General features: G+C 51.1%; 53 protein-coding genes (2 of these 53 cut by a window edge). 27 read left to right on the plus strand and 26 right to left on the minus strand.

All coding sequences use genetic code 11. The features are described from left to right. The 7 genes from hslV to ACO0LL_RS06515 all read right to left on the minus strand — a co-directional run. Positions 1-5, minus strand: the beginning of a protein-coding gene (gene hslV / locus ACO0LL_RS06485; protein ID WP_422950068.1) for an ATP-dependent protease subunit HslV. Its footprint begins 532 nt before the window's first position; the window shows 5 of its 537 coding nt (coding positions 1-5); its start codon is at positions 3-5; the stop codon falls past the left edge of the window. 179 nt (positions 6-184) lie between these two features. Beyond that, positions 185-1,576 carry a hypothetical protein gene (locus ACO0LL_RS06490; RefSeq protein ID WP_422950069.1) on the minus strand — a complete coding sequence of 464 codons (1,392 nt, stop codon included), beginning with the start codon at positions 1,574-1,576 and terminating at the stop codon, positions 185-187. Positions 1,577-1,872: 296 nt separating this feature from the next. Beyond that, entirely contained in the window at positions 1,873-3,912 is a 2,040-nt protein-coding gene (locus ACO0LL_RS06495; RefSeq protein WP_422950070.1) for a TonB-dependent receptor, read from the minus strand. A 122-nt stretch (positions 3,913-4,034) separates the two neighbouring features. Continuing rightward, on the minus strand, positions 4,035-4,433 hold the full coding sequence (locus ACO0LL_RS06500) for a hypothetical protein (protein WP_422950071.1): 399 nt from the start codon (positions 4,431-4,433) through the stop codon (positions 4,035-4,037). A 265-nt stretch (positions 4,434-4,698) separates the two neighbouring features. Beyond that, on the minus strand, positions 4,699-5,103 hold the full coding sequence (gene dksA / locus ACO0LL_RS06505) for an RNA polymerase-binding protein DksA (RefSeq protein ID WP_110256573.1): 405 nt from the start codon (positions 5,101-5,103) through the stop codon (positions 4,699-4,701). 206 nt (positions 5,104-5,309) lie between these two features. Further along, entirely contained in the window at positions 5,310-6,404 is a 1,095-nt protein-coding gene (locus tag ACO0LL_RS06510; protein WP_422950072.1) for a CobW family GTP-binding protein, read from the minus strand. 52 nt (positions 6,405-6,456) lie between these two features. Then, positions 6,457-6,957, minus strand: coding sequence for a Fur family transcriptional regulator (locus tag ACO0LL_RS06515; RefSeq protein ID WP_422950073.1), 501 nt, complete (start codon positions 6,955-6,957; stop codon positions 6,457-6,459). A gap of 409 nt (positions 6,958-7,366) precedes the next feature. Between ACO0LL_RS06515 and ACO0LL_RS06520 the strand changes: the two genes are divergently transcribed. Together ACO0LL_RS06520 and ACO0LL_RS06525 are read left to right on the plus strand one after the other, a co-directional pair. Next, positions 7,367-9,343 (plus strand): PhoX family protein, encoded by a 1,977-nt coding sequence (locus ACO0LL_RS06520; RefSeq protein ID WP_422950074.1) that lies wholly within the window; start codon positions 7,367-7,369, stop codon positions 9,341-9,343. Positions 9,344-9,593: 250 nt separating this feature from the next. Further along, the gene (locus tag ACO0LL_RS06525; RefSeq protein ID WP_422950075.1) at positions 9,594-10,688 is read left to right on the plus strand and encodes an OmpA family protein; all 1,095 of its coding nucleotides are present in this window, start codon (positions 9,594-9,596) and stop codon (positions 10,686-10,688) included. Positions 10,689-10,700: 12 nt separating this feature from the next. On the opposite strand, the gene xerC is transcribed toward ACO0LL_RS06525, so the two are convergent. From xerC to ACO0LL_RS06545, 4 genes are read right to left on the minus strand one after another with little or no spacing between them, the layout of a single operon-like run. Further along, positions 10,701-11,630, minus strand: coding sequence for a tyrosine recombinase XerC (gene xerC, locus ACO0LL_RS06530; protein ID WP_422950076.1), 930 nt, complete (start codon positions 11,628-11,630; stop codon positions 10,701-10,703). Between the two features lie 11 nt (positions 11,631-11,641). Beyond that, the gene (locus tag ACO0LL_RS06535) at positions 11,642-12,301 is read right to left on the minus strand and encodes a DUF484 family protein (protein ID WP_422950077.1); all 660 of its coding nucleotides are present in this window, start codon (positions 12,299-12,301) and stop codon (positions 11,642-11,644) included. Continuing rightward, positions 12,301-13,161: a diaminopimelate epimerase gene (gene dapF, locus ACO0LL_RS06540; protein WP_422950078.1), complete on the minus strand. Its 861-nt coding sequence runs from the start codon at positions 13,159-13,161 to the stop codon at positions 12,301-12,303. The genes ACO0LL_RS06535 and dapF overlap by 1 nt, the downstream gene beginning before the upstream one ends. 46 nt (positions 13,162-13,207) lie before the next feature. Next, positions 13,208-15,502, minus strand: coding sequence for a methyl-accepting chemotaxis protein (locus ACO0LL_RS06545; protein ID WP_422950079.1), 2,295 nt, complete (start codon positions 15,500-15,502; stop codon positions 13,208-13,210). Positions 15,503-15,921: 419 nt separating this feature from the next. Between ACO0LL_RS06545 and ACO0LL_RS06550 the strand changes: the two genes are divergently transcribed. Next, positions 15,922-19,506: an indolepyruvate ferredoxin oxidoreductase family protein gene (locus ACO0LL_RS06550; RefSeq protein WP_422950080.1), complete on the plus strand. Its 3,585-nt coding sequence runs from the start codon at positions 15,922-15,924 to the stop codon at positions 19,504-19,506. 123 nt (positions 19,507-19,629) lie between these two features. Here the strand turns inward: ACO0LL_RS06550 and ACO0LL_RS06555 are convergent, their stop codons facing one another. Beyond that, on the minus strand, positions 19,630-20,277 hold the full coding sequence (locus tag ACO0LL_RS06555) for a peptidylprolyl isomerase (protein ID WP_422950081.1): 648 nt from the start codon (positions 20,275-20,277) through the stop codon (positions 19,630-19,632). 4 nt (positions 20,278-20,281) lie between these two features. After that, positions 20,282-21,652 carry a hypothetical protein gene (locus tag ACO0LL_RS06560; RefSeq protein ID WP_422950082.1) on the minus strand — a complete coding sequence of 457 codons (1,371 nt, stop codon included), beginning with the start codon at positions 21,650-21,652 and terminating at the stop codon, positions 20,282-20,284. A gap of 155 nt (positions 21,653-21,807) precedes the next feature. On the opposite strand from ACO0LL_RS06560, the gene ACO0LL_RS06565 reads away from it, so the two are divergent. Next, a complete protein-coding gene (locus tag ACO0LL_RS06565) occupies positions 21,808-22,179 on the plus strand; it encodes a DUF423 domain-containing protein (RefSeq protein WP_422950083.1) in 372 nt (123 codons plus the stop codon). 7 nt (positions 22,180-22,186) lie between these two features. Here ACO0LL_RS06565 and ACO0LL_RS06570 read toward each other — a convergent pair whose 3' ends face one another. Together ACO0LL_RS06570 and ACO0LL_RS06575 are read right to left on the minus strand one after the other, a co-directional pair. After that, positions 22,187-23,530, minus strand: coding sequence for a reverse transcriptase family protein (locus ACO0LL_RS06570; protein ID WP_422950084.1), 1,344 nt, complete (start codon positions 23,528-23,530; stop codon positions 22,187-22,189). Positions 23,531-23,784: 254 nt separating this feature from the next. Then, positions 23,785-24,396, minus strand: a complete 612-nt coding sequence (locus ACO0LL_RS06575; protein ID WP_422950085.1) for a glutathione S-transferase family protein — start codon at positions 24,394-24,396, stop codon at positions 23,785-23,787. Positions 24,397-24,587: 191 nt separating this feature from the next. On the opposite strand from ACO0LL_RS06575, the gene ACO0LL_RS06580 reads away from it, so the two are divergent. Next, positions 24,588-26,303, plus strand: a complete 1,716-nt coding sequence (locus tag ACO0LL_RS06580) for an alkaline phosphatase D family protein (protein ID WP_422950086.1) — start codon at positions 24,588-24,590, stop codon at positions 26,301-26,303. A 50-nt stretch (positions 26,304-26,353) separates the two neighbouring features. On the opposite strand, the gene ACO0LL_RS06585 is transcribed toward ACO0LL_RS06580, so the two are convergent. Then, positions 26,354-26,815, minus strand: a complete 462-nt coding sequence (locus tag ACO0LL_RS06585) for a GNAT family N-acetyltransferase (RefSeq protein WP_422950087.1) — start codon at positions 26,813-26,815, stop codon at positions 26,354-26,356. 206 nt (positions 26,816-27,021) lie between these two features. On the opposite strand from ACO0LL_RS06585, the gene ACO0LL_RS06590 reads away from it, so the two are divergent. Further along, positions 27,022-28,482 carry a hypothetical protein gene (locus ACO0LL_RS06590; protein WP_422950088.1) on the plus strand — a complete coding sequence of 487 codons (1,461 nt, stop codon included), beginning with the start codon at positions 27,022-27,024 and terminating at the stop codon, positions 28,480-28,482. Between the two features lie 143 nt (positions 28,483-28,625). After that, positions 28,626-29,477: an EamA family transporter gene (locus ACO0LL_RS06595; RefSeq protein ID WP_422950089.1), complete on the plus strand. Its 852-nt coding sequence runs from the start codon at positions 28,626-28,628 to the stop codon at positions 29,475-29,477. Between the two features lie 5 nt (positions 29,478-29,482). On the opposite strand, the gene ACO0LL_RS06600 is transcribed toward ACO0LL_RS06595, so the two are convergent. Together ACO0LL_RS06600 and ACO0LL_RS06605 are read right to left on the minus strand one after the other, a co-directional pair. Next, complete coding sequence (locus ACO0LL_RS06600) at positions 29,483-30,046, minus strand: YceI family protein (protein ID WP_422950090.1); 564 nt, start codon at positions 30,044-30,046, stop codon at positions 29,483-29,485. A gap of 75 nt (positions 30,047-30,121) precedes the next feature. Continuing rightward, positions 30,122-30,916 (minus strand): class I SAM-dependent methyltransferase, encoded by a 795-nt coding sequence (locus tag ACO0LL_RS06605; protein WP_422950091.1) that lies wholly within the window; start codon positions 30,914-30,916, stop codon positions 30,122-30,124. 186 nt (positions 30,917-31,102) lie between these two features. On the opposite strand from ACO0LL_RS06605, the gene ACO0LL_RS06610 reads away from it, so the two are divergent. Beyond that, entirely contained in the window at positions 31,103-31,306 is a 204-nt protein-coding gene (locus ACO0LL_RS06610; protein ID WP_422950092.1) for a DUF4124 domain-containing protein, read from the plus strand. Positions 31,307-31,372: 66 nt separating this feature from the next. Beyond that, on the plus strand, positions 31,373-32,134 hold the full coding sequence (locus ACO0LL_RS06615) for a head GIN domain-containing protein (protein WP_422950093.1): 762 nt from the start codon (positions 31,373-31,375) through the stop codon (positions 32,132-32,134). Positions 32,135-32,192: 58 nt separating this feature from the next. On the opposite strand, the gene ACO0LL_RS06620 is transcribed toward ACO0LL_RS06615, so the two are convergent. The 4 genes from ACO0LL_RS06620 to ACO0LL_RS06635 form a co-directional block, all read right to left on the minus strand. Then, positions 32,193-32,930 (minus strand): YoaK family protein, encoded by a 738-nt coding sequence (locus ACO0LL_RS06620; RefSeq protein ID WP_422950094.1) that lies wholly within the window; start codon positions 32,928-32,930, stop codon positions 32,193-32,195. Between the two features lie 28 nt (positions 32,931-32,958). Then, positions 32,959-33,369, minus strand: a complete 411-nt coding sequence (locus ACO0LL_RS06625; protein ID WP_422950095.1) for a hypothetical protein — start codon at positions 33,367-33,369, stop codon at positions 32,959-32,961. Continuing rightward, on the minus strand, positions 33,366-35,243 hold the full coding sequence (locus tag ACO0LL_RS06630) for an amidohydrolase (protein WP_422950096.1): 1,878 nt from the start codon (positions 35,241-35,243) through the stop codon (positions 33,366-33,368). The genes ACO0LL_RS06625 and ACO0LL_RS06630 overlap by 4 nt, the downstream gene beginning before the upstream one ends. Positions 35,244-35,322: 79 nt before the next feature. Further along, positions 35,323-35,979 (minus strand): hydrolase, encoded by a 657-nt coding sequence (locus tag ACO0LL_RS06635; RefSeq protein ID WP_422950097.1) that lies wholly within the window; start codon positions 35,977-35,979, stop codon positions 35,323-35,325. Positions 35,980-36,122: 143 nt separating this feature from the next. Between ACO0LL_RS06635 and ACO0LL_RS06640 the strand changes: the two genes are divergently transcribed. Beyond that, positions 36,123-37,031, plus strand: a complete 909-nt coding sequence (locus tag ACO0LL_RS06640; RefSeq protein ID WP_422950098.1) for a LysR substrate-binding domain-containing protein — start codon at positions 36,123-36,125, stop codon at positions 37,029-37,031. Here ACO0LL_RS06640 and ACO0LL_RS06645 read toward each other — a convergent pair. Together ACO0LL_RS06645 and ACO0LL_RS06650 are read right to left on the minus strand one after the other, a co-directional pair. Continuing rightward, complete coding sequence (locus ACO0LL_RS06645) at positions 37,028-37,900, minus strand: AraC family transcriptional regulator (protein ID WP_422950099.1); 873 nt, start codon at positions 37,898-37,900, stop codon at positions 37,028-37,030. The genes ACO0LL_RS06640 and ACO0LL_RS06645 overlap by 4 nt on opposite strands. Positions 37,901-37,927: 27 nt before the next feature. Beyond that, positions 37,928-38,386, minus strand: a complete 459-nt coding sequence (locus ACO0LL_RS06650; RefSeq protein WP_422950100.1) for a GyrI-like domain-containing protein — start codon at positions 38,384-38,386, stop codon at positions 37,928-37,930. A 235-nt stretch (positions 38,387-38,621) separates the two neighbouring features. On the opposite strand from ACO0LL_RS06650, the gene ACO0LL_RS06655 reads away from it, so the two are divergent. The 10 genes from ACO0LL_RS06655 to ACO0LL_RS06700 all read left to right on the plus strand — a co-directional run bounded on the left by ACO0LL_RS06655 (position 38,622) and on the right by ACO0LL_RS06700 (position 48,588). After that, positions 38,622-39,164 (plus strand): GNAT family N-acetyltransferase, encoded by a 543-nt coding sequence (locus ACO0LL_RS06655; protein WP_422950101.1) that lies wholly within the window; start codon positions 38,622-38,624, stop codon positions 39,162-39,164. 239 nt (positions 39,165-39,403) lie between these two features. Continuing rightward, positions 39,404-40,138 carry a hypothetical protein gene (locus tag ACO0LL_RS06660; protein ID WP_422950102.1) on the plus strand — a complete coding sequence of 245 codons (735 nt, stop codon included), beginning with the start codon at positions 39,404-39,406 and terminating at the stop codon, positions 40,136-40,138. A gap of 70 nt (positions 40,139-40,208) precedes the next feature. Continuing rightward, complete coding sequence (locus tag ACO0LL_RS06665; RefSeq protein WP_422950103.1) at positions 40,209-41,906, plus strand: OmpA family protein; 1,698 nt, start codon at positions 40,209-40,211, stop codon at positions 41,904-41,906. A gap of 5 nt (positions 41,907-41,911) precedes the next feature. Further along, on the plus strand, positions 41,912-42,709 hold the full coding sequence (locus tag ACO0LL_RS06670; protein ID WP_422950104.1) for an ABC transporter permease: 798 nt from the start codon (positions 41,912-41,914) through the stop codon (positions 42,707-42,709). Beyond that, positions 42,691-43,608, plus strand: a complete 918-nt coding sequence (locus ACO0LL_RS06675) for an ABC transporter ATP-binding protein (protein ID WP_422950105.1) — start codon at positions 42,691-42,693, stop codon at positions 43,606-43,608. Before ACO0LL_RS06670 ends, ACO0LL_RS06675 begins: the two co-directional genes overlap by 19 nt. A 35-nt stretch (positions 43,609-43,643) precedes the next feature. After that, a complete protein-coding gene (locus ACO0LL_RS06680; protein ID WP_422950106.1) occupies positions 43,644-44,537 on the plus strand; it encodes a hypothetical protein in 894 nt (297 codons plus the stop codon). A 33-nt stretch (positions 44,538-44,570) separates the two neighbouring features. Beyond that, complete coding sequence (locus ACO0LL_RS06685; RefSeq protein WP_422950107.1) at positions 44,571-45,428, plus strand: hypothetical protein; 858 nt, start codon at positions 44,571-44,573, stop codon at positions 45,426-45,428. A 63-nt stretch (positions 45,429-45,491) separates the two neighbouring features. Next, positions 45,492-46,208 carry a PspA/IM30 family protein gene (locus ACO0LL_RS06690; RefSeq protein ID WP_422950108.1) on the plus strand — a complete coding sequence of 239 codons (717 nt, stop codon included), beginning with the start codon at positions 45,492-45,494 and terminating at the stop codon, positions 46,206-46,208. Positions 46,209-46,282: 74 nt separating this feature from the next. Beyond that, positions 46,283-48,112, plus strand: a complete 1,830-nt coding sequence (locus ACO0LL_RS06695) for an ATP-binding protein (protein ID WP_422950109.1) — start codon at positions 46,283-46,285, stop codon at positions 48,110-48,112. Between the two features lie 26 nt (positions 48,113-48,138). Continuing rightward, positions 48,139-48,588 (plus strand): TerB family tellurite resistance protein, encoded by a 450-nt coding sequence (locus tag ACO0LL_RS06700; RefSeq protein WP_422950110.1) that lies wholly within the window; start codon positions 48,139-48,141, stop codon positions 48,586-48,588. A gap of 217 nt (positions 48,589-48,805) precedes the next feature. Here ACO0LL_RS06700 and ACO0LL_RS06705 read toward each other — a convergent pair whose 3' ends face one another. Both ACO0LL_RS06705 and ACO0LL_RS06710 read right to left on the minus strand, forming a co-directional pair. Then, a complete protein-coding gene (locus ACO0LL_RS06705) occupies positions 48,806-48,937 on the minus strand; it encodes a hypothetical protein (RefSeq protein ID WP_422950111.1) in 132 nt (43 codons plus the stop codon). Positions 48,938-49,354: 417 nt separating this feature from the next. Then, positions 49,355-49,567: a cold-shock protein gene (locus tag ACO0LL_RS06710; protein WP_162043691.1), complete on the minus strand. Its 213-nt coding sequence runs from the start codon at positions 49,565-49,567 to the stop codon at positions 49,355-49,357. Between the two features lie 483 nt (positions 49,568-50,050). Here ACO0LL_RS06710 and ACO0LL_RS06715 point away from each other — a divergent pair, with 483 nt between their 5' ends. The 7 genes from ACO0LL_RS06715 to ACO0LL_RS06745 all read left to right on the plus strand — a co-directional run. Next, complete coding sequence (locus tag ACO0LL_RS06715) at positions 50,051-51,118, plus strand: STM4015 family protein (RefSeq protein ID WP_422950112.1); 1,068 nt, start codon at positions 50,051-50,053, stop codon at positions 51,116-51,118. A gap of 5 nt (positions 51,119-51,123) precedes the next feature. Then, positions 51,124-52,233, plus strand: coding sequence for an STM4014 family protein (locus ACO0LL_RS06720; protein WP_422950113.1), 1,110 nt, complete (start codon positions 51,124-51,126; stop codon positions 52,231-52,233). Beyond that, positions 52,226-52,891 carry an HAD family hydrolase gene (locus tag ACO0LL_RS06725; protein ID WP_422950114.1) on the plus strand — a complete coding sequence of 222 codons (666 nt, stop codon included), beginning with the start codon at positions 52,226-52,228 and terminating at the stop codon, positions 52,889-52,891. Before ACO0LL_RS06720 ends, ACO0LL_RS06725 begins: the two co-directional genes overlap by 8 nt. Next, positions 52,879-53,685 carry an STM4013/SEN3800 family hydrolase gene (locus tag ACO0LL_RS06730; RefSeq protein ID WP_422950115.1) on the plus strand — a complete coding sequence of 269 codons (807 nt, stop codon included), beginning with the start codon at positions 52,879-52,881 and terminating at the stop codon, positions 53,683-53,685. Before ACO0LL_RS06725 ends, ACO0LL_RS06730 begins: the two co-directional genes overlap by 13 nt. After that, positions 53,682-55,022, plus strand: coding sequence for an STM4012 family radical SAM protein (locus tag ACO0LL_RS06735; RefSeq protein WP_422950116.1), 1,341 nt, complete (start codon positions 53,682-53,684; stop codon positions 55,020-55,022). The genes ACO0LL_RS06730 and ACO0LL_RS06735 overlap by 4 nt, the downstream gene beginning before the upstream one ends. Further along, positions 55,019-55,879 carry an STM4011 family radical SAM protein gene (locus tag ACO0LL_RS06740; RefSeq protein WP_422950117.1) on the plus strand — a complete coding sequence of 287 codons (861 nt, stop codon included), beginning with the start codon at positions 55,019-55,021 and terminating at the stop codon, positions 55,877-55,879. The genes ACO0LL_RS06735 and ACO0LL_RS06740 overlap by 4 nt, the downstream gene beginning before the upstream one ends. 147 nt (positions 55,880-56,026) lie before the next feature. Then, positions 56,027-57,671 carry the 5' portion of a TonB-dependent receptor plug domain-containing protein gene (locus ACO0LL_RS06745; RefSeq protein WP_422950118.1) on the plus strand. It continues 755 nt past the right edge of the window, so only the first 1,645 of its 2,400 coding nucleotides appear in the window; its start codon is at positions 56,027-56,029; the stop codon falls past the right edge of the window.

Here is a 57,671-nt window from a genome sequence, read left to right on the forward strand (position 1 = left end):
TCCATATGAACCTCAAAAAATAGTGCCATTCCTGCACGCGAACATGGACCATGAGCGGGCAGTATAAGCAGGCCAAATTGCCTGATTCGTAGAAAATGGGGTGTTTTTTCTGAATTGCAAGCGTGAACAAACCACGTGTATATATGACAGCAAATGGGCGGGCAAAAGCCCACCTTGCTACAGTTTAGTGCTTGCGGGGGATGATGCTGGCGATGTTTTTCAGGCCCATGGCATTGAACAACATCATGACCAGATAATTGACGCCTTCAAAGCGTATATTCATGCCGGCTTTGCTGGCGATAGGTGCCAAGCCATTCAATAATTGCGCAGAGGCACCAAATTCCACACGTTCGAGACGGGTGCAATCAAGGATCAGCGGGTTGTGCTGTTCTGCCTGCATGGCAATATTGGAAATCAGGAATTCTGTCTTGCCTTCAACTACTTTAGGCATCATGTAGCGGTCAGACGCTTCTTCCTGCGCCGGAGCTTCAGGCAGGGCGCTGGTGACATTGTTCTTGGGCGCTTCAAACGATGGTGGCGACACTTCAAAAGTAATACAGTAATCCATACTGACTTCTTCGAAGGCTTGCTCAAAATGCAGTAATTGCAGGATTTCAAGCAATAACAGCCAAGGTGCTTCAGTTTCGTCGCGGCGGCCCACCAGCAAGATACTGCGGATTTTATCTGCCAGGTCTTTAGCACCCACCAGCAACAAATCGTGGCCGGATTTTTTCAGACCCTTGAGGGCGCGCAATAACAGGCCGCAACCTATGGGATCAACTTCCTTGACGCGGGAAAAATCCAGGCGCAGGCTTTTACTCTTGCCTGCTGCTATCTGCAATTTCTCAAGTGATTTGATGGTAGTGCTATCAAGCTTGGCCGGGAAGCTGACATTCGCTACGGTAGTGTCGCCCTGGGCTTCAGCATCATTGTCATTGGCAGTCTGGTTTTCTGGCCACAGTGGTGGCGAGGTTTCAAACTTGTTGGCGTAATCAAGCGACAGGCTTTCAAACTTGTGCTGGTCGTTCGTGATGCGGTACAAGTCAAACAGCATTTGCCAGCCAATTTCCGTGGCGCCACCAAGTTCGTGGTTATGTACGGCAGACGCCAGCATCTGTTCAGCAACTTCATTCTGGCCACTGGCAAACAGGATGGCTGCTTCTTCCAGTACTGGCACGGTTTCGCTATAGGCAAGGGCAGAGGCCGACATTTCTGAATTTTGCCCCAACAGATAATCTGTAGGCATCATCATCGGCAATGTGGTCTGGAATTCTACCGGCGGCGCTTTTCTTTCCAGCGGCTGGGTGGGGGCACCCAAATCGGTTTTGGTGATGGTCGGCGGACGGGTCTTGACGATGTCACGCGACATTTCAAATTCTATGGCGTCAATTTTTCTCTCGGTAGCACGGGCGATATGGCGCTGAGCAATAATCGAATTGCTAAAAACCTCACTGTCCTGGAAACCGCCAATGACGGTATTACCATTCTTGGAGCGCGTCTTTCTCGAAGAAGATTTCTCGGTGGAGCGATCTTCTTGCTTGACACCTTTTTTACCGAAAAGAGAAAAAATCCCCACTTTGTTCCCAAATAAGAATAGAAGCGCTGACCACCCGGTAGCGAATTTGACGAGTGCTTAGTATATTCTGATTTCCGTTCCAATGGTTGACTGGGCTCAACTAGTCCAGACAGTTTTTCTTGAAATGTTCTTTTAATTGCTACGCAAGATCGGTGAAAACCTTGCAAAAAAGCAGCTTTTTTGCAGGAAATGGGGGCGGATGCCGCCTCCCATACCTACAGCTTATGAATTAATAACCTAAACGTCAATTACATCTGCTTACATTTTTCTTGCAATTCTTAGCTGATTTTTTAACATTAAAAGCTGACACGCAGTCCTGCCAGTACGTTTCTGCCGGGCTGAGGCAAGGTTTCTTTCAAAACTGAAGTAGAAAGACGGATATCCTGATTCAGCAAATTCTTCGCCATCAGGAACCAGGTCAGCTGCATATTCTGATAAGGATGGGTATAAGTCAGGCTGGTATCGACCTTGGTATACGCCGGTGTAACAAAACCTTCAAAACTGGCCAGCCTGTCCTGACGCAGGGCATGCAAGACATCTACGCCAGCACGCCATGCACCAGTGCGGTAGCCAATGTCAAAACCGGTACGTGTGGCTGGTTGCAATGGCAGGTTGCCCATATTGTCGAGGCTGCCGCGTGAGTAATCTGCAAAAGCGCGGCCTGACCAGCCTTCGCCCAGCAGGTTGTAACTGATCTCGGCTTCACCACCACGTATGGTCGCAGATGCCTGCGACCAGTTGCGCAACGTAAATTCTGCGTCAGCATCAGGAATGCCTGCTTCATCTACCTTGATACCATTGGTATGGCCGTAGATGTAATTATTGACCTTGTTCAGGAAGGCATTGATCTTCCAGCGCAGCACGCCATGCGTCTTTTGTACGCTGAACTCCAGGTTACGCGAGGCTTCTTTTTTCATATCGGCATTGCCAATGTCAAAAGTGGCAGTCGATTCATGGGGGCCGGCTGAATACAATTCTTCTGTCGCCGGGGCACGTTGCGCCCATGACAGGCTCAGGCCCGCGCCATAAGATTTGTCGAATTGCCACAAGCCACCAACAGAAGCCGAGAATAAATTGAATTCACGCGCCTTCAGGCCTGTGCTTGCATCCGGTGTGCGCTTCACATTTTCAAAGCGCATACCTGTGCTGGCCATGACGTCGGCAATTTGCTTTTGCTCGACAAAGAACAGGGCAACTGAATTGGATTTGGTACTTGGTACCGTATCGGCGCGGCCAGTCGTGGCAGACAAGGCAGAGAATTTCACTTGTTCAGTCTGCAGACCCCAGCTACCTTGCCAGCCCGCCCAGGATGGGTGGGACAACAAAATGCGGCTTTCCAGCATCTGGTTCTTGAAGTCGGTGACGGGCGTACCGTCCTCGGCTTTTTCTGTGTGCTTATAGTCGGTGGCGCTGAATTTGTATTTCAGTGTATCGAAACCGCTCAATGGCGAATTGAGCAAACCATCAATGTCGAGGCGGTTTTGCTTCAAGTCGATGAAGGAGCGTTCTGCCGTTGGTATGCCATAGTGGTCATTCAGGGTTTGTACTGCAGCACCGACATAACCCCAGGACTGGATAACCGATGCACCCAAAGCCAGTGAAGATTCACGGGTGAAGCTGGATGGCACGCGGCCACCGCCTGAGCCCGGGTCGCTCAAAGAGATATTGCCTGGTATTTTATAGTTGCCCGTTTCACGGCTGGCGCCGTCTGCATGCAGGCCGATCACACCGCTGGAACCATCCAGCGAGAATGACAAACTCTTTTCTGAATTGACACTGCCGAAGCGCATTTCTCCTTCACCCGTCATTTTCTTGTTCAGGATAGTTGGTATGCGGTTGTCGATAACATTCACCAGGCCACCAATCGCACCACTGCCGTACAGCAAGGCGGCAGGGCCGCGCAAGACTTCGATCTGCTGGGCAGTCGCGCTTTCGCTGGCGACCGCATGATCATTCGACAGGCTCGATACGTCAGCCACACCCATGCCATTTTGCAGGATCTTGACACGTGGGCCTTCCAGGCCACGGATGATGGGGCGGGAGGCACCGGCACCAAAGCCGGATGCAGATACGCCGAGTTCGGCCCCCAGGGTGTCGCCCAATGAGGTGCCAACCTTGGCCCTGAGCTCTGGCCCTGACAATATCTTGGCCGGAGTGAGCACTTGCATATTCTCGTCCGAGCTGATCGGGTTGGAAGTGACGGTAACTGTATTGATGGTGCCAGATGCGGAGTCGCTGGTGGAGCTTGTCTGGGCATATGCCTGCGAGGCGGGTGTCAGTACAGGCGTCAAAAGTGCCAGCACTGCGCTGGTGATCAGAGTGCGTTGAAAAACCATGTTATTTCCTGTTTGCAATGTAAACCAAAGGGTGGCGCGCAATGAGCGGCGACCTTCCTGATGCAAAAAATACATCAGGAAAATATGATAGCCAGAGCACCACGAGGGTGTTCTGGCGCTGGTCAGGCAAACAGGGAAGGTGGGGCGCGGGAAGAGAAAGGAACTTGCAGCAGGGCATGCCAGCTCAGCATTGCAGGGTTGGGGCCGACGATAGCCTTGCCAGCCAGCAGTTTTATGGCATCTGGTATATGTTGCAGGAATTCGGCAGCACTGACGGCATCGTACAAGGCGCAGGAGTGCAGGGTATTGCCATTCTCATCCTTGCTGCCAGACTGGAAAAGGAAAGAGCCCAGTTGTGCCGTTTGTGGCAAGCCACCAGTGACTACCTGGCTGCCGGCACCACCTGCATGTGAGATACGATGTGCCAGCCCCAGCCATTGCGTAAATAACAGCGCAGGCAGCAGAACACACAGCAACCATCGTTTGCTGTTTTTCATGCTGATCTGGGTGGGGCGTAACATCTTGGGATTACATTTCCAGTGAATGCCGGGTCAAATGAATACCGGGTCAAATTCAGGTCAAAAATTAATCAATATCTGTAGCAAAAAACCGACAATACACCCGCATTATGACAGCCGGATGGCATGGTCTTGCATGACTTGGAAACAATTATCTGATAAAAGTTCAATCGCATGCAACATGGTTGCATTCAATTCCAATAAAAAAGCGCGCAGTTGCCACCGCACGCTTTTGCGAATCAGAAGCGCTGGAGATTGATGCTAAAGCTCAGTCACCGTACAGCTTTTGTTTCATTTCACGTCTTTGCTGTGCTTCCAGCGACAGGGTCGCTGTTGGACGCGCCAGCAGGCGTGGTACACCAATTGGTTCACCGGTTTCTTCGCACCAGCCGTAATCGCCTTCATCAATACTATTGATGGATTGCTGTACTTTTTTCAGCAATTTGCGTTCACGATCGCGGGTGCGCAATTCCAGCGCATGTTCTTCCTCTATCGTGGCACGGTCTGCCGGGTCTGGTACTAATACGGTTTCACGAAGATGCTCGGTGGTTTCGTCGGCGTTCTTCAATAAATCCTTCTCAAGCTGCTGCAAACGGGCCTTGAAAAATGCCAGTTGTGCAGCGTTCATATAGTCCTTCTCGCCCATCTTGAGGATTTCTTCCTCTGTGAGCAGAGCTTCGGGTGCGCTGACTGTAGCAGTCGATTTAGATGATTTAGTTGCCACTTCGCTAACTTTCGATACGACGGGTTAATACATAGAACAAATCTGAAACAACATTTGTCCCAGACAATTATCCTCCCCTTATTGATAAAGTAAATGACATTTGCATGAATGCCACTTGCACGACAGACAAGGTCTGACTTCAATAGCCCGCTAGTTTATACCAAACAATGCTCCAAACCTTGAATAAATATGTCTTTAGGTAAATTTTTGCCAATAAATACCATCTTGCTTTCACGCAATTCGTTTTCTCCCCACTTGGCACCCACATCAGTTCCCATGATTTGATGCACACCCTGGAAAATGACTTTGCGGTCTGCGCCTTCCATCAGTAATACGCCTTTATAGCGCAACATGCGCGGGCCAAAGACTTGCACCAGGCCACCGAGGAATTCATCAAGTTGCCCGGTATTGAAAGGGCGCGTGCTCTTGAACACAAACGCGGCGATATCGTCAGAATGATGGGCGTGATGGTGGTTATGTACCTGCGGGGCATGGTCACCGTGCTCGCCATGATCTTTATAATGATGGTGTTCATGCGTGCAATCTTCGGCGCAAGCCTCGTGCTCATGATCATGTTCGTGCTCAGCTTCTTCCGCACGCAGGAAGTCGGGATCGAGATCCAGCTTGGCATTCAGGTTGAAGCCTTTCAGGTCCAGCACTTCGCTGATGGCAATCTTGCCAAAATCGACAGCGCTGATCGGTGCACGCGGGTTCATGCGGGTCAGGCGGGCGCGCAGTGCGGCTACCGCTTCGGCATCAACCAGATCAGTTTTCGATAACAGGATTTTGTCGGCAAAGCCAACCTGGCGCTGGGCTTCTTCATGTTCATCAAGCTGCTGCATGCCATGGCGCGCATCAACCACCGTGACCACCGCATCAAGCATGTAATAAGTGCCGACTTCTTCATCGACAAAAAAAGTCTGAGCTACTGGGCCAGGGTTGGCCAGGCCTGTGGTTTCTATGATCACGCGGTCAAAACTCAGTTTGCCTTCATTCTTTTGCTGTATCAGTTTGCTCAACGCGACGATCAGATCGCCACGCACCGTGCAACAGACACAGCCATTATTCATTTCTACGATTTGTTCATTGCTGTCCTGCACCAGGATTTCATTGTCTATGTTCTCCTGGCCAAATTCATTTTCGATAACGGCAATCTTGTGGCCGTGATCTTCCTGCAGAATGCGGTTCAGCAGCGTGGTTTTGCCCGCGCCCAAAAAGCCGGTCAGGATAGTGGTAGGGATTAATGCCATGATTTTCTCTAGTACTTTAATACGATTGGTCTGCGGATTTACGTAAGCTCGCTTATTTAGCGCAGTCTGCGCACCAGCCTTTGATGGTCAGCTCTATGTCATGACTTTTAAAACCGCGTCCCAGCGTGGTCTGCAAGGTTGCCTGCAATTGCTCACGTAAGCCAGGTGGTTGTTTGGCGTCATCCAGACAAAATACCCTGGCGCAGCGCGTGCATTTGAAATGCCCATGCTGATGCTGTGCCGGATGATCCTTGTTGCCCGCAGTCTCACTGCCTGTGCTGTATCTGAACACCCTGTCATCGCCAGAGATTTTATGTGCCAGCCCGGCATCAGTCAGGCAATCCAGTGCGCGGTACAGGGTAACCCTATCCATGTCAGGCAGGGCATCCTGCACTTCCAGGTGCGACAGTGCGCGCTGGCTGGACAAGAGTTCAGACAAGACATTCAGGCGTGCATCAGTCACACGCACGCCAGCTCCCGACAGCAGGATAGAGGCTGCGCCCTGATGATGGGCAGTTGTGGCAGGTTTGGCTCGGGTAGAGGGTGATTTCATAGTCATTCCATCGTTTGCTGGCAGGCGTAAGAGCATGCTGCTTACGGTCCAAGTACAGTTTAAGTACGGTGTACGTGCTGTCTCTCGTCTGCTTTCTATATGTGCTTATTATGCCTCAAAAATGCAATTCAGTTGCAAAAGTGTTGACCAGCGATGCCGTAATTGAGCAGGGCGGGATTTGTGCAAAGAATTTTCCGGCCAGGAGTAGCAAGCGATTTGGGTGTTTGGCGCACGTGTTGTAAAGAAAAAATCCCGCGTTTCACTTGCCTGTCACATTCACTTCTTATACTCCTGCCCGAACTTGCCCATACTCATAGCAAGGTTTTAATCGCAAATTCAGGCGCGTAATTGGTGACCTTCAGTCTCCGGTTGGCTCATTTTGTCGCAATCAACTTTTGGAATTCGAATCATGTCAGATCAACCTCAAGCCGGTCGCCGTCAGGCACTTAAATTCCTTGCTGGCGCTCCTTTGCTGCCGCTGGGCGCGTTTTCCACGGCCTCATTGCTGAGTGCATGTGGCGGTAGCTCGACAGCAGCAGCGCCTGCGACGGTAACGCCAGTCGCAGCGAATTTTGTTGGCGCAGAATTTACTGCGATGCCAGCACCATCTCTGGCAAACGCTGCAGCAATGGCGACCACGACCGTGGGTTCTACATTGAGCGTCAATTTCAGCGACAATAGCTCACAAACTTTCAAACTGGCTTACCAGCCTTTCTTCCTGACTGGTGACCTGGTGCCAAATGGCAGCGGCGGCACTATCCTGGCTGGCGGCTACTACGATATCAATAACAAGCCTATCATCGACAAGACTGTGGCTGGCAAAGAACGCCAGTTCTTCTCGGATTCTCCTGATGGCACATCCCTGCTGGCAGTGGCAAACCCTACAGTCACAGGTATCAAAGGCAAGGCAGTATTCGCTGTTGTGCAGTTTGAATACACGACCTGGGCGCAAGATGGCACGACAGACATGTATGGCAAACTGCCTTCTCCTATCGCTGTACTGACACTGGATCAAGACCAGGCTACTGGCAAACTGTCCCTGGTGAAATACCATAATGTTGACATGTCCAAGGTCAATGGCCTGTGGATCACTTGTGGTGCGAGTCTGTCGCCTTGGGGCACGCATTTGTCGAGTGAAGAATACGAACCGGATGCATTCACCATCTCTACCAATACTCAGTTCAAAGCCTACAGTACCAATCTGTTTGGCGATGAAAACAAGGCCAATCCTTACCACTATGGCCACATGCCAGAAATCACTGTCAACCCTGACGGTACTGGTACAGCGAAAAAACACTATTGCATGGGCCGTCTGTCGCATGAGCTGGTACAAGTCATGCCTGATAACCGTACCGCACTGATGGGTGATGATGCCACTAACGGTGCTATCTTCATTTTCGTGGCCGACAAAGAAAAAGACCTGTCTTCCGGTTCCCTGTATGTTGCAAAAATCGGTGCTGGTTTCTCTATCGACCCAGCTGCTGCCGGTGCTGCTCTGACCTGGATCAAGCTCGGCTCTGCCACAAGTGCAGAAATCGAAGCCATGGCAAACACCCTGAAGCCTGCCGACATCATGGAAGTGGCAACAGCCGATCCTAAAGATGCGACCTTCACCAAGATTTACTTCAGTGGCAAAGTGCAGTGGATCAAGATCAAACCAGGCATGGAAAAAGCAGCCGCCTTCCTGGAAACCCACCGTTACGCAGCTTACATGGGTGGCAGCATGGCCCTGACCAAGCTCGAAGGTACGACAGTCAATGCCAAAGACAAGATCGCTTACTCTGCTTTGCAAAACATGCAAAGCTCCATGGTGCGTGGCAATGCCGCCTGGAATGAAGCCTTTGGTGTGACGCTGGAAAAAGCCGTGAATGCCGGCGCAGTATTGGCCCACACCCTTGCTGGAGGCCAGAAAGATACTGCCGGTGCTGCCATCAACAGCGACTGGGTACCAACCGTAACCAAGACCCTGCTGATCGGTGAAGATATCACTGCTGATGCGCTGGGTAACCTGGCTAATCCAGACAAGATCGGTGCACCTGACAATCTGAAGTTCTCAGAAAAACTGCGTACCCTGTTCATTGGTGAAGACAGCAGCTACCATGTGAATAACTTCCTGTGGGCTTATAACGTCGATACCAAGAAACTGTCACGTGTTGCCTCCATGCCTTCCGGTGCTGAAGCGACTGGCTTGTCAGTGGTGGATGACTTGAATGGCTGGACTTACATCACCAGCAACTTCCAGCACGCAGGTGACTGGCTGGCTATCCACTCCATCGTCAAACCTACGCTGGACCCATTGGTACGCGCCAACTACAAAGACCGTTTCGCTTCTGCCGTTGGTTACCTGACGGCCGATGTCAGCAGCGTCAAGCTGGCCAAGGCATAAATAATTAAGTCCTGTTATTGATGTAGGGAAAAAGCAGCGGAGTCGCTGCTTTTTCTTTTTGGGCGCTAAGTTATAGAGAGGCCTGTAAGTGTGTTTGTCACTGAGCTCCGAACTGAGCTTATAGCTGAGCTTACAACTGAGTTTGTAACCGAAATTGTAACTGAGTATCACTACCCACTTTCCAGAAATATCCTGTGCTACATTAACAAGCTATTGTTGAAAAACTCATTTTCCAGGAGCCTCGGATATCATGTATATCATGCACAAAGCGCTGAAATCATCCCTGCTAATTCTGTCCCTGCTTCTGTTCCTGCTTCTGTCCACATCAATCAGTCCTCTGGCCTTTGCGGCAACAGATCCTGCTCATGAAAAAGTATTTACGACGGATGCGCCAAATGCCAAGGACCACCCTCTGACCGGGCGTTACCAGGGCTCCAGCATCATGCTGCAGACGCGCAAGGCATTTGATGAAATTTCTTTCCCGGTTGGGCCTGCAACTGAGCCGGACTACAGCAGCAATAAAAAATTCTCCAAGTTGCTAAAAGCTGAGGGTACAGTGACCCGCACTGTCTATATGGTGCCCAAAGGGCGCTCTTCGCTGGAAGTGTTTCGCAATTTCACTGATAACCTGGCCAGCAAAGGCTTCAAGCCTGTTTTTCAGTGCGATAGCGATAGCTGTGGCCCATCCTTCAAAAGCCTGAAATACAACTGGAATGACGTTCGTACTCATGTGCAGGGCGAGGGTTACGACGTTACCCGCAACCGTTTTGTACAGGCCGTATTTGATGGTGCCAAGGATATCCGTTATGCCTTGCTGCAAAAAGGCGCAGGTGCAGCGACGACTTATGTGGGTGTATATGCCGCACTCAATTCTGGTGGCACCATGGGTGATCTTACTGACAGCATGAGCGACCGTGTGTCTGTGCTGGTCGAAGTGCTGGAACCAAAAGCCATGGAACAGAATATAGTCACCGTCGATGCCGATGCCATCAGCAAGGAGTTGGCAGCGAATGGTGCAGTCAGTTTTTATGGCCTGTATTTTGATACCGACAAAGCCATCATCAAACCAGAATCCAAACCGCAACTGGATCAAATGGCGAAATACCTGAAAGCCAATACCGCAGCAGTATATATCGTTGGCCATACCGACACTCAGGGTGTGCTTGACTACAATATGACACTGTCAGGCAAGCGTGCTCAGGCGGTGGTCGATGCTCTCAAAGGCTATGGCATTGCCGATGCGCGTCTGATCGCCAAAGGTGTAGGCCCACTGGCACCGCGTGCTTCCAATGCGGCAGATGCTGGGCGTGCCAAAAACAGGCGTGTAGAAATGGTGTTACGTTAAACTAATTACCGCTTATTTCTTGGCACGTGGATGCGTCTGGTCATAGACCTTGGCCAGATGCTGGAAATCCAGCGAGGTATACACCTGGGTCGCCGCAATAGAGCTGTGGCCCAGCATTTCTTGCACGGCACGCAAGTCGCCGGAAGATTGCAAGACATGTGAAGCAAATGAATGCCGCAACATGTGGGGATGCACATTCGCCGGTATATCTAGGCTTTGTGCATGCGCCTTAAGGCGCAGTTGTATCAGGCGAGTGGAAATGCGGGTGCCGCGTTCTGTTAAAAACAGTGGGTGCGGGTCAGCCTTGACCAGGCTTGCGCGTATCGCCAGCCAGTCATGCAAGGCAGCCAGCGCGGGTTTGCCTACAGGGACTATGCGTTGCTTGCCACCTTTACCGGTGACGCGGACTTCGGCTTCTTGCATATCTACCCAGCCCGCCGAGCTATAGCCGGACTCTGTAACAGCCGCGACATCCAGGCTGGCCAGCTCAGATACCCGTAAACCACTGGAATACAAGAGTTCAAACATCGCACGGTTGGCGCGTGCGGTAGGCTGGTCGCCACCCTTGTGGGCCACCAGGCGCACCGCATCGTCTGCTCCCAGGGCTTTGGGCAAGGGCTTGCTTTTCTTGGGGGCGCGCACGCCTTCGACCGGGTTGGCGGCCAGATCACGTTCTTCTGTCAGCCAGCGATAAAAGCCGCGCCAGCTCGACAGTTTGCGTGCAATGCTGCGGGCGTTTTGTCCACCCGCATGCATTTGTGTGGCGAAGCGGCGTATGTGATGGGTAGTCAGGCTGGCCAGATCGGTTTTCCCGGCCTGATCAGCGAGCTTGATGAGCTCGCGTAAATCCAGCAGGTAACTGTCCAGCGTGTGTGGTGATAATTGTCTTTGACTACGCAAGACTTCCAGATAAAGGCTCAGATAATCGTCTTGCGCATTCATGTACGGCTTACTTAGATATCGACCAGGCAGCTCAGCGCAGCGCTACTGGTGTCGGCAATCTTGCTGAGGAAATCCGTTGCCATGTCCTTGGTATAGCGGTTAGGGTCGGGTGAGCCCAGTACCAGTAAACCAAAAGTCGGGCCATTGCCAGACAAACGCAGGGGCAGCATGGCCAGTGACTCAACCGGCTGCTCTGTCTCTATCCAGCCCGCTGCTTCAAAATCATGGTTCTTGCCGCAATAAGGCGTGGTCAGGCCCTTGGCAAACAACTGTGCATCATCGCTGGTGGTACTGGCAAACCAGGTATGGGCAAAATCCTCAGCCACACCCCACAGGCGCAGGGTGGCATGTGGCAGGTTGAAGATATCCTGCAAACCCTGGGTCAGTACATGGGGTAAATCGACATCATTGCGGGCCAGCAGCAGGGCGCGCGTCCAGGTCTGGAACTTTTGGCTGATGTCATGGTTTTCTTCGGCGATGCGCAGCAAATCTGCCATGCGCAATTCCAGGCTGCGATATTTTTCGCGTACGACCTCCATTTGCCTTTCCTGCAAGGAAATGGCACGCCCCATGACAGGGCTGGTCAGTTTGATGGAACCCAGCAATTCTGCATGTTCTTCAAAAAAATGCGGATGCTGTATCAGGTAGGTGGCGATATCAGTGGAATTCATTATGTTTCTGTTAAATTAATTTCGCCTTCAAAGACGGTCACTGCCGGACCGCTGAGGAATACTGGCTGGCCCTCGCCCTCCCAGGCGATGGAAAGTTCACCACCGCGCATGCTGACACGTACCGGGCTATCCAGCAAGCCCCGGCGCAGGCCAGCCACAGCGGCGGCACAGGCACCAGTACCACAGGCCAGGGTTTCACCGGCACCACGTTCAAACACGCGCAGCCGTATGTGCTGGCGATCCACAACCTCCATGAAGCCAGCATTGACGCGGCGCGGGAAGCGGGGGTGGTGCTCTATCAGCGGGCCATCGACAGCGACCGGGAAGTCATCGACCGAGGCTACCACCTGCACTGCATGTGGATTGCCCATGGAAACGGCAGAAATCCAGACCTGTTTGCCATTGATGTCCAGTGGCCACAAGCTGTCATGCCCTTCAGGCCTGGATTCCAGACCTTCGGCATTGAATGGTACCTGCGCTGCTTCCAGTATTGGTGCGCCCATATTGACCGTGATATTGCCGTCTTCGCCCATGGTCGGTTCTATGACGCCGGACATGGTCTGCACCTGTATGGTCGATTTGTCCGTCAGGCCTTTTTCTATGACAAACTGCACAAAAGCTCGTGAGCCATTGCCACATTGTTCGACCTCGCCACCATCGGCGTTATAGATGCGGTAGCGAAAATCGACGTCCTGGCTTTCAGGGCGTTCAACTACCAGGATCTGGTCTGCACCGATGCCAAAGCGGCGGTCAGCAATTTGCCGCCACTGCGCAGGCGTGAAATTGATGTGCTGGTTAATCGCATCGATAACGACAAAGTCATTACCGGCGCCATGCATTTTGGTGAATTTGAGTTTCATGCTGTGATTATAGCCTCAGACAGCATTGGCCATGGCATTCCATGCCTTACTCGACCTGATACACGCCACAGCCCAGCACCAGATTGTCCTCGACCGCTTCTATATAAGAGGTTTTTGCTTCCGTCTTTTTTGAAACAGGGTTGACGATGGTGTAATTGATCCAGCCACCGCTTGCTGGCAGGGCAAAAGCATCCCTTACCAGCTTGCGGCCATCCAGGCCATCGACATGGAACAGATTGACCTTGAGTTTGGCCGCATTGCCGGCAAAAGCCAGGTATTGGCCATTACGGTCAAAGGCAAACACATACATGTCGCGGTCGGCATATAGCTTGTCGGCATTGGCTGTGATGATTTGCAAGGCCGGTCTGCCTCTGGATTGATACACCGCCACGGCTTTCTTGACCAGCACATAAGCCTCGTCTGCTGTACCTTGCAATAATTTAAAGGCAGATGCCGCCCTGGTCAGGGCATGGGCCTTGTCTTCCAGGCTGATGGACGCATGTTTGGCCTGCTCTGCCATCTGTGCATTGCTCTGGGTGATTTCATCCAGATGGCGCAGGGCTTCAGAGATTTGCGACAGGCCATTGCTTTGTTCACTGGAGGCAACAGAGATGGCATTGATATTATTTGCCAGATCGCGGATGCCGCCGACTATCTCAGTCAGTGTCATGTTGACATTGCTGATCTGATTCACGCCCTGATCCACCCTTTGTACAGAATCATCAATCAAACGTCTGATCTGGCGTGCAGAGTCAGCACTGCGTTGTGCCAGGCTGCGTACCTCGCTGGCGACTACGGCAAAACCACGGCCATGCTCGCCCGCGCGCGAAGCTTCAACCGCTGCATTCAGGGCGAGGATATCGGTCTGGAAAGAAATGCCATCAATCAGGCTGACGATTTCCTGCACCTTGCGGGCGCTCTGGTGTATGCCATTCATGGAGTCAACGGCGGCACGCATGTCGTCGCCGGTGGATTCTGTGATCAGGCGCAGGTTTGCTGCCAGGTTATCGACTGCCCTGGCGCTGTCTGCATTTTTTTTGACTGTATCGGCCAGGTCATCGACACTGGCTGATGTTTCTTCCAGGCTCGATGCCTGTTGCTCGGTCCTGACGGTCAGGTCATTGATATTGGTCGCCAGGCCTTCGCCCAGTTGTGCCACCATGCTGGCATTGCTGCGTACATTCGCCACCAGTTTGGACAAATTGCCATTCATGGCTTCCAGCAAATTACCGGTTTTTGCCAGCTCATCCTTGCCTATGATGCGTATGTGATTGGTCAGGTCACCGGCAGCAACAGAATGTGCCGCACGCCCTACCTGATTCAGGGCAGACATGAAGCCACGGTAAAACCCTAATGCCAGATAGCAACTGAGGATGACAATAAGGCCAGTGCCCAGGCTGACCAGGTTTTGATACAAGTCCATCTGGCTGCTGCGGTCTCTTAATATACCTGTCAGTTTGGCCTGCATCTGGGTTTGCAATGCCAGGGTTTTCTCTATTGCTTGCGTGCCTTGGGCAAAATAGGCACTGGCATCCCCATTGATACTTTCTGCCAGCAGGTTTTTCCTCGCAAGCGCGGCAAAAGTCTGCGATGCTTCAAAGGCTGCCGGTTCTGTGGTGCTGACATCGACACCAGCACGTTTCATCGCCTCATCAAGGTCAGCTACGCTATTCATGGCTACCTGCAAGGCATCAAGGCGCGAGATCACGCCCGCTTTTTCCGGGAATTCCATGGCCCCTGTCTTGATATAGCTGGCACCCAGGCCGCGCAGCAACGCCATATGTTCTATCCACACTGGTATCTTGCGTACAGAGATATCCAGCAAAAGGAAGTTGGCGCTTTGGGTATCTGTCAGCAGGCCGGTTTTTTCGCTGAGCAGTGCAGAAAATTGCAGGCTTTGCCTGATCAGGCGGCTGTGCTGGGCGACATTGTCTTTGACATTAGCGGCAGTCTGGCCCGCGGCCAGTTGTTGCAATTCATCTGCCGTGGTTTTCCATGAGCTTTGCAAAGCCAGGTTTGTATTGCTGCTTAAAAATTGATCAAGCTGGCCCATGCTATTTTTTAATTCAGCCCTTGTTTTTACCAAATCCTCATCGAGATTGTCACCAGAGAGTTTGAGATTAACCTGGCCGCGATGCTTTTGGGTCTGGATCAGCACCTTCATGAGCAAGCTATTGGCCTCTACTCCCAGCAGGCCGTTGTGGGCATTGGCGGCATCTGCCCGTATCTGGGTCATTGCCAGGCTGGCAAAAAACAACAGAGGCAGCAACAAAAGCATGAAGATGCCCAACAGTTTTGTACGCAAACTGAGTTTGCCCATCAATACTGTACAGGGGTGCATGATCCTGTTTATCAGTGTAGCCTCGTTTCCAGACATGATTTTCCTTGTCTACAAAGTGCCTGCGCCAGAAGTGATCCGGAGTGTGATTTAGACTGTAATTCAGACTGTAATCTATTGTCCCAGATTCCCATCATCCTTACGATACAAATTAAATGCAAAAAAAGCAAATACTTGCCTGAGAAAAATTAACCAGTACACTTTGCTAAAGTGTCAGTCATACTGTACTGGTCTCTTTGTGCGGCACTGTCCATTGGGACTGGCAATACAGCGTGTTAATGTGCGACCCATATCATGGTAGCTTGAACTTGCTCATCCCTTACAAAGTCAAGCTACACTAAAAAAGTATATGATTCACTCACAAGGTGATTCTGTTTTGTTGCGCACACCATTGCCCAAACGATAAAAAGCACGGAGACCCCATGAACGCACCGCTAAAAGCCGAGCAGCAGGCGCTGATCGACAACAATATTTCCCTCGACGATAAATTCACGCTGGAGCGCGGCCGCGCCTTCATGACCGGCACCCAGGCCCTGATACGCCTGATGATGTTGCAGCGCCAGGCCGATGAAAAAGCAGGCCTCAATACTGGCGGCTATATCAGCGGTTATCGTGGCTCACCTTTGGGTAACGTCGATTTGACTGCTGCCAAGGCAAAAAAACATCTGGCCAAACATCATGTCAAATTTCACCCCGGCGTGAATGAAGACCTGGCAGCTACGACAGTCTGGGGTACGCAACAGGTGAATATGTTCCCTGGTGCTAAATATGATGGCGTGTTTGCCATGTGGTATGGCAAAGGCCCCGGTGTCGATCGTTGTGGCGACGTGTTCAAACATGCGAATCTTGCAGGTACATCCAAACATGGCGGTGTATTGGTCGTGGCCGGTGATGACCACGCCGCCAAGTCTTCTACTGCAGCGCATCAGAGTGAACATATCCTCAAAGCCTGTGGTATTCCGGTCTTGTATCCATCTACCGTGCAAGAGTATCTGGATTATGGCCTGCATGGCATCGCCATGTCGCGTTATACCGGCCTGTGGGTGTCGATGAAATGCGTGACTGATATTGTTGAATCCGGTGCTGTGGTTGATATCGATCCAGACCGTGTGCAACCCATCATTCCAGCAGATTTTGTCTTGCCCGCCGATGGCGTGAACATACGCACACCAGACCCGGTGCTGGCGCAAGAAATCCGCATGAATAACTATAAATGGTATGCGGCGCTGGCCTATGCGCGTGCCAACAAGCTCAATAAAATTATCTGGGACAGCCCGGTTGCCAAGATAGGCATCATCACTGCCGGTAAATCCTACCTCGACACCCGTCAGGCACTGGCCGACCTGGGTATCGATGAACAAGTCGCCAAGGACATAGGCATACGCCTGTACAAGATAGGCCTGACCTGGCCGCTGGAATCTGAAGGTGTGCGTGAATTTGCCACCGGTCTGGAAGAAATCCTGGTGGTGGAAGAAAAACGCCAGATCCTCGAATATGCACTGAAAGAAGAACTATATAACTGGGAAGACAAAGTACGCCCACGCGTAGTTGGCAAGTTTGATGACAGTGGCGAATGGAGCAACCTGCATGGCTCTGGCCATGGCGAATGGCTGCTGCCAGCGACTTATGAATTGAACCCGGCACAAATTGCACGTGCGATTGCTTCCCGCATCAGCCGTTACTTCGCTGGTCACCCGGTAGAGCAACGCGTCAAAGAACGTGTAGCTTATCTGGAAGCCAAGGAATCCATGCTGAATGTGATCTCCAAGCCTGATCCTAATAAAGACCGTGTACCGCATTTCTGTTCCGGTTGTCCGCATAACACTTCCACCAAAGTACCTGAAGGTAGTCGCGCCCTGGCCGGTATCGGTTGCCATTACATGGTCACCTGGATGGACCGCGAAACCTCGACCTTCACCCACATGGGTGCAGAAGGCGTGACCTGGGTAGGCCAGGCACCATTCACGACCGAGAACCATGTGTTCTGTAATCTGGGTGATGGTACTTACTATCACTCGGGTTTGCTGGCGATACGCGCTGCGGTATCCGGCGAAGTTAATATCACTTACAAAATCCTGTTCAATGATGCTGTTGCCATGACGGGCGGCCAGGAATTCGATGGCCCGCTGGACCCTGGCATGATCTCGCGCCAGATCGCTGCTGAAGGCGTGGGCCCGATTATCGTCGTCACTGACGAACCAGAGAAATATGGCGCGAATTATCCATGGGCTGCCGGTGTCACCGTGCGCCACCGTAGCGAACTCGATGCCGTGCAACGCGAATTGCGCGTGGCCAAGGGCGTCTCGGCGATGATTTATGACCAGACCTGTGCTTCGGAAAAACGCCGCCGCAGGAAAAAGATAGACAAGGATGGCAAACCTGGCTTCCCTGACCCTGCCAAACGTGCAGTCATCAATGAAGCAGTGTGTGAAGGTTGTGGCGATTGCTCAGTGCAATCCAACTGCCTGTCAGTAGAGCCGCTGGAAACCGAATTCGGTCGCAAGCGCCAGATCAACCAGTCTTCCTGTAACAAGGACTTTTCCTGCGTTACAGGTTTTTGCCCCAGCTTTGTTACCGTAGAAGGCGGCAAACTCAAGAAACCGGCAAAAACCAAGATAGAACCAGGCAATGCACTCGACGTGAATGCACTGCCTTATCCAGCCCTGCCTGATACCAAAACACCTTTCGGTGTACTGGTCACTGGCGTTGGTGGTACCGGCGTCATCACCATCGGCCAGATCATGGCGATGGCTGCGCATTTGCAGGGCAAAGCCTGTTCCGTGCTGGACATGACAGGTCTGGCACAAAAAGGTGGCGCGGTCATGTCACATGTGCGACTGGCTGACCATGCGGATGACATACAATCAACACGCGTAGGTACAGGCATGGCTGATCTGGTCATAGGCTGTGACCTCATCGTGACGGCAGGCAAGGATGCGCTGTCACGTATGGGGGAGGGGCGCACCCATGCGGCCATCAATGCCAATGGTTCGCCAACCTCCACCTTCATCAAGAACCCGAACTGGCAATTCCCGGCTGAATCAGCCGAAGGCGATATCCGCAAAGCCTGCGGTGCCGACCGTGTCGATCTGATCGATGCCGCCTCAATAGCCACGGCCTTGATGGGTGACAATATTGCGACGAATATGTTCATCCTCGGTTATTCCTGGCAAAAAGGCTGGGTACCACTAGAAGAAGTCGCCCTGATGCGCGCGATTGAACTCAATGGTGTATCTATCGACTTCAACAAACAAGCATTCAACTGGGGCCGTCTGGCTGCGCATGACCTGGCAGCTGTACAACGTCTGGTGACACCGGCACAAGTCATTGAACTGAAACGCGCTCCTACGCTGGATGACACCATCAACAAGCGCGTGGCTTTCCTGACCGATTACCAGGATGCCGCTTACGCCAGCCAGTACAGTGAGTTTGTTGCGCAAGTCAAAACAGCAGAAAGTAAACTCGTCGATGGCAACAAGCCTTTGCGCCTGACAGAAGCGGTCGCCAAATATCTGTTCAAACTGATGGCGTACAAAGACGAATATGAAGTCGCACGCCTGTACACTGACGGCAAGTTCCAAAAGAAAATTGCCGACATGTTCGAAGGTGATTACGCCATCAACTTCCACCTCGCGCCGCCATTGCTGGCCAAGCGCGATGACAAGGGCCATTTGATCAAGCAGCAGTTTGGCCCATGGATGATGAAAGCTTTTGGCGTACTGGCCAAGTTCAAGTCCCTGCGTGGCGGCACATTTGATATCTTCGGTTACACCGAAGAGCGCAGGATGGAACGCGCCTTACCGGTCGAGTATAAACAAACCCTGAACAAATTGCTGCCTTCGCTGAATGCAGATAATTTGTCCAAGGCAGTAGCGATAGCCAGCATCCCAGAAGACATACGCGGTTATGGTCATGTCAAGGAAAGGTATTTCAAAGCCGCCAAGGCCAAGGAAGCAACACTGATTGCAGAGTTTAATACTGCACAGTCTGCGCAAAAAGCTGCCTGATATTTTTCATTTCAGGTCTCGGCAAGATAAAACAGGTCGCCTTCGAGCGACCTGTTTTGTTTGTTAGCCTGGTTTTAAAAACCGTAATAGCAAATCCTTGCTTCTATTCGCCAGTAGTCAATATTATTTATCGCTAAGGCGAATCTGTTTGATCACAATTTCCTGCACGGGCATATGTTCATATAAGCCACGTACTTCAACTGCGGTTTGAGCTATCTGATCTGCGACAGTCATACCTTCAACTACACGGCCAAATACAGCATAGCCGCTGATCTCAGTGCCCGCAGGAGCAAGCTGTGGGCCAGCCTGGGTAGGCACCATGGTTTCTTTTTCGTAACGGTAATAGTTAAGAAATTGATTGTCTTTTAGATTGATAAAGAAACCTGTGGGTGCTAACTCATTATTGCCTACCCTGGCTCTGGTCATCGCTATCGTACCGCGCTGATTTTTGAGTCCATTCTTTACTTCAGGCAAGAACACTGGTAAAGAAAAGTCTGGTCGTAGTGCTTCATTTCTTTCGCCCGGGGTCGCCTTCATCAATTCTCCGCCTTGTATCACAAAATCTTTTACGGCGCGATGAACGATACTGTTTCTGTATATTCCTGCCTGAACGTACTTGATAAAAGCAGCAACTGTTTTTGGCGACTGCCTTGCATTCAATTCTATTTTGATGTTTCCTTCAGATGTTTCGATGATAGCGTAACGAGACTGGGCAACTGCACTTGTTGCTGTAAAGAGAAAAAGAGTCAGGCACAAGAATCTTTTGATCATGATTTCAACATCCCTGTGACTGGAATACTGAAACGCGCTTCATTATTTTTGTCCCATCATTCGTCTTTTTCCACTGATTGTACATGCCATTATTATAGTGAGGCTGCCAGCTCATGGAGATGGACAAGATGCCGCTGTCATCGAGGTCTCCGGCAGTCACGGAGATGGGCCCATCCATGATCGTATTGGTTACCAATAAGACCTGGCGTCGACCCTTGTGATAAAGGCTGATGCCCAGACTGCGGGGACATCCTCCATAGGCACCGAAGTATAATTGTGAAATATAAGTGGGGCCGCCGACTTCACCACAGAATGTGGGCAGCACTTCAACCAGCAGGCGATATTTCTCTTCTTCAAAGCTGAATACCAGATCGCGTTTGATTTCTGCTTTTGCTGGCTCCAGTGAGATATTGGGAGCTTCATTACTATTGGTATTCGCATTTTCACTGGCGGGATCGCTAACTAACAATAAGTTAGAGACAGTCATGGCACCAGATTTTGCCATTTTGCGCGTCTTCTCCTGTCCAGAAGCCGTGACCGTTGCTTGTGGTAAGGTGTAAACTGGGTAAGGCTTTGGTGAATTCAGCACTTGTGATTCCTGATAATCTGCCTCACCGACACCGGAAGAAAATCCCATATCAGGCTTGTCGCTATCAATAGTGATGCCAAGCACAGTGTATTGCCAGTTGGTGTTGCTGATAGAAATAATGTAGTCGGTTTCACCCGTGATCAAAGTTCTCTGTATCAAAAAGTCGGGTAACCCATCGCCATTGATATCGCCGTACCACAGGAGTTTCTGCTCACTAAAAATCATGCCCAGCGCGCGATCCAGTATGATGCTGTCAGGTTTACCGGGAACACTCATCAGTAGTTGCATGGACCCTGGCAAGATTTTTGCATCGGCGCTCTTTTGATAAACAGCACGCAGCTCCAGTTTTTTTGCGTCAAGGCTGACGGTTTTTTTCCAGCCTTCTCTGATGGTTTCTTTTATTGTTGTCCCACTTTTGCAAAACGAGCTTGTTTTTTGGAATGATGTAGTGCCTAAGCCTTTAAGTACGAATAAAGCGGATTCAGGAACGATAGGTTCTATGAGAAAGTTTTTTGCATCTTGTCTGTCCCAGTTAAATGGCAACGACTTCTTGCGGAAACCCTGGAACGGGCTGCAGGATAATTTTTCATCATCCCACATTAAAACTTGCCAGGATTTGATACTGCCTTTTTCAGCACCAAAATAAGTTTTGCCATGCTCTTCTAACGTGGTATTTTCTACTTCTTGCATACCTAAAGGTATGCTTTCTATGGCTTGCGCAGATACAGTCTGGTGCAAGCTGCCAAACAACAGGCTGAAAATCAAAATACCAGAAAAACTTGTCATGCTCTTACCTGCATAAAATGAAAATGTGGACGAATCGCTGATGTGAGTGAAATACAATTATCCATACATTCTGTGAGAAGAACCATGCGCGCAAAAATTTCTTTTTTTGCGCCTTGCCTTACAATGCTGCTTTCATCCAATTTCCTGCCACCAATATGCAAGCACGTCCTTTCATCGCTATTGCCGCCATTCTCATGTTCACAGGCGTGGCTGCCGGTGCCTTTGGTGCACATGGCCTGAAGCAAATGCTGAGTGCCGACATGCTGGCTATCTGGCAAACGGCAGTGACTTACCAGATGGTGCATGGCCTGGGCATGCTGGCGCTGGGCATCATGTTGCAACAACAGGATAATGCCCTGTTGCGCAAGGCTGCGTGGGCCATGCTGGCCGGTGTCATTATTTTCAGTGGCAGCCTGTATGCGCTGGCATTGACTGGCATACGCATACTGGGGGCGATTACACCCATAGGTGGGGTCGCTTTTCTGGCGGGATGGGCGATGCTGGCTTGGGCGGCAATCCGTCGCTAAGCCAAAGTCAAGTCATCACTGGCGTGTCTGACCAGTTGATCTGTTCAAACAGGGTTTGCAGTTTCGCCGTGCGCGCCGGATTGATCATGCGCATATAGGCAAGCTTGCCTGCCAGATGAGCGCGAAAATCGGCATGTCCTTCGCGGTTTTGTGAAGCTGGATTACTGCGCAGGCAATTAGTCAGTATCGCTTTCAGGGTATCGTAATCTTTGCGTTTGATATTGCAGTGGTTGTTGACGACGATGCCTGTGACTTGCTGTCTGGTTGAGGCCCGCATGATGCGGGTCTTTTTGTAATTCAATACAAAACCTTCTTCCAGCACGATGGCAGCCACCTGTGGGATAAAACGCCGCAGGCTTTGCTCAAATTCTTCATCACCAGAAAATGTCAGGTCATCTGCATAGCGGCTATAGCTGGCCTGCATACTGTCTGCCAAGGCTTGCAGGCGCACGTCAAGACGGTAAGCACACAGATTGGCGAGGGCAGGGGAGGTTGGCGCACCTTGTGGCAGATGTGGGCTGCGCAATAGATGAGCAGAGCTGACTGGAGCAAATGGGCAGCGGGTTTTGTCTTTGACGATAGCTGTGGGCGTGCGGTTGCTGCATAGCCGTGCCAGCGTACCCGCTACTTTTTCTGGATAGCCCAGTTTGGCGAACAGGGCATGCAGGCGTGAACCTGGAATGCTCGTAAAAAAATCCTTCAAATCCAGCCTGACCACAACGCGCTTCCCCGTGTGTTGTGCCGCATGGCTGATGCTCGAACGGCCTTGCTGAAATGCCTGCGCCGCTGCATGTGGCGGTACGCGGTTCAATAGTTGTTGTAGGATTTTGCTTTGTATATTGCGCAGGCGTGACTTGGGTATTTCCAGCAAACGCCAGCCGCCCGTCGCTTTTTCCAGCCAGCGGTAATGGTAGTGTCCCAGTTGTGGTGCTGCCTGCGCATCCTGCCGCCATTGATCAGCAAACCAGGCGAGTTCATTGACAGTCAGGTTCAGGTGTCTGGCCAGATCAGCGGAGTTATTAAATTCAGGTAAGGCCAGGGCTTGCAGCCATGCCGGTTTTTCAGGGGCGATCGCTGATTGCAGGCAATACTGTTTGATTTGCGGTTTTTCCCCGTCACGCCAGGCATTGTCGTAGCCATGGTCATCTAGTATCAATGTAGCCATTTCATGGCGGCTGTAATGATAAAAATGCGGACCAGCATGCTGTTCAATTTTTTGACATAGCGATGGTATCCACGGCCATTTCCTGCCCAATACCCAGCTCATGTTTTTCATCAGGGCGATATGGCTGCATTCACCTGCCAATAAGGCGTCGGCGATGGCTAAGGCGACCTGTTTGGGAATGTCCATGAGTAAAGGCAGTGGCGTATGATCGTCGGCAGCGGGGCGGCGGAGAGCCTGCAACCAGTCTCGTCAAGTGTGAGCTGTCCTGCATGGAATGCAGGCAGGCTCACGCGATGAAGTACCAGGTAAATTTATCCCGCGGGGTAACCCCGCAGAGGCACTATGGACTTGCGTCTGAGCGCCAGCTTGCAGGGTCCGCCGCAATGCGAAGATAGAGCATGCAGTAGTAGCTGTCAATCCACGAACTGCATCTAAAGCGATTACTCGCTGTATTTTTCTACTGCTCTTTGATAAGCGGGACGCGCCGCAACCATATCAACAAAGCGCGTCAGGTTGGGGAAGGCTTCACGGCCAGCACCGCGCACTGCTGACTGTACGGCGAAAGACAATTGTATGTCTGCGCCCGTCAGGCTGTCGCCAACAAAGTAATCACGGCCTTCCAGTTCCAGGTTCAAGTAGCTGAAATGGTTTGCCACTTCGCTGCTGATACGTGGATGCAGTGGTGCCCCGGCGTCACCCAGGCGACCTACATACAGCTTCAGTAGCAGCGGCAACATGGCTGAACCCTCAGCATAGTGCAAGAACTGCACATAGCGGTTGTAGTCAGTCGTGCCCACGGCAGGGGCCAGACGGCCATTGCCATAAGTACGTATCAGGTAATCGATGATGGCACCGGACTCTATCAGGGTCTGGTCTTTGTCACGGATGACAGGGGCTTTGCCCAGCGGGTGTATCTTTTGCAGCTCAGGCGGTGCCAGACGTGTCTTGGGATCACGGTCGTAAGACATGACGGTGTAATCCAGCCCCAGTTCTTCGAGCAACCAGGTAATGCGGCGTGAGCGTGATTCTTTTAAATGGTGGACTTCTATCATGGCAGCCTCGCAGTGTGGGGAAATGAAAAAATCGGAAAAACCTATTATGCCCAGTTTTGACAAAGCCTGCGCCGACACTTTTTAATTCGCTAGAGTGGCCGCTCTAGACTTTCTTCAGAGAATCGTCGCCAGCGTCATATCCCTGACATAAGGCAGCCCTACTATCTCTCATTTTCCAGGGGAGTAGCCAGATGCAAAACGATCAGAAGAAAAATTCAAAAGCGCCAGCAAATATCGCCAGACGCGGCTTTGTCATCAAGATGTCTTCCGTCGCTGCTGTCATGGCATCTGGCGGTGTTTTGACTGCCTGCGGTGGCTCCTCTCCAGAGCTGAATGGCGAGATGGCTGCCTTTAATTATGGCGTTGCCAGCGGCGACCCTCTGGCAGACCGCGTGATCTTGTGGACGCATGCAAAGATATCGACCGATGCCAGTGTTGATCTGACCTGGCAAATGGCAGCGGATGCCAGTTTTTCCAGCGTTCTGTTCTCGGGCAGGACGACAGCAAGTGCAGCCACAGGCTTTACCGCCAAGGTTGATGCCACTGGCCTGGCTGCAAATACAGAATATTACTATCGCTTCGTGGCCCCCAATAATAGCGTTTCGGCCGTAGGCCGCACCCGTACCCTGCCAGTTGGCAATGTTGATCAGGTCAAGCTGGCGGTGTTCTCTTGCAGTGATTATCCTGCCGGTTACTTCAATGCTTACGACAGTGCAATCTCTTCCGGTGCACAGTTTGCCCTGCATCTGGGTGATTATATTTATGAATACAAGGATGGTGTTTATCCACCAGCTGCGTCGCAAGTCGCAGGCCGTATTTCTGCGCCTGCCAGCGAGATCGTCACCGTCGCTGATTACCGCGCACGCCATGCCCTGCACAAGGCGGATCCTTATCTCAAAGCCCTGCATGCACGTATGCCGATGATCGCTATCTGGGATGATCATGAGTTTGCCAACAATGCCTGGATGGATAGTGCAGAAAATCATAATCCGGCAACGCAGGGCACATGGGCGGCACGCAAGGCAGCGGCCAGCCAGGTCTATCATGAATGGATGCCGATACGCTCGCCAGATACCGCCAATCTGCTGAAGATCTACCGCTCGTTTGACTTTGGCAATCTGTTGTCGCTGCACATGCTTGATACCCGCATGATAGGCCGTGAACAGGCGCCAGACCGCATGCTGGATGCGCAAGGCCGTGATGTGGCTGATCCCAAGTTCTTGCCCTACGCCTTCAACAAGAACAAGCAATTGTTGGGCACCACGCAGCAAGCCTGGCTGGATACGCAAATGACATCGTCCAAGGCAACCTGGCAGGTACTGGGTAACCAGACTGTCATGGGCCGCGTGCAGTTGCCGGCATCAACACTGGTTTCCAATCTGAGCGCAGACTCAGTGACTGCTTACCTGACTGCCAAGGCAACGCCGGCAGCGGCACAGACACAGGCGCAAAAAGATTTGCTGGATCCTTTGAAAAACCCAAAAATTTCCTACAACTTCGATAACTGGGAAGGTTATCCGAATGCCCGCGATACCGTCTTTAACTCCGCAGCGAAATTGAAAACGGCAGGTAAAAAATTCCTGGTTTTGTCAGGCGATAGCCATAATGCCTGGTTCAATAAACTGACCTTGCCGGATGGTACGCAGGTGGGTGCAGAATTTGCAGGCATGTCGGTTACTTCGTCCGGTTTTGAAGGCGTATTCCCTCCCTCAGTAGTGCCGCCTGCGACACTCGCAGGTACCATCAAGGCGCTGGTCGATGACATCACTTATATCGACACCTACCGTCGCGGCTACATGCTCATTACCGTGACACCGGCGCAGGCCAAGGGTGAGTATGTGTACGTCAGTACCGTCACCAGTTCCAGCTATACCACCAGCGTGGATACTTTCACTTACGCTGGCTAAGACAGGTCAGACAGGAGCAAGAGAGCCAGCGATTGCTGGCCTCTTACTCTTCAGACCTGGTATTCCATGGCCAGCACTTCTTCATTTGAATCATTCTCTACCGCTATAAATCCTAGCTGACGGTACAAGCTCAGCGCCCCTCCATTATTACGGTACACCCGCAAACTGAGAACTGGTGAGCCAGTCTCGGCTATGGCACGTCGCATCAATTGCTCACACAATACTCTGCCATAACCCAAACCGTGTGCTGCAGGGGAAACGATGATACGGCCCAGGTGCGTGCGGCGCTCGTCCCGTTGCCAGAATTGGGCAAATCCGACCACATCCTTGTTCACATCAATCAGAACCAGGTCTTGCGCCTGTGGCTTTGCCAGCAAGGCTGGCAAGTCAGCACTGGCAAATGGAAAGGGTAACTGCGGGCCCGCCCAGCGGGCACAGGCCTGTATATTGTTTATCCAGGTGGCGATGACTGCATAATCATCCGGGAGGGCGCTGCGTAAAAGTGGCGACATGTTCATAGAGGATTGGGGGTATGTTTTTTTAAAAAAGACAGCTATGCTCAAGTAAACGGTATTTATTTTACAATTTAACCGTAGACGAAGTGCAATGAGATAAAGATAATCCGCACGTGGTTTGTATATGCTTAGCTCTGTTCAGAATCAGGTATTCGTCTAAATGTCTTGATAAACGCCTTGATTAACCCACTCGAAAATCATCTATGTCAAACGCGCTTGCTGGTAATAACGGACAATTCAATCCGGCTAATTTTCAAAAATTGAAAACGGTGGGACGTTGGGCGCTGAGAATCTTCCTGGCTATCCTATTGATTATTGTATTGCTAGTGGTGGCACTTGCCGTCATCAACTGGAAAGACGAAGCCTTGAATCCAGAAGCGCAAGCTTTTCTGCATGACCAGCAATACCGTGTGCCCGATGCGCAGAATGGTTTTTATATCATGGAGGCAATGAATGCTCCTTTGGGTAGCGATCTACTAAAAACTGGCATAGAGAGTATCAAGGCTGAACAGGCTCTGTACCAAAAAGATAAAGCCGCTTATGAAAGCCAGCACCATCCCGAGCACAGGGGAGAATATGTAAAGTTTAGCTGGAACAATAATCGCTGCAGGAAAACCATACAAAACTGCGTGAAGCTGGATTTGGAGAAACGCGCTGAACTAACTACGCAAATAACCAATAATCTGTTGCTGGCAGAGCGTTATGCATTGATGCGAAAAATGGGGAATTATGAAGAACATCTCATACCGTCTTTCAATGCAAAATTACCAGCCTACATCAACTTAAGCCATGCAATAGATTTGTTATTGACGCAAGCCAGTTTTGATGTCGCAGACGGCAAACTGGATGCCGGTTTGCAACTGCTGGAAAGCAATGACTCTTATCTCAGGTTGATGTTGAAAAACAGTTCCAGCCTGATTTCTAAAATGGTGCTGCAGGCGGCGATACGCAAGCAGGCGCGTACAGTAAGTGAACTGTTGGTGGTGTATCCGGCGCTGCTGGAACAATATGCAGAACGTATCACCAGTCTGGTGCGACCCATGACTGAGGACGAGAAGAGTCTTGAGCGCCCGTACTTGTATGAGGCAGGAGTACAGGTGAATTTTCCCCAGCATTTGCGTGCCAGCCTGGCGTTGACGAAAGATAAATCAGATAATCCTCCTTGGCCTTTGAATTTGCCAGGTGAACTCACTTTCCAGCCGAATGCAACATCCAATATGGTTGCCAGGAACTGGGCATTGATTATCGCCGAGGCAAAAAATCCATCTTCTGGTGCGAGCGACACAAAAAATCGTTTAATCAGCTTGAATCAAGAGTTAAGCGGTAGCGGTATTACTTACTACCTCAATCATGCCTATAACCCTGCAGGAAAAATGCTGATGCAAATAGGTGTGCCAGATTATGCTGGAACCTATATTGATAGAAGCAGAGATACCGACGCCTATTTACGCATGGTCAGTTTACAAGCCGATATCTTGCTTAAAAAAATTCCTGATGCCGACATACCAGCATACCTTGCCAGTGCACCAGCTGCATTGCGTAACCCTTATGATGGCTCGGCCATGGAGTGGGACGAGAAGGCCGGACAATTGAAATTTACTGGTCATGAAAATGCCAATAGTAATCTGGACGGGGGCAAGTTGAATATCGTCGTTCTGCGTTAGAGTTCTCTACTAAATGCAGAGCGCATCTTCAGTAATTCACCGCAAACGATGTTGGTTTAGAATGCCCCTCATCCCTTATAGATGAAATGTTTGCGTATGTGTTTTGACCCAAGCTATCCACTACTCAGCTTGCTTGAATTTTCATGTCAAGCCTAGTTGTCGCTATTGTCTTGTTCGCCGCCTTCCTGCATGCCGCCTGGAATGCAGCGATCAAGGTTGGCACCAACAAATACTTTAATACAGTATTGGTGACATCTGGCGCCGGTCTGGTTTGTGCAATTGTTTTGCCCTTTGTGCGCCAGCCCGCATTTGAAAGCTGGGCATTCATGCTGGCTTCGGTAGTATTGCAGGTAGGGTATTTTTATTTGCTGGCAGCAGCTTACCGGCATGGCGACATGAGCCAGGCTTATCCTCTGATGCGTGGCACTGCACCGCTGCTAGTGGCCCTGGTCAGTGCCAGTGTGATTGGTGAAACTGTACCCACCTTGCGCTGGCTGGGCTTGGGCATGCTGGTGCTGGGCATACTGGGCTTAAGCCTGTCTGGCCAGACCAGTGCAAGTGACAAATCCCAGGCACTGGCAAGCCGTGGTTTTGCCTTGCTGAACGCCTGTTTCATTGCCGGATATACCGTTGTTGATGGCATAGGTGTGCGCAAGTCTGGTGCACCAGCGGCCTATACCATGTGGATTTTTTTGCTGACTGCATTGGTCTTGCTGGCTATTGTCATGCTCAGGGACAGGCAGGTATTTTTTGCTTACATCAGGGGTAAATATTTTCTCGGGGTGGCTGGTGGCACTGCTTCAGTCGCTTCGTATGGGCTGGCATTGTGGGCCATGACCCTGGCACCTGTGGCCGCCATTGCTGCCCTGCGTGAAACCTCGATACTGTTTGCCACAGCGATTGCTGCCTGGGTTTTGCATGAAAAAATCCCAGCCCGGCGGCTGACGGCTATTTTGCTGGCGGTAGCGGGTGCCATCGTCATCCGCTATACCTGACAGACCTACTCTTTGATTGCCTCAACACTGAATGACAAAGTCACTTCATCGCTGACAAAGGGGACATAGCGGCCTACACCATAATCGCTGCGCAGTATTTTGGTATTGCCATTCGCACCGCAGGCGCGCTTCAGATACAGAATCATGAAACGGCATTCAAACTGGGTGATATCTACCGTCACCTTGCGGGTGACATCCTTGATGGTCAGGTCACCTTCTACCTGTACCAGTTTGTCTTCATTAAAGACCAGCTTGTTCGACTGAAAAAAGATTTTTGGGTATTTCTCTGCATTGAAAAAACTGGCCGAGCGCAGGATATTATTGAATGTATCTGAACCGGTATTGATGGAGTCTGCCTCTATGGCAATCTGCAGGCTACCGGTCTTGTTCTCCATGTCCAGTTCTATGCTGCCGCTATTCTTGTCGAAACGGCCGCGCTGCAAGGACAGGCCCCAGTGCTTGTATTCAAAATTGCTGTATGTGTGTTCCTGATCAACGATGTATTTGTCTGCGGCATATCCGCTCATGCCAGTACAGCACAATAGCAGCAGCAGGCATTTTCTGAACATGGCGGTTCCCAGAAAAAAGGCGGTAACAGCTATCATAAGCTGTTACCGCCAGACTTGCCAGTTGCGCTTGGCGTCTTAAGATTTGACGAACTTCAGTGTCATCCTGTCGCTTTCGCCTATCGCTTCATACTGAGCCTTGTCTTTATCTTTGTTGGCATAGGTAGGTGGTAAAGCCCAGACGCCGTTTTCATGTTCGGCATTGTCTTTAGGGTTGGCATTGACTTCAGATTTTCCCGCCAGTTTAAAGCCTACGCTTTCAGCCAGTTTGATGACATAGCTTTCATGCACATAGCCAGTGCTGGCTTTTGCATCCTGGGTTTTGCTGGCTGGCAGGCGATGTTCTACCACGCCAAATACACCACCTGGTTTCAGGCTGTCATAGGCGCTTTGGAACAAGGCTTTCATGGCAGGTTCGCCATTGTCTATCCAGTTATGGATATTTCTGAACGTCAACACCATATCGACTGTACCCCTGGCAGCATAATCAAGCTTGGCTGGCGGGGAGAAAACACCCATTTGTACCTTGCCATACACTGCCGGTGTAGCATCCAGTTTTTGCTTGAAGTTGGCGGCGCCCTTGCTGGCGGCTGGATCATTCAGGGCGACGATCATCTTGCCATTGTCGCGCAGGTAAGGTGCCAGGATTTCTGTGTACCAGCCACCACCAGGCGACAGTTCAACCACGGTCATATTTGGTTTGATGCCAAAGAAAGTCAGGGTTTCATACGGATGACGCGCACTGTCACGTACGGCATTGGCTGGCGTGCGTTGTTGTCCGGCGATGGCAGCCTTCAAGGCATCATCGGCCAGCGCTGCCTGGCTGGATGCCAAACCTGTGATCAGGCTCATGGCGAGCAGAAATTGTTTCATACAAAGTCTCCTGAGGAAAAGTGTTGTGACCGCCACGCCGGATAAACGTTCCATGGCGTAGCAATTGTTCATCGTGCAGCGCATCATAAGCGGTTTTCAAGAAGCTGCGGTAAATGTCACGGAGATGTAAAAAAGAAAACAGAATGCAGGGTATAATCATGCATGTATTTCCTCACTAAGTGTCTCATGAAAAAATCTCTCCTCCTGATATTACCCCTGTTGTTTCCTATTTTATCTTCAGCACAAACTCCGGTATTTCGTTGCGAAGTTGATGGCCGTGTTGTCTGGTCAGATAATCCATGCAAAAGCAAGGGCAAGGTAGTGACCGTCAAACCCCTGAAAACCCAGCCAGCAAAAAACGATAACGCACCCAAGCCACAGCCTAAATAAGTTTCCTTTTCAGGAACTTCGCTCATTAGTGATAGTCTCAAGGCAACAATTATTAAGGAGACTATGATGAAAACCTCAATTTCCCGCCGCTACATCCTGGGTGCCTTGCTGGCATTGGCCAGCCTGCCTGCTGCCGCTGACTGGTCAGATGGCTGGTTCAAAGGAAAGGCCGTAGAAGGTTCAGGCAATATCCAGAAACAAGACCGTGCCGTCACTGGTTTCTCTGGAATAGACCTGGCTTTGCCTGCCAGACTGGAATTGCGCCAGGGCGATAAAGAAGGCGTGCAGGTAGAGACTGACGACAATCTGCAGTCGCTGGTAGAAACCGTGGTTGAAAGCGGTCACCTGAAAATCCGCAATGCCGAAAAAAACAGTTACCCTAAAACCAGGACCATGAATATCGTGGTCTATTGCAAGAATCTGGACAAGATCGCCGTCGGTGGTTCAGGTAAAGTCTGGACCGACAAACTGACCAGCAAAGAATTGCAGACCAAGATAGGCGGTTCAGGCGATGTACAGATCAAGACCTTGCAGGCAGACAGCCTGAGTGTGGTCATAGGCGGCAGTGGCAATTTTGTCGCTGCTGGCACTGTCAATGACGTGGCTGGCACGATTGGTGGGTCTGGTGATATAAAAGCCGGCAGGCTGGAAGCACGCAACGTCAAAATCAAGATAGGCGGTTCAGGCACAGCCCAGGTCTGGGCCAAGGACAGGCTGGATGTCAGCATAGGCGGCTCTGGTGACGTCAGTTATTATGGCGATCCAAAAATCAGCAAATCCATAGGTGGCTCTGGCAAAGTGACGCGCAAGGGTGACGTGCCTGGCTAGGCAATGCGGCCTGCAAGCCCGCAGTCTGCAATCTGCACCTGGATATCCTCCTTGCGGATTACTGGCGCGGGCCTGTAATAATTGGCTTAATAATCGGGTCTGCAATATAAATCAGTACTAGCAACACCGCAATCACAGGCAGGACGGCAATAAAGCCCAGGCCGACGTAAGCAAGGGCACCGCCGACCGCACCCACTACAAAACCCGCAACCGCAGGGATGAAGCGGCGTATGCGTTCGCGCGCAATAATGTTGCCTGAGGCGGCATCGACGAGGTCAATCACGATCTGTGTCACATTACCGGTCATGACCGTCGTGGGTACCAGACTGGACAGGCTCAGGCGGCTGGTGCCATTCTGCAAACCCATGGCCAGTGCACCCAGCATGCCGGTGGCGATGGCGGTGTATCCGGGGTTGGCATCCAGGTCAGGCCGCAGCAAAATACCTGTCATGGCAAAGGCGAGCAGGAACAGGGCTTCCAGCGCCAGCAAAGTTTTTAATACCCTAGTGCTGCTACGTGCGCTCAAAAAGCCGTGTGTCCATTTGGCCACCAGCACACCAGCGATGAAAGCCGGGAAAGCCAGGAACTTTAAGGTCATGCCACTGCCACCGTGTACAAAGGCTGCACCAATCAGGACAAAGTTGCCCGTGACATGGGCGGTGAATAGGCCGAACAGGGCGATGAAACCCAGGGTATCTATATACGCGGCGACCAGGGCCAGCAGGGGTGCCATCCACGCATTAAATGCTGGTGCCGGGCTGCTCGCTGGTGTTGCAGAAGAAATGTCGGTGGGCATATTTATTGTCCATTTTCAATAGGGTGACTCACGAGCTTAGCAAGAGCGTGGCTGCCAGAAACAGGCCACCTGCCAAAGCAAGGTGTTCCAGAAACACAGTCAGCATGCGTCGCATATCCCGAGCATTTTTTTCTCTCCAGAAGGCATGAAACAGCAGCGTTGCCATACAGGTGAAACCAGCCAGGGCAAGCGCTGACCAGCCGCCCAGATAACGCAGCAGGGGTTGCTCGGGAAAGAAGGCTGCTGCTAGCAGGCACAAACTGCCAGCAGTCTGCAAGAACACGGTGCCGTATAATAAAATCACAGGAGCAAAAGGCAGTTGTGCACGGACTTCAGCAAGCCCGTCTTGCCAGTGCAACAATTTGTCAGCGGCACTCCAGGCAAACACACTGGCCAGCATAGCCAGGGCCAGTGTCTGCATCGAAGAGGGCAGTGTCATAGCCAGCACCCACAACCCAGTGCGCCCCAAAAACTTTTTTCATCCGATACCGGCACGGGATTGAGCCAGCTGGACGTATGGCCATGCCCATGAACCTGGCAGGGTTTCGCACAGCAACTGGCATGCTGGACAGGTTTTTGCAGATGACCAGCTTTGTTTTTTTGCACCAGCGGTTCGCGCCAGTAGCCACCAAAGACATTGGTCGGTGCCCAGTCATTGGCTGCCCGTGGCATCGGTGGAGCCAGGTCAGAAAACACGTCGTCACCATGCACGACCTTGCCGCCTACGACGGTCAGGTGCGACACCAGGCTGGCGATGTCCATTTCAGGAATTGCAAACAGATCGGCTGATGGCACGATGAAGTCCGCCAGTTGTCCGGCCTTGATCTGCCCCTGTCTGCCATCCGCATTGGCAAACCAGGCACTGCCTGTGGTCCACAGGCGCAAGGCGGTTTCCCGGTCCAGCAGATTATCTGACTGATACAGATTAGTACCACCGACGGTCCTGCCAGTGATCATCCATGCCAGGCTGACCCAGGGGTTGTAACTGGCAACGCGGGTGGCATCAGTACCGCCGCCGACTGGAATGCCGGCATCAAGCATGCGCCGCACCGGTGGTGAGTGCGCTGCCTTCTCGCTACCATAGCGCTCTATGAAATATTCACCCTGATAGGCCATGCGGTGCTGTATCGCGATACCGCCACCCAAGGCCCTGACACGGTCTATGTTTTGTGGACTGATGGTTTCTGCATGGTCAAAGAACCAGTGCAGATTATTGAATGGAATATCACGGTTCACCTTTTCAAAAGTATCCAGTGCCCGGCTGATGGTTTCGTCATAGGTCGCATGCAGGCGGAAAGGCCAGCGTTTTTCTACCAGCAGGCGTACTACGCGCTCAAGCTCATCTTCCATGCTATCGACCGGTGTCGGGCGTGGCTCACGAAAATCTTCAAAATCAGCTGCTGAAAATATCAGCATCTCACCCGCACCATTGTGACGGTACATCGCATCGCCAGACAGGGGTGGCAGCAAATCACTCCAGGTCTGGAAATCTTCTACTTCCTGCTTCGGTCTCTGAGTAAACAGGTTGTAGGCGATGCGCACGGTCAGCTCGTCTGCCTTCTGCAGTTTTTCTATGATGCGGTAGTCATCCGGGTAATTTTGAAAACCGCCACCCGCATCAATGACCGAGGTAATGCCGAGCCGGTTCAACTCGCGCATGAACAGCCGGGTAGAAATCTCTTGCGCATCCGGGTCCAGTTTGGGTCCTTTTGCCAGCGTTGCATACAGGATCATGGCGTTTGGTTTGGCCAGCAGCAGCCCGGTCGGGTTGCCCTGTTTGTCGCGTTCGATTTCACCACCTGGCGGACTCGGTGTGTCTTTGGTATAGCCAACTGCACGCAGGGCTGCACCATTGAGCAGCGCACGGTCATACAGGTGCAGGATAAACACAGGCGTATCAGGTGCGGCAGCATTGATTTCTGCCAGCGTTGGCAGCCTTTTTTCTGCAAACTGATGCTCAGTGAAGCCACCGACCACGCGCACCCATTGTGGCGCCGGGGTACGGGCAACCTGCTCTTTCAGCATGCGCATGGCGTCTGCCAGGGAGGGCACGCCATCCCAGCGCAATTCCATGGTGTAGTTCAAGCCTGCCCTTATCAGATGGGTGTGGCTGTCGTGCAAGCCGGGAATGGCGGCGCGGCCTTTGAGGTCAATGACGTTGGTGTGCGCGCCCATGTGACGGCGCACTTCTGTGGCATCGCCGACGGCGATGAATTTGCCATCAGCAATCGCTACCGCATTTGCCTGAGGGTTTTGTTTGTCCAGGGTAGTGAAACGGCCATTCAGGTACAGTGTGTCGGCGATAGCGATCATGATGTCAGATAGAGGTAAGATGGATCACAGGCTGCATTTTTGCAGCCACTCATTGTTACTGATTGTCGCTCATTGTGATTCAATGCGTGACTTTGCGTGCAGCCATTTTGTGTACATGGGTGATTGCATAATCTATGCCAGAACCGTAAGCGCCACTATGCTCAACCACCACGCCTGTCGTGCCTTCGTAGGTATCCTTTTTAGCCCAGTCGCGTTGCAGTTCCAGCAGGTATTGCTGCCAGGTCATGGGCACCGCACCTGCCTGTATCATGCGTTGCAAGGCCATGTTATGGGCTGCGGCTGAGGTGCCACCAGAGGCATCTTCAACGAAATACACTTCATAACCATCGCGCATGGCTTCCAATACCGGGAAGGTCAGGCAGACTTCGGTCCACAATGCGGCAAACACCAGTTTTTTGCGGCCAAACTTTTTCAACTCGGCTTTGACTGCTTCATCATCCCAGGTATTCATCGAGGTACGTTCAAAAATCTTGTTGTCTGGCAGCTCGGCCAGCAGTTCAGGCCAGATTTCGCCGGAGAAACCGGCAGTCTCTACTGAAGTCAGTACGGTCGGTACCTGGAATACCTTGGCAGACTTGGCCAGGCCTATCACATTGTTTTTCAGCAGTTGGCGGTCTATGCCGCTGGCAACGCCGAAGGTCATTTGTGGCTGATGATCAATCAGGATCAGGCTGTGGTTGGCGGCTGTCAGTAAATCAAGTTTTGGGTTGCTCATGATAGGTGCTCCATCGGTTTGAAAGGCAGGTTTTAAATTAGGTTTTAACAATTGGCGTCCAGACATGTGTACTGTAGATTGTTTCCATAATGCGCACTAGATAGTAAAATGTCTTCATTAAGTATCCAGATTGGAAACATTGCATGGACAGACTCGATGCCTTTCGCGCTTTTGCCCTCTCCTGGCAGCATGGTAGTTTTGCTGCGGCTGCGCGTGAAATGGATGTCACGCGCTCGCAGGTCAGCAAGCTGGTGGCCTCGCTAGAAGAAACCTATAATGTCAAGCTCCTGAACCGTACCAGCCGCGCTTTGTCATTGACCAGTGCAGGTGCAGAGCTGCATGAATACGTGCGCTCTATCCTGGCACTGTCAGATGAAGTAAGCCTGGCTCTGACTGAAAGACGTACCCAGGCTGTTGGCAAGCTGGTGGTGAATGCCCCCATGAGTTTTGGCACCATCATGCTGGCACCGCGCATGAGTCAGTTTTTGAAACAGCATCCACGTGTTGAATTGCGCATGGACCTGAACGACCGCATGCTCAATCCCATAGAAATGGGTTTTGACCTTAGCCTGCGCATCGCCCATGTGAGTGATTCCAACCTGGCAGCACGCCGCATCTGTGCCGTCAAACGGTCGTTGTATGCCAGCCCAGCTTATCTGGAGCAGCATGGCATACCCGGAGAGCCAGCACACCTGGCCCAGCACAGGTGCCTGAATTATGGGCACAACCTGACCGGGGCGGAATGGCTGCTCAGCGATGGCCGTAGTGAAAAACGCGTGCGCGTAGGCGGTGCCCTGTGTTCGAATAATGGCGAGATGCTGGCGCAGGCAGCGGCAGATGGTCTGGGCATAGTCTTGCAGCCGGATTTCATCACCCAACAATGGGTGGCACGGGGTGAGCTGGTCCAGATACTCGGTGAATGGCAGGAGGCGCCGCTGATCAGCCTGTATGCCTTGTACGTGCCGTCCAGCAGGTTGCCCATGGCGGCCAGGGCTTTCATTGATTTCCTGGTCAGGGAATTCAATGATGAAGCGCTTTCTCCATTCGTTTAGCGCAAGGGCATGTAGATATTTGTCAGTAGATCTGCGGGTGCGGCATCGCGCGGGTTGTTCAGGTATTCTTCAAACGGCGGCGCATCGTCTATCTCTTCACCAGATGCTGGCAGCCAAACACCAAAGAACCAGCGATAAACCGGCTGCATGTCAGAATAAGGGCCCTTATAAGTCAGCACGGCATATTTGCCACCGCGCAGCTCCGTCAAAGACAGGGGTTCTTGCAATGCCTGTTCCGGCAAAGGCTGAGGCGCGCTGATGCAGGCTTTTGAGCGCAGCTTGTCTTCATCCACCGTCATTGCATCGTCATAGTAAATACCGAACCAGCGGGTATCTTCCCTAAATAATTGTCGTGAGGCGGCACAGCCATTCAGGATATCAAAAGTCTTGCTGATGCTCATATAACTGCCGGTATTGTCTATGCTCAGCAATTGCACCGGGGCTATGCTGGTGATGCTGACCGGGAAGTGCAGGTCGGCACTGAGTTCATCTGGCAATGGGATTTGCTGGTGGCTACCCTCCTTGCGGTAACGCGCCGGTGGTTGCCCATACACAGATGCAAAAATACGGGTGAAAGACTGCAGGTTGGGGTAGCCAGAAAATTCTGCGATTTTATCTATCGTCATATCGCTGCGTGCCAGCAGGGTCGCTGCTCTTTGCAAGCGCAGGCGCTTGACTGTCGCCACCACACTCTCGCCATGAATGGCGCGATAGATGCGGTGCCAATGGTAGGGCGACATGCAGGCGATGTCGGCCAGCTTGTTCAAATCCAGGTCTTCATCCAGATGCGCATGCAGGTAATTAGTGACGCGGGAAAGGCGGCGTTCATAACTGACTTGCAGGGCGGGATTGGTGGACAATGCGGACATGCTGGCCTCATGATAATAAAGTGGCGCTTATTTTATACCGATGTAGATCGCCGCTTGTGCAGGCCCCTGATATTCTTCAAAGTCAGTCAGATAGCTGCGCTGGTATTCTGCCTGACCAGAAAAATAAGACCACACCTCACCCCAGCCTTTGATGATGGCAGCAGGCATTTCACCTTCACAATTGAATACCATGTAGCGACCGGCAGTGATGCTGACATTGGCCAACTCTGCTGAGGCTGCCATGACGCCGACACCGGCTGTTACGTTAAACAAGCCATTCGCATCGCTTTCATAATTTGAATACACGCCATAGATTTTTCCGTCACCGGTTTTCGCTGGCAAGGTCTCGGGCAAATTTCTGGCAAAGAATTGCCCCCACATAGGACCTATCTTGCCAGTAGCATTATCGGCTTCATCAGCATTGCGGGTGCGTACTTGCAGGCCGCTGACCTGGAAGCTTTCTATTTTCACGATTTTTGTTTGCATGGTTTTATCCTGTTCTTGAATTGTTGAGCTATCTTGTTTTTTGATGAATTGCCGTATGATGGTCTTTCAGCTTCCTGATACTGCCTTGCGTATCTCATTGAGATAATCAAGCAGGGCATTGGTCAGCGAGGTGCTCACCTTAACATGAAGGGATTTGACAAATCTTGCGGACTTATAGTTCATTGATGACTATGGTGTCAGGGATATGCACCGCTGAAAGGGAAAGGAAAAAGTGATGAATGAAAATATGACGATACGCTGCGCAAAGGAAGCTGACATCGCTGTTATGCAAGCCCTGATCGCCCGCTCTGCGATACAACTCAGTGCCAGCTTTTATACCTCTGAACAGGCGCAGGCTTTGCTCACACACGTGTTTGGTGTCGATAGCCAGCTCATCCATGACCAGACTTATTTTGTCATCGAAGAGCAGGGCAGCATGCTGGCTTGCGGTGGCTGGAGCAAGCGCAAGACCCTGTTTGGTGGTGACCAGGCCAAGCAGGGGGTGGATAACTTACTTGATCCAGCGACCGATGCAGCACGCATACGGGCTTTTTTTGTAGAACCCAAGGCCGCGCGCCGTGGCCTGGGCAGGCTTTTGCTCGAACACTGCAGCACCCAGGCACAGGCAGCGGGATTTACAGTATTGGAGCTGGCCGCCACCATGCCGGGTGAACCCTTGTATCTGGCTTGTGGTTTTACTGTATTTGAGCGCGTCGATCTGGATTTGCCTGGCGGCATAGTTGCACCATTAAGTCGCATGCGCAAGCAACTGATTTAGCTTATTTGCCAGTGGGAAATGAAAATGACCTGAAGAAAAGTATATTGTGAAATAGCTATTGAATTTCCGGTGCAATCCCATACATGGTGCACTACTCGCACAATGGACAGATGATACTGTGTTCTCCCAGAGACAAATAGCCGGTTTTCAAGCGACCGGTACATGCAATCAAAGTGGCAATTTATGCCAGCCTGTTGTATCTTGTTGCACACATAGATTTTTCTGAAGAGGTAATTCGCGTGAAAGGTATCCTGAAGTTTCTGGCTGCTGCCAAGCTGGTCGAGTTATCTGATGAAGAAAAATTGAAATTGCATGGTGTGGCGCCGGACGACGAACTCCTGATAAACCAGGCTGCCAGCGAATTTACTGATGAAACTGCGGGTACCAATCCGCCGCCATTGCCAAACACCAGTGATGCTGGCACTTCCTTGGCTCCAGCCATCAATCCACCCATCGCCTACGCGGCGGCTGATGTCGCCGGTGGCAAGTCGTTTGAAGATATCTTCAAAAGCGCCCAGATACCCGATTCCCCTTTCCCGGCGGAACGCCTGCTCAGGTTGCTTGACGGTTTGCGCGCCATGGACGAAGCCACCCGCAAGGCAGCAGTGCATGCCATGGATGCGGCGGACGATAACTGGACTATCGATGATTCCATCATCGATGCCCAAAGAAAAATCGCCGCACTGGAAGACTATCAAAAAGCACTTGAATCGCAGCTCACTGCCAACCAGCAGCAAGTGATTACCGAAGTCGCTGATTTGAAAGCGGCAGAAGAAAGAGCCGTCACAGAAATACGCAAGCAGATCGCTGAAATGGAAAGACTGCTAGCACGCGAGATACAAAAAACTGCAGAACAGATCACCAATCTGGAAGGTGGACAAAAATCTGCAATGGAAAACTGTGAGCGCGAAGTGAAGCGCCTGCAGGCAGAAGTAGAAAGATTGCGCGAGATCCCGGCGCAATTTTCACACTGAGGTCAGAGCAATTCAGACCGAACTTACACCGACCTCACACTGACTAACAACACATCATCAAGGAATGACCATGGCTACAGCTAGCCCTCTTGCTAAAGGACTTATTGCAGTGATTATCCTCGGAGCCGCAGGCTCTGCGGCCTGGAATCTGGCACTCAAGGACTGGTGGGCCAACCGGGCTGATGCAAAATCCGGCGCGACAGTGACGGCCAGTGCATCGGCAACGAGTAAAGCCAATGGTGTGAAGCCTTCTGGCAAACCTGCTCCTGCGCCAGTGTCTGGCAGCGGGCCACTCGGCTCCAGCGGCAATCCCCTGAAGGTCAGTATCGTCAGCTTCCATGGTTATGCGCCTGCGCTGGTTGCCAATGGCAACAGCCTGACTACCCAGCCCAATTCTGTGTATGCAGCCAAGGGTGTGAATATGCAATTCGTCATCCAGGATGACATCCCCGCGCTGGCAACCGTGTTTGAATCAGGCGCAGCACAATGTGCATGGCGTACTTCTGACTCATGGGCGCAGGAACAACCTAATCTGCGCAATGCTGGTCTGGATGCGCGTGCCGTCATGGTCGTCGATAATACCCAGGGTGCAGATGCTGTCATCGCCAAAGACGGTAGCATACGCACGGTAGAAGACCTGGCTGGCCATTCGGTCGCGGTACTGCAGTTCACTCCTTCGCACGGCATGTTGATCGATGCGATAGAAAATTCTTCGATGACGGCGCGCAAGAAAGAAAGCGTCAAGTTTGTCTTCATCAACGCTGATGAAGGCACGGCGGGTGTGCGCGCTGCTTTGGAATCCGGCAATGTCGATGCCGCTGCGCTGTGGGATCCTGATCTGTCACTGGCCCTGCGTAATGTCAAAGGTGGTCATGTCGTATATTCCACCAAGACGGCCACCAACCTGATTTTTGACATCATGGTGTGTGACAGCCGCGTACTGGCAAAAGAAGAAAACATTCCGGTCATCCAGAAATTTGTGGAAGGCTGGATGGAAGGCGTGACACAGGCAAGAGCAAAACCTGACAATGCCGTCGATGCGCTGGTGAATACAGAAGAATTCTTCAAACTGCTGGCCAAGCAGGAAGGCAAGCCTTTCATCAAGTCCCTGTTCAGCAACCTGGTATGGACAGGCCTCGAAGACAATGCCCGTATCCTGGGCCTGGTCGGTGGTACTAACCACTATGACCGCGTATATCGTCGTTTTGATAGCATCTACCGTGCTGCAGGCGCATTGGCGAATCCAAAATCACCAGTCGTCAATCCGCAAGAGAGTTTTGATTACCGCTTCATCAAGGCCATGCTGGCCAAGAATACTGCAGTGGAAACAGCGGCAGCCAAACCGCAATATCAATTTACTGAAACTGCACAAAAAGCAGCTACACAACAGGCAGCTAGTGTCACCAAGCCAGTCACCGTCGGTTTTGCTACCGGCAGTGCTGAACTGACCAAGAAAGCCCAGCGCGTCGTTGATACCGAGATGGTGCCTTTCATAGAAAACAATGGCAGCGCTTATTTTGAAGTCAGCGGTAACAGTGATGGTGTTGGTGCGCGCGACTCCAACCTGCGTCTGTCGCAAGCCCGTGCAGCGGCAGTGGTGAAGTATCTGAACGAGCAATGGGAATTCCCTAAAGCACGTTTCAAAATCGTTGGTAATGGCCCGGATAAACCACTGTGCAATGAAAGTAATCCGGCAGCGGATGGCCTGGCACTGGAAGATTGCCGTGGCCTGAACCGTACTACCCGCATCGGCGTATTTGCACGTTAAGCATCATGACGACATTCTGGAATCCCTATGCCGTCATGTCGCCTGGCTTGCGACGCCAGCTCGGCATAGCATCGGTGGCCACGGTAATAGTGCTGTGGGCTGCGCTTGCAGCATCAGGTGCGGTCAGCCCGACCAGGCTGCCGTCACCCTGGGCCGTGGCTCAAGCCATGCTCTACCTGTCATGGAATGAGGGTAACAGCATGTTGTTCAATGCCACCCTGTGGTCGGCGGGCCGGGTATTTGCCGCTGGCCTGCTGGTCATCGCCATCGGCATACCAGTGGGTGTCATGATGGGCGCAGCACCGCGCTTGAATGCTTTGCTGTCGCCGCTGATAGACCCTTTCCGTTCGGCACCGGTAGTCGCCTTGTTGCCCATCCTTGTCATGTGGCTGGGCATAGGCGAGGTGATGAAGATCGCCTTCCTGTTCATCGGTGCGGTAGTGTATCTGGTGCCCATGGTGCGCGATGCCATACAGGCCGTGCCGCAAAGCTATTACATCAGCGCACGTGACCTCGGTGCCACACCGTGGGAATGCATACAAAAAGCCGTATTGCCCATGGCCATGCCGCGTATTGCTGACGCTGTTGTTGTCAGTATTTCGGTCATGTGGACTTATATTACCGTCGCTGAATACGTCAATGCCCGCGAAGGCCTGGGCCAGCTGATACAGAACGCGCGCCGCTTCAGCGCCATGGATCAGGTGTTTGCCGGCATCATCGTCATCATCGCGCTGGCGCTGGTGACTTACCAGTTGATGCGCCTGTTGAAAAGAAAACTCTATCCATGGGAAACTTCGCAGTGAATATGGATACCAAGACTGATACTATGGCAGACACCAGCCCGGCAAGCACGATGACGACCAGCACAATGACGACCAGCACCGACATCAGCCTGCAACTCAATGAAATCGTGCAGGAATATGCCAATGCCGATGGCCCTGTGACACGCGTGATCGATGGTATCAGCCTGTCTTTTGACAAGCCCACCATTAATATGTTGCTGGGCCCCTCCGGTTGTGGCAAAAGCACCTTGCTGCATATGATGGGTGGCGTGCGTCCTTTTGGTGTGCAGTCACCGACATCTGGCTCCGTGCATATCAATGGCGAAGTCTGTGATGGCCCGCATGATGATGCCGTCATGGTGTTCCAGCGTTATGCCAACCGACCAGACCTGACAGTCTATGAAAATGTCGCTTTCCCGTTTCGCCTCGGTTTATGGAAGAAAAAATTCCCCGAAGCTGAATGGAAAAAACGCGTAGATGACATGCTCGAAGCTGTAGGTCTGGCAGATAAAAAAAACCTGTCGTCTGCACAATTATCCGGCGGCCAAAACCAGCGCGTAGCACTGGCGCGGGCGCTGGTGTTGCGACCACGTATCCTGCTCATGGACGAGCCTTTCGGCGCACTCGACGCACAAACCCGTGAAGAAATGCAGCAACTGCTGATTACCCTGCACAAGACCAGCCCCTGCCTGATCGTCTTCGTCACGCATGATGTGACTGAGGCCCTGTTGCTGGGTGACCGTGTCATCGTGCTTTCTACCCAGCCCGCCAAGATTGCAGACGACTTTGAAATTACCGAGAGCCGCCCGCGTTCAGCCGTATGGCAGCGTTCTACCGAAGCAGTCAACATGCAGGAACGTGTACTGACGCAACTCCACAAACTCAGTCCCGGACGCGGTACGCTCAGAGTCACCATTTGAAATAGCGAATTGAAATAAAGAATTGAAATAAAAACGTGCAGATCAAACAAGTTTCATATGTGAAGGAAATGCTGTACAGCCAGGGCAATATGTTTGCCGTGCTGGGCACGGTCGCTGCCAGCGTCTTGATATCCATACCCTACGGCTTCAATGCCGCGCTGATTCCGCTCATAGGCCTGGTGGCCGGGGAAACCATCGCCGCCATGTTTATCCCGTATTCAGAAAATTTCCGCGCTGCCGTCGATAAAAAATACCGCGAGCAGGAGAGGGCCGCTTCCAGACAGCACTTCCTGGAAGAAATCCACAAGCGTGAAGGCATCGCCTTCAAGGTATTTGGCTCGATGGATGCCTATCAACGCATGCTGCAGCATGTTGCTTCCCTTTACCAGTATGCCAGTGACAGCCGCACCAGTCTGTCCATGAACGATGTGGAAAAACTCGATGATGCTACCCTCGATTACCTGAGCATGTGGCTGGCCCTGACGGTCATAGAAGAGCGTGCCAATTCCGTCAATATGAAAGAAGTGGAAACGCGCCTGGAGCGCATAGACCAGGACCTGGCAGATATCAAGCCAGGCATGGATCAGTTGCAATTGCAAAAAGCGCGCAATGATTATCTTTCGCTCATCACACGCCAGCGCCGCATGCTGAGTCGCAAGGCGGCGATAGAAGCAGCCATCATTTCCATGCCCGACCAGATGGATGAAATTTACCAGACCATCATGACTGCACCGACTTCATCCGATGTTGATTCCAAACTCGCAGAATCGATAGCCAAGCTGGGGCTGGAAGAAGACCTGGAAGCTGAACTCGAAGGAGCCTTGCGCGACACTATGCCAGTGATTTCGCAAGAGCTGGAAAATCGCAAGCAAAGCCGCGTTGCAGCCGGGGTAAAAGTACAGCCGCAGGCACAAAAAAATACGCAGTAAAAAATATGCAGTGAACACTGGAAAGCGAAGATCATGGAATACAGCATCATCACGCAGGACGATTTGCAAGGGCTGGCAGATTTCGAGCTGGCACAGGCTAGGGTAAAAAATGCACTGAATCTCGCTGGCGCAGAAGGTGCGGTAGGCTTGCTGCGTTTCTTTGCCCGTTATACCAGCTGGAATGGTTTCTTTGGTTCTGGCGTGGCTTCATTATCCGGCAAGATAGGCCGTTCGCGCACGATGTTTGTCGATCAAACCGTGGCCGAGCGTTTGCTGAATGACCGCAGTGTTTTTATCGCGAGTTTTTTCTTTGATGCTGCGCGTGATGAATTCGATGACCGCGATACAGAATACCGCGATACACACCGCTGCCTGGCGCAGGCAACCCTGGCTGGCTTACTGCGTTATGCGCGTCAGCAAGGCTATGCGGCCTCCACCGCAGAACTGAATAAAATGCTCAATGAACCTGCCTGGTTAAAGACCCTGAATGCCAAGGTTGCGCAGGGTTACGGCAATGGCAGTGAAGACAACAGGGACGCCATCATGGCAGCGATAGGTTACCATCTGGGCTCAGAAATTCTGGCTGACCGCGAGTTCTCGATGATAGATGAATACCTGCGCAAGGAACAAAAAGAAGTGACCCGTTTCCTGAAAAAAGCCAAGCAGGAAATCGCCGGTCAAAGCCATCCATGTTATCAATGGTTGCAGATACACAGTGGTCATGGCGGCGCAGCCGAGGCTGACCATTTTGAATGGGCAACCAAAGGTGCAGAACTGGCGTTTACTTATAGCCCCAAAAAAGAACATGCAGCCATGCGTGCCAGCCTGGATCATGGCTTCCAGACTTTTGCCAGGCATCATAAAACTTTCTTCGAAGCGATAGTTCGATAACACGATCATCTCATGATCAATTTATAGTCAATTCAGGTCAATTTTACCTAAAAGAGGATCAACATGTCTGACAGCAATTTCATCGCCCGCTTATCCAATCTTTGGTCAGGCTTCGTCTCATTGTGGATTACCGATGTGGAAAAACGCCACCCGGAAATCGCCTACCAGAATTCCATCGATTCCATGATCAGTAAATATACCAAACTCAAGGCCGCGACTGCCGCCATCATACGCCGCAGGCAGGATGTAGAAGCGCGCCTGAAGGCGGAGCAAGCAGAACTAGCATCCATCACCGCTGATCTGGAAAGTGCAATCGCCACTAACCAGGACGATCTGGCAGTCGTACTGATACAAAAGAAAAATGCCCTCGATGCCAGCGTAGCAGCTCTGCAGGATGACATGAAAATCGCCCAGACTGATGCCGACGATGCCAAGGATTCACTGCTGCAAGTCAAAGGTGAGATCGATAAACTCAAGGCAGAAAAAGACCGCATGCTGGCGCAGATGCACAGTGCACAAGCACGCGTATCGATACAGAACCAGCTGGAAGGGCTGTCTGTCGATGCCGAAGTCAAGGCGCTCAGCAATGTGCGCGACCATATCAAAAACACCGTGGCTGAAGCCAATCTGGGTCAGGAATTGCGCAGCTCTGATCTCGACGTGCGTCTGGCAAAACTGCGCCAGAGCAGCGGCGCAGTGACAGCCAAGCAGCAACTCGAAGACATGAAAAAAGCCCGTGCTGGCCAGGCAGAGGCCAACAGCGGTGGCAAGACCATGTAATTGGTTTTGGCAAGGCGTGTCAACATCCGTTGTCACCAGTGAGTAATTAAAGCAAAGAGACAGAGCAGACATCCATGAGCGAAACTGGCACTAGCAAGCGCACGCTGCCCGTCTGGGCAGAACAGCTGAGACAGAAATATCTGGCAGGCGAAGCCTCGGTCTTCGTCTTGTATGGCAATGTATTTGACCGCTACCTCGTTGATAGCGTGGCCCATGGCATGTCTGAATTTTTGTCTCAGGTCCTGCTAAAGGAAAACAAGAACCGCATCATGGAAATCAGCCTTGACCGCGGCGTACGTTTTCTGCAAGGCGCAACGACAGAAGAGAAAGAAGTCTTGTACGGCTATCTGGCTGACAAGGGTTTGCCTGGCATCTTTGAATCGGTAGAACGCCGCATGCGTGAACATGCGTCGAATGCCGTAATCTTCCCTTATGCAGGAACGATCTTCCCGAATGGCGATCCGCAAATGATGTCGTTGGAAGACCGCATTGCTTTTACCACCCTGCATCGCTGGTCACTCGATGATGCACTGGCACAAAAAGATAATGTCGTCATCCTGCTGTGCGAGTCACTGGCCGAAATCAATCAGGCCATCATGTCCAATCCCAAGGTGGCGGCAGTAGAAGTGCCGATACCGCAAGAAGCTGAACGTGAAATAGCAGTCAGGCATTACGCTCCTAAGATGGAAGAGCAGCAAGTCAAATTGCTGGCCAAGCAAACTGCGGGTCTGCGCGTGATACAACTGAGCAGCATTGTTGCGGCAGAAGGCCCGCAAGGCTTGCGTGAAGCAGAACGAACCAAGCTCATTGCAAGTCTTTTGCAAGGCCAGGCCAATGCAGAAGACCGGGCAGCAAAATTGTCCGCCATCACGGCTGGCATGACACCGGAAGAAATCGCCCACCTGATAGACCCGGGCAAGACCCTGGCTGTGGATGTCGATGTCGACCCCTATTCCGAAATGATGGAAATAGTACGCAAGCGCAAGCGTGAGCTGATAGAAAAAGAATGCGCTGGCCTCATCGAATTCATCGAACCCAAGCATGATCTCAGTGCAGTTGGTGGCAATGAGAACATCAAGACAGAGTTAATGGAAATCGCCAAGGCCATTAAGTCCGGCGACAAGGCAAGATCACCCATGGGTTTGCTGGCAGTTGGTGCTATGGGGGCGGGCAAGACCTTTGTGATTAAGGCATTCTTGAAAGAGGCTGGATTGTCAGGCGTGAGCCTGAAGAATTTCCGCTCCAAATGGGTAGGTTCGACAGAAGCCAATCTTGAGCGTGTGCTGAACGCAGTCAAGGCCATGGGCCCTATCGCCGTGGTCATTGATGAAGGTGACCGCAGCTTTGGCAAGCAGGGCGATGACTCTGATGGCGGCACCAGCTCACGCGTGATTGCCCGCCTTAAAGAGTTCATGTCCGATACCGAGAACCGTGGCAAGGTCTTGTTCATCCTCATGACCAACCGCCCTGACAAGCTTGATACCGACATCAAACGCCCTGGCCGTCTCGACAGGAAAATCCCTTTCTTTTATGCCGACACTGCTACTGAACGCGCCGACATCGTCAAGGCCATACTCAGCCGTTATGACGTCAAGTGTTCGATAGACTGGGCCAATACCTTGCCGGTGTTTGACGTCTTGCGCGGTTATTCAAATGCTGATCTGGAGGCGGTAGCGCTGCTGGCACTGGAGTTCGCCAAACGTGGTGATGGTGAAATTACTTCTGCAATTTTCGAGATGGCCGTGGCCGACTTCATGCCACCGCAAGAAACACAAATGATCGCCTTCATGGAGATGCTGGCCGTGTTTGAAACTTCACGCCGCTCCATGTTGCCAGACCGCTTCAAGAATATGACACCGCAAGAAGTGCAGCAGCAATTGCAAGTCTTGCGCAATGCGATTTAAATTTTATCTATATCCAGGAGAAAACCATGTTTCCATTTTTTGCCCCGCAATCCCTGAGTGATAGCGCCATTATCGCCGCCAGCAAAATCATGTTACAGGTAGCAAAAACAGATGACATCCATCCCGCAGAATCTGCCTTGATCAAAAGTTTTTACGAAGGCAGCATCAGCACTGCAAGCCATCCATCCTTTGATGAATTGCTGGCCGCTGCTGACGCCTACAAATTGGCAGCAAGCGATTTCGCAACTGAGCAAGAACGTGAAATGGTGGTTGCACTCAGCGTCATGACAGGCTTTGCCGATGGCACATTCAGCGATGCAGAAACACAGGCCGTGCGCGATATCGCTGCCGCTTTGAATCTGGCACCGGGACGTTTTGATGAAATCAATGAAACCATCAAAGACCACATGCTGGCACAACTATCGCATTTGCCAGATGCCGGATCAGTGGCTGTCGTGGCAAAAGAACTGGGCTGATTATTTTTCTATATCGCATGTCTGCTGTTGCATTCTGCGCTTAAAGTCTCACCACGGAAAGCTTGGGATGGTGATGGGTATTCGTAGCAATTTCATTGCCTTCAATTGATCGAAGCCCATCTCCATGCACAAAACTGAGGTCTGGATGTATGAGCTCACACCCGAAGTAAACGCATAGGCGTAAACGCAAAAAGCCCACCAAAGGTGGGCATTCCATTCATTCCGGCAAACTGACAACAACCCGTGCTATCTGCGTGGTGTCATTGATTGGTGCATCACCCGTGCTATCTGCGCGGTGTAATGTGGGGGTGTTTGCCTGTTCCTGCTGGTCCGCTATAGTTCGGTCCATGACAGGATGTACCACGAATGAGATCCTTCAACACTTCACTACACCATTTCCCGGTTCGCATATACATAGACATGCAAATCCAGCCGGTGAGAATGAAGGCGCTTTGGAGTAGGCTGAGCTTACTCTGCGGTCTTGTGCACAGGATGCACTATGCATCCTTTAACGACAATACCATTTTCTCTAGATCCATGCTATCTGCGTGGTACCAAGAGCCGGTAAGTATCATTCTGCGCATCAGCATTTTGTACGAGACATAAACACTGACAGATGAAGGGTGTCGCCATGCGATTGACTAATTCCCAGTAACCCATGCTATCTGCGTGGTGTCACTGGCCGGTATTACTAAATTAGTCAAAAGCGCTGCGACCGGGCAAATTGAATTCACCCGACAAGGTCAATAAAGACCTTGGTCTGATATTAGGACAGAACCTGGATGTTGCTGGCTTTGTCGCCTTTAGGACCGGCTGTGCGCTCGAAAGACACACGCTGGTTTTCGCTCAGGCTTTTGAAGCCGCTGGACTGTATGTCCTGGAAGTGGGCGAACAAATCTGCACCACCTGCATCAGGAGCGATAAAGCCGAAGCCTTTGGCATCGTTGAACCATTTAACTATACCTGTTTGAGTACTCATGTTTTTTTCCTTTTGATAAAACCATAGGCAAAATCGCCCAATATGGACTTGTAAGCAAGTGATAAAACCAGTGGAAAAAAGACAGAACAGCCAGAGAGATAAAGCTATGCGGAATTGGGACCAACAAATTAAGGACTTGATGCAAGTACAGGACGGAATATACACGTTTACTTTAAAAGTGCCTAATTTTTTTTAAAAATATTTTTGATGGGCAGTGAATAGCGGCAACTAATTGCTTTGCCACTACAGCTCGAATAAAGCAGCCTCTGCAGGAGCTTGTGTCTCAGAAATTGACTCATCTTCACAGGAAAATAAATGCTGAAAAAATGCAATGTAACAATTGATTTTCTTGCTTGACAAGGCGCAATGTGAACCCGATTATCTGGTGTGAAAGACAAGATATTTTGCAGTTCCCCAACGCGAAAAATGAGTTGTTGATCATTCTTTCGTAAGACCAACCGCACATTTTAAAGGCGTCAGGCAATGAAACATTATTTTGAATACCAGGATTCCAAGTCTTACAAGTTTTGGCAGATTGAAATTGAAGCGAATACCCTGAATGTGAAGTACGGCAAGATAGGTACTGCAGGCCAGGAAAAAATCAGCAGCTTTGATACCCCGGAAAAAGCACAAAAAGAAATGGAAAAGCTGATCAGTGAAAAAACCAAGAAAGGCTATGTAGAAAAAAACGGTGCCAGCGCCAAGAAAGTAGCGCGACGTATAGGCGTCAGTTACGATGAGGCAGAAGAGGGCAAGACCTTGCTGGAAAAAGTAACGGCTTTTCTGGACAGTAGCCAGGCAACAGATGTTGAGTCACTGGTAATAGCGGCCTGGGAAGAAGCATATGAAGAAGGTCCGCAAGCATCCCTGGACTTGCTGATCGCCAATCCAGGAAAACTGCCGCAATTGAAAGAATTGTTCGTTGGTGACATGGATTCAGAAGAGTGCGAAATCTCCTGGATCACCCAGGCCGATTACACCCGACTTTTTGCAGCCTTCCCCGCGCTGGAACGCTTGCACATCAAGGGTTCCAAAGACCTGGTCTTGTCTTCCCAGCCGCTAAAACATGAGCATCTCAAAGCACTGACCATAGAATGTGGTGGCCTGCCCAAAGAGGTCATAGAAAAAATTGCGTCTGCCCATTTGCCCAATCTCGAATACTTGCAACTGTATATCGGTGTTGATGAATACGGTTTTGACGGCAAGCTTGATGATCTGCGTCCTTTCATGCAAAAAGGCCTGTTCCCCAAACTGAAACACCTGGGCCTGGTGGATAGCGAAATCGCCAATGAGATTGCAGCTGAGATAGCACAAGCATCCGTGCTGGAACAACTGGAAACCCTGGACCTGTCCATGGGCACACTCAGCGATGAAGGTGGTCGCGCATTACTGGACAGCAGCAAGATAGCCGGACTTAAAAAGCTGGACCTGCACTATCATTATCTGTCAAATGACATGATCAAGGAATTCAAGAAATTGTCTATTCTGGTTGATGTCACTGATCAGCAAGACACTGAAGATGAATGGCGTTATCCAGCGGTCACAGAATAAGACAGATGCAACAGAAATCCCGTTTTATACTGATAGGCAATCCTGAAAACCGCCGCGTGCATTTTTTTCAGGAAGCATTGCAACAAGCAGGGCAGGATACTGCCCTGGTCATCCCCTACCTGAGCATTTTGAATGGTGAGTGCAAACTGCCTGATGTACTCAGGGATGGCGACACGGTAAGGATAGAGTCGCCTGGTGAAAATTTTTTCATAGAAAAGAAGATACTCGCCCTCGGTGGCCTGGAAAATGCCAACGAACTCGAAGATGAACGTGGCAGGATTTATCATCCGCGAATATGGTTCCATGGGTTCTCTAGATTGATGGCATCCATATTCCAGCAGGCCGGGAATGTGAGCTGGTTCAATCACCCTGACGATATCGTCAGCATGTTTAACAAACCCTTATGCAAGCAAATATTGGCTGACCATACGCTACCCAGTCTGCCAGTATTTTCCAGCTACGATGAATTTTTCGCTTACGCAGAAACGCAGGCATACAGCCGCTTCTTTATCAAACTGAATTCCAGCTCTTCTGCATCGGGCATCGTCGCTTATGAGTACAATAAAAGAAACGGTAAACAACAGGCTTACTCTACTGTAGAGATCGTGCATGGTATTGATGGCGAGCGTTATTACAATTCACTGAAAATAAAAAAATATACTGCGCGAAATAAGATACAGAATATTCTCGATTTCTTGTTCGCCCAGGGTGCCATGGCAGAAAGCTGGATACCCAAGGCCAAACATGAGGACAGTTCTTACGATTTGCGGGTACTAGGTATAGCCGGTCAGCGGCGGCATGCCATTGCCAGACTCAGTCGTGGCCCCATGACCAATCTGCATCTGGGTAACCAGCGCTGCGCTGTCGATGAGCTGGAATTGTCCTCATCGACCTGGCAAGAGATCGATACCCTGGTAGAAAAAACCATGCATGCATTTCCGCGCTCGCTATATGCCGGACTGGATATCCTGTTACCCAGAAATGATAAATCACCTGTGCTGCTGGAAGCCAATGCCTTTGGCGATTTGCTGCCTAACTTGCTGCACAATGGCGAGAATACTTATCTGGCAGAAATCAATGCAGTGCTGAAAAGGCAGAGGCCGGCCTATGCTTAGGGCAAACAAAGCCAGCCTGCTGTTTGATATCGACAATACCTTGGTGAACAGGGACGCGGCCTTTGATGCTTACATACTGAATTTCATCATCAGAAATCAAGCAGCATTTTTTGATGAGGACATGTCCTTAGTCTATGATGAAATGATTACGCTAGACTGTCATGGCAGAAAGGACCGCAAACTTTTTTGTTATGAGGTATTGCAGCGTTTCCCAAGACTTCCTTACACCGCAGAAAGCTTGTGGGAAGATCATATGTCACTGCCGGATTTTGTGAAATCAGACAGACTGCTCAAGCAGATGCTGGAGCGTCTTTCTGCAGATTATCAGCTCATGATTATCTCCAATGGTTCTGCACACATGCAGCGTCGTAAGCTGCGGCAGGCAGAACTTGTCGATTATTTTGAGCATGTCTTTATCTCTGCTGAAGTCGGTTACAGCAAGCCTGACCAGCGCTTGTTTTCACATGCTTTAAACCATTGTCACCACGCCAGTATAGTCATGATAGGGGACGACTACATCAATGATATGCAGCCAGCTATGGCGATGCAATTGAAAACAGTTTTTATCAATCCTGAAAACGAAACCGTGGCAGTCAGACCAGACCATGTGTTATCAGGTATCCATGACCTTGAGGAGGCTCTGGCATGCATGATATGAACCAGATAGTGGGCAAGAGCAATGTCCTCTTCATTATTCTGGACACCCTGCGCTTTGATATTGCACAACAAGAGCTTGCCGCAGGGCGCACGCCTTTTCTTGCGAGCGTATTGCCTGCAGGCTGGGAAGAGCGCCATGCGCCCGGCTCTTTTACCTACGCATCGCACTGTGCTTTTTTTGCTGGTTTTCTCCCCACACCTGCCAGACCGGGTATGCATGAGCGTTTATTTTCATTGAAGTTCGCGGGCAGTGAAACCACGGGTACATCCAGTTATTGTTTCGATACGCCAGATATAGTCAGCGGATTTGCTGACATTGGTTACCGTACTATCTGTATAGGCGGGGTCGGTTTTTTCAAGAAGCAAAATCCCTTGTCCTGTGTCTTGCCCAATTTGTTCCAGGAAAGTTACTGGCAGCCAGAGTTTGGTGTGACTGATACAGAGTCAACTAGGCACCAAGTTGAATTTGCCATAGAGTTGCTGGAACAAAAACCTGATCAAAAAGTTTTTTTATTTATGAATTTATCTGCACTACATCAACCCAACTGTCATTACCTGCCAGGAGCCGACGATGATACTCTGGCTAGTCATGCTGCGGCATTGCGTTATATAGACAGCCAGTTGCCACCCTTGTTTCAGGCGCTGAATCAAAAGGGTGATACCTTCGTGATTATCAGTTCTGATCACGGCACAACCTACGGTGAAGACGGTTATATCGGGCATAGGCTGGGGCATGAAAAGGTCTGGACTATCCCCTATGCAGATTTCCATTTGACGCGCGGGAGCCTGACATGACAGAGATAGCTCATACATTTCGCCGTTATCTGGAAGAGACCAATCGTTTTCAAAGCTATCTGTATTCATACCCGCACAAGACTGCGTACAGGACGTTTGAAGAAAAACTGGATTTGAAAGACCTCTGGGCAGCAGAAAAAAAACATGCACTGTATCTCTACACGCATATTCCTTTTTGCCGCATGAAATGCTCATTCTGTAATTTGTTTACGGTGTCGCATCCAAAAGAAGATCTGATCAATCTGTATCTTAAAAAAATACAGCTGGAAGCTGAAGTCGCAAGAGATAGCCTCGGTGATTTCAACTTTGCCGGTTATGCCATCGGTGGTGGTACACCCAGTCATCTGGACATTAACCAACTTGAGCAATTGTTTTCTGTTTACACCGATACCCTGGGCGTAGATTTGAAAGATACACCGGGTTCCTTTGAGATTTCACCTGATACCATCAATGATGAAAAGCTGACTTTTCTGTCGCAACATGGCGTGCAAAGACTGAGTATAGGCATACAAAGTTTCATCGAATCCGAAGCGCGTTCGGTAGGCCGGGTACAGCCCGAAACCGTGATGGAGCCACTGCTCGAAAAAATAAGCAGCTACCAGTTCCCGGTTTTTAATCTGGACCTGATTTATGGCATCCCTGGGCAAACTGCGGACACCTGGCTCGCATCGCTGCAAAAAGCAATACAGTTTCAACCGACGGAAATCTTCCTGTACCCCTTGTATGTGCGTCCCCTGACTTCGCTATTCAAGAAGCATATCAGCATACAAAACCAAGACATACGCAGCACGCTGTACCGCTTAGGCCGGGACTTTTTGCAGGCCAACGGTTACGCGCAGGATTCGATGCGCCTGTTCCGCAAGCAGGTAGCTGGTTTGCGTGAGAGTTCAGAATATTCATGCCAGGAAGATGGCATGATAGGCTTGGGTACGAATGCGCGGTCTTACACGACAGATGTGCATTACTCGACAGAATATGCCGTATCCAAATCCAACGTGGCCGCGATCATCGATGACTATGTTGCGAAGGAACGTGCTGACTTCACGACGGCAAATTATGGCATACGCCTGTCTGAGGATGACAGGAAACGGCGTTACCTGATCAAGTCTTTATTGAAGGCACAAGGGCTGGATGCTGCACATTACCAAGGCATTTATGGTACCGATGTGCATGTGGATTTTCCAGAATTAAGAACTCTGCTGGAAATGAATCTGGCGCAAGAGAATGCCGGTCGCATGCAACTGCAAAACGAGGGCATGGCTTATTCTGATCTCATCGGTCACTGGTTTATCTCGCCAACCGTCAAACAAAAGATGCAGGAGTACGTCAGCAAATGAACCTGAAAATTATTTATCGTGGTCACCTGACAGATTGCAATTACAGTTGCGAATACTGCCCCTTTGCCAAAGAAAAAAACAGCCGCGAACTGCAGGCGCTGGATAAAAAAGATCTGGACAGGTTTGTCGATTGGGTAGAGCAAAACAGTAGCACAGCCCAGCCTATGGAAGTGTTTATTACTCCTTACGGCGAAGCCCTGGTGCGCAAATGGTATCAGGAAGCAGTGATACGTTTGTCGCATCTGCCGCACGTGAGCAAGGTGGCGGCGCAAACCAATCTGGCCTGGAATACGCAATGGCTGTCGCGTTGCAATACTCAGACCACGGCTTTGTGGACTACCTACCATCCCGACTTTGTGGCCGAAGAAAAATTTCTCAGCAAATGCAGTGAATTGGCTGCCTTGCAGATACGCCATAGCGTCGGTGTCGTGGGACTAAAACAACACTTCCCGCAAATTGCTTCTCTGCGCCAGCGCCTGCCGCAAGATGTGTATATGTGGATCAATGCCTACAAGCGTGAAGTGGATTACTACTCGGAAGAAGAAATCGCTTTCCTGGAAGACATCGATTACCTGTTCAGATTGAACCTGCCCTGGTATGAAAGCATGGGTAAAGACTGCAAGGCCGGCAGTGAGGTGGTTTCCATAGAAGGCAATGGCGACCTGTTCCGCTGCCACTTCATTAAGATCCGCAAAGGCAATATTTTTACAGACCCGCTGGCCAGCATGCTCAAGAAAGAAACTTGTAGCAAAGCGACTTGTCATTGCCACATAGGCTACATCCATCTTGACTCCATGAAATCGCAAGAAGTGTATGGCAGCGGCCTGCTGGAAAGGATACCTGTGCGTTTTGCCTGAAGGCATTGAGGAGAAAGAAAGGAAATAAGTGGTTTTTCTCTTATATGATTTTTTCATGCTTTAAGCTGAAAACAATCGTTTGTCGTCTATGCACAAGGAAGTAATATCGGTTCAACCAAAGTTCATTAGCATAGAAAGAGACCGCGCATGAGTACCACTTTATATTCCTCACCATCTTCATTGTTGCCAAAAAGGCGTAATGCATTACTGGTCACAGCATTGATGTCCGCCTTATCTGCGATGTCCGCACAGGCACAAGAAATTATCCCGCCACAATCCGACACCGTGATCGTGACTGGTACACGCAGTATCAAACGTACCGTGTCTGATTCTGAAGCTCCAGTTGATATATTAACTTCAAAAGATTTGCAATCCACAGGCTCTGGTGAACTGGCAGTGGTGTTGAGCCGTTTGTTGCCTTCCCTGAATTTCCCGCGTCCTGCAGTGGCAGACGGTACTTCTGCCAGCCGCCCGGCGCAATTGCGCGGCCTGTCGCCTGACCAAACCCTGGTACTGGTGAATGGCAAGCGCTGGCATACCTCGGCGGTGGTGAATGTGAATGGCACGGCAGGGCGCGGCTCTTCGCCTGCTGATTTGAATACTATCCCTATCAGTTCGATTGAAAAGATAGAAGTCTTGCGTGATGGCGCAGCAGCGCAATATGGTTCAGACGCGATTGCCGGTGTCATCAACATCATCCTCAAAAAAGGGGCGAATGGTGGCGAAGTGCAGTTTGGTGGCGGTCAATACAGTAAACGTGATGGCACACAAGCCAGTTTGAGCGCCAACTTTGGCACGGCACTGGGCGACAAGGGCTGGGCACGTTTTACCGCAGAACAACGCAACCAGAATGAAACCAACCGCGCCGGTGCTGATTTCCGTAATCCGCTAGAACCTCTGTATGGCAGGGTTAATCAGGTACAGGGTGACCCCAAACTGCAACAGACTAACCTGGGTGCCAATGCCTCGCTGGCACTGGCGACAGACTTGGAATTGTATGGCTTTGCCAACTACAGCCGCCGCAGCACAGATGCTGCCGCGACCTGGCGCACGGCCTACACCACAGGCACGACTTTGCGCACCCCGCTATACCCAAATGGCTTCTTGCCGAATGAAGCGGGCACGAATACTGACGTGTCTGTCGTCGGTGGTATCAAAGGACGTACCGATGGCTGGCGCTGGGATGCCAGTGTCAATTATGGTTCCAGCGAATTCAGCCTGGATGTCAACAATACCGTCAACCTGAGCCTGGGTGCCACCAGCCCGACAAAATTCTATGCAGGCAAACTGAAAAATACCCAGACCCTGGCAAACTTTGATGCAGCGAAAGAATTTGAATTTGCGGGTCTGGCAAATCCATTGACGCTGGCCGTTGGTGCAGAATACCGTCGCGACCAGTATGAAATTGGTGCGGGTGAAGCGAATTCTTATTTTGGTAGTGGTGCCCAGGGTTTCTCTGGTTTCCAGCCTTCGAATGCAGGCAGCTTCAGCCGCCACAGCGCATCCATCTATGCGAATATCGAAGCTGAACTAAGTAAGCAATTGAGTGCATCGCTGGCTTTGCGTCATGAAAACTACAGTGATTTTGGCAGTGTCACTTCTGGCAAATTGTCTGGTCGTTTTGAATTCACCAAAGAATTTGCCTTGCGTGCTGCGGCATCAAATGGCTTCCGTGCTCCTTCACTGGCGCAACAGAATTACACGATATCCACGACTAATCTGCTCACCATCAACGGTACATCGCAACTGGTGGATACCGGTACATTTGGCGTTTCCACGGCTGCCGCCAGGG

The sequence above is a fragment of the Undibacterium sp. TC4M20W genome (genome assembly GCF_049340245.1).
Lineage (GTDB): Bacteria > Pseudomonadota > Gammaproteobacteria > Burkholderiales > Burkholderiaceae_D > Undibacterium.

What these genes read in the sequence shown, in the direction of transcription:
- ACO0LL_RS06495 (WP_422950070.1), bottom strand. Translation starts at nt 3,912, where the DNA reads ATGGTTTTTCAACGCACTCTGATCACCAGCGCAGTGCTGGCACTTTTG.
- ACO0LL_RS06500 (WP_422950071.1), bottom strand. Translation starts at nt 4,433, where the DNA reads ATGTTACGCCCCACCCAGATCAGCATGAAAAACAGCAAACGATGGTTG.
- ACO0LL_RS06510 (WP_422950072.1), bottom strand. Translation starts at nt 6,404, where the DNA reads ATGGCATTAATCCCTACCACTATCCTGACCGGCTTTTTGGGCGCGGGC.
- ACO0LL_RS06515 (WP_422950073.1), bottom strand. Translation starts at nt 6,957, where the DNA reads ATGAAATCACCCTCTACCCGAGCCAAACCTGCCACAACTGCCCATCAT.
- ACO0LL_RS06520 (WP_422950074.1), top strand. Translation starts at nt 7,367, where the DNA reads ATGTCAGATCAACCTCAAGCCGGTCGCCGTCAGGCACTTAAATTCCTT.
- ACO0LL_RS06525 (WP_422950075.1), top strand. Translation starts at nt 9,594, where the DNA reads ATGTATATCATGCACAAAGCGCTGAAATCATCCCTGCTAATTCTGTCC.
- xerC (WP_422950076.1), bottom strand. Translation starts at nt 11,630, where the DNA reads ATGAATGCGCAAGACGATTATCTGAGCCTTTATCTGGAAGTCTTGCGT.
- ACO0LL_RS06535 (WP_422950077.1), bottom strand. Translation starts at nt 12,301, where the DNA reads ATGAATTCCACTGATATCGCCACCTACCTGATACAGCATCCGCATTTT.
- dapF (WP_422950078.1), bottom strand. Translation starts at nt 13,161, where the DNA reads ATGAAACTCAAATTCACCAAAATGCATGGCGCCGGTAATGACTTTGTC.
- ACO0LL_RS06545 (WP_422950079.1), bottom strand. Translation starts at nt 15,502, where the DNA reads ATGCACCCCTGTACAGTATTGATGGGCAAACTCAGTTTGCGTACAAAA.
- ACO0LL_RS06550 (WP_422950080.1), top strand. Translation starts at nt 15,922, where the DNA reads ATGAACGCACCGCTAAAAGCCGAGCAGCAGGCGCTGATCGACAACAAT.
- ACO0LL_RS06555 (WP_422950081.1), bottom strand. Translation starts at nt 20,277, where the DNA reads ATGATCAAAAGATTCTTGTGCCTGACTCTTTTTCTCTTTACAGCAACA.
- ACO0LL_RS06560 (WP_422950082.1), bottom strand. Translation starts at nt 21,652, where the DNA reads ATGACAAGTTTTTCTGGTATTTTGATTTTCAGCCTGTTGTTTGGCAGC.
- ACO0LL_RS06565 (WP_422950083.1), top strand. Translation starts at nt 21,808, where the DNA reads ATGCAAGCACGTCCTTTCATCGCTATTGCCGCCATTCTCATGTTCACA.
- ACO0LL_RS06570 (WP_422950084.1), bottom strand. Translation starts at nt 23,530, where the DNA reads ATGGACATTCCCAAACAGGTCGCCTTAGCCATCGCCGACGCCTTATTG.
- ACO0LL_RS06575 (WP_422950085.1), bottom strand. Translation starts at nt 24,396, where the DNA reads ATGATAGAAGTCCACCATTTAAAAGAATCACGCTCACGCCGCATTACC.
- ACO0LL_RS06580 (WP_422950086.1), top strand. Translation starts at nt 24,588, where the DNA reads ATGCAAAACGATCAGAAGAAAAATTCAAAAGCGCCAGCAAATATCGCC.
- ACO0LL_RS06585 (WP_422950087.1), bottom strand. Translation starts at nt 26,815, where the DNA reads ATGTCGCCACTTTTACGCAGCGCCCTCCCGGATGATTATGCAGTCATC.
- ACO0LL_RS06590 (WP_422950088.1), top strand. Translation starts at nt 27,022, where the DNA reads ATGTCAAACGCGCTTGCTGGTAATAACGGACAATTCAATCCGGCTAAT.
- ACO0LL_RS06595 (WP_422950089.1), top strand. Translation starts at nt 28,626, where the DNA reads ATGTCAAGCCTAGTTGTCGCTATTGTCTTGTTCGCCGCCTTCCTGCAT.
- ACO0LL_RS06600 (WP_422950090.1), bottom strand. Translation starts at nt 30,046, where the DNA reads ATGTTCAGAAAATGCCTGCTGCTGCTATTGTGCTGTACTGGCATGAGC.
- ACO0LL_RS06605 (WP_422950091.1), bottom strand. Translation starts at nt 30,916, where the DNA reads ATGAAACAATTTCTGCTCGCCATGAGCCTGATCACAGGTTTGGCATCC.
- ACO0LL_RS06610 (WP_422950092.1), top strand. Translation starts at nt 31,103, where the DNA reads ATGAAAAAATCTCTCCTCCTGATATTACCCCTGTTGTTTCCTATTTTA.
- ACO0LL_RS06615 (WP_422950093.1), top strand. Translation starts at nt 31,373, where the DNA reads ATGAAAACCTCAATTTCCCGCCGCTACATCCTGGGTGCCTTGCTGGCA.
- ACO0LL_RS06620 (WP_422950094.1), bottom strand. Translation starts at nt 32,930, where the DNA reads ATGCCCACCGACATTTCTTCTGCAACACCAGCGAGCAGCCCGGCACCA.
- ACO0LL_RS06625 (WP_422950095.1), bottom strand. Translation starts at nt 33,369, where the DNA reads ATGACACTGCCCTCTTCGATGCAGACACTGGCCCTGGCTATGCTGGCC.
- ACO0LL_RS06630 (WP_422950096.1), bottom strand. Translation starts at nt 35,243, where the DNA reads ATGATCGCTATCGCCGACACACTGTACCTGAATGGCCGTTTCACTACC.
- ACO0LL_RS06635 (WP_422950097.1), bottom strand. Translation starts at nt 35,979, where the DNA reads ATGAGCAACCCAAAACTTGATTTACTGACAGCCGCCAACCACAGCCTG.
- ACO0LL_RS06640 (WP_422950098.1), top strand. Translation starts at nt 36,123, where the DNA reads ATGGACAGACTCGATGCCTTTCGCGCTTTTGCCCTCTCCTGGCAGCAT.
- ACO0LL_RS06645 (WP_422950099.1), bottom strand. Translation starts at nt 37,900, where the DNA reads ATGTCCGCATTGTCCACCAATCCCGCCCTGCAAGTCAGTTATGAACGC.
- ACO0LL_RS06650 (WP_422950100.1), bottom strand. Translation starts at nt 38,386, where the DNA reads ATGCAAACAAAAATCGTGAAAATAGAAAGCTTCCAGGTCAGCGGCCTG.
- ACO0LL_RS06655 (WP_422950101.1), top strand. Translation starts at nt 38,622, where the DNA reads ATGAATGAAAATATGACGATACGCTGCGCAAAGGAAGCTGACATCGCT.
- ACO0LL_RS06665 (WP_422950103.1), top strand. Translation starts at nt 40,209, where the DNA reads ATGGCTACAGCTAGCCCTCTTGCTAAAGGACTTATTGCAGTGATTATC.
- ACO0LL_RS06670 (WP_422950104.1), top strand. Translation starts at nt 41,912, where the DNA reads ATGACGACATTCTGGAATCCCTATGCCGTCATGTCGCCTGGCTTGCGA.
- ACO0LL_RS06675 (WP_422950105.1), top strand. Translation starts at nt 42,691, where the DNA reads ATGGGAAACTTCGCAGTGAATATGGATACCAAGACTGATACTATGGCA.
- ACO0LL_RS06685 (WP_422950107.1), top strand. Translation starts at nt 44,571, where the DNA reads ATGGAATACAGCATCATCACGCAGGACGATTTGCAAGGGCTGGCAGAT.
- ACO0LL_RS06690 (WP_422950108.1), top strand. Translation starts at nt 45,492, where the DNA reads ATGTCTGACAGCAATTTCATCGCCCGCTTATCCAATCTTTGGTCAGGC.
- ACO0LL_RS06695 (WP_422950109.1), top strand. Translation starts at nt 46,283, where the DNA reads ATGAGCGAAACTGGCACTAGCAAGCGCACGCTGCCCGTCTGGGCAGAA.
- ACO0LL_RS06700 (WP_422950110.1), top strand. Translation starts at nt 48,139, where the DNA reads ATGTTTCCATTTTTTGCCCCGCAATCCCTGAGTGATAGCGCCATTATC.
- ACO0LL_RS06705 (WP_422950111.1), bottom strand. Translation starts at nt 48,937, where the DNA reads ATGGACCGAACTATAGCGGACCAGCAGGAACAGGCAAACACCCCCACA.
- ACO0LL_RS06710 (WP_162043691.1), bottom strand. Translation starts at nt 49,567, where the DNA reads ATGAGTACTCAAACAGGTATAGTTAAATGGTTCAACGATGCCAAAGGC.
- ACO0LL_RS06715 (WP_422950112.1), top strand. Translation starts at nt 50,051, where the DNA reads ATGAAACATTATTTTGAATACCAGGATTCCAAGTCTTACAAGTTTTGG.
- ACO0LL_RS06720 (WP_422950113.1), top strand. Translation starts at nt 51,124, where the DNA reads ATGCAACAGAAATCCCGTTTTATACTGATAGGCAATCCTGAAAACCGC.
- ACO0LL_RS06725 (WP_422950114.1), top strand. Translation starts at nt 52,226, where the DNA reads ATGCTTAGGGCAAACAAAGCCAGCCTGCTGTTTGATATCGACAATACC.
- ACO0LL_RS06730 (WP_422950115.1), top strand. Translation starts at nt 52,879, where the DNA reads ATGCATGATATGAACCAGATAGTGGGCAAGAGCAATGTCCTCTTCATT.
- ACO0LL_RS06735 (WP_422950116.1), top strand. Translation starts at nt 53,682, where the DNA reads ATGACAGAGATAGCTCATACATTTCGCCGTTATCTGGAAGAGACCAAT.
- ACO0LL_RS06740 (WP_422950117.1), top strand. Translation starts at nt 55,019, where the DNA reads ATGAACCTGAAAATTATTTATCGTGGTCACCTGACAGATTGCAATTAC.